The sequence below is a fragment of the Aliivibrio sp. 1S175 genome (assembly GCF_001690985.1).
In the GTDB taxonomy this organism is placed as follows: Bacteria; Pseudomonadota; Gammaproteobacteria; order Enterobacterales; family Vibrionaceae; genus Aliivibrio.
In genome coordinates this window covers 1-57,671 of the sequence record NZ_MAJS01000011.1, presented here as the reverse complement: position 1 = coordinate 57,671, position 57,671 = coordinate 1, and the positions used below count along the sequence as shown (strand labels likewise).

Here is a 57,671-nt window from a genome sequence, read left to right as displayed (position 1 = left end):
CCAAGGTTAAATTTATAAAAGACTTAACTGAGAGACAAGTGCGAATTAAATACGTAATGGACTTGCTCAAATTGTTTTACGAAAATAGAATCTAACTATTAGATTTAAATAATAAGAAAATACTAATTTTTGGTCTTGATTATGGACAACCAAGACTTTAAAGAACCATTTCACTGGAGTTTGAATGAAAAAAATAATTTATGCGTTAATTTTACTGGCAAGCTGGCCTTCTTTTGCTCGTCAATTTGACGTCGAAGTCATCATTTTTAAACGCAATGTAGAGCCATCTTCTTATCAAGAATCTTGGCCTGACATTCTTGCGCCTATCAATTTAGATCGTGCTTTCTCATATCGCGATAAAAAGATGATGAACAGTAATGGTGCATCACTACTTCCTTCTGGCTACTACAAGTTAAATGAAGCTTATACTAAACTGCAAAATCACGCTGGATTTAAGCCGTTAGTACATGTTGCTTGGCGCCAAGGTGATTCAGGCTCATCTCGTTCTCCTATTTTCCATATTCAAGCAGGACAAGATTTCTCTGATCGTTTTGTTGCTGATGGTCGAACGATTGAAGATGCAAACGCTGATTTATCACTGGTTCCTTTAGACGCACCAAAACCTGCGCTTATTGAAGGCTCAGAAACTCTTGAGGCAGATACAACAGTAGCAACACCATCTTCTGGCCCTCTTCTTGAGTTAGATGGAACAATGCAAGTTTACGTTCAACATTACCTATACGTAAATACGATTTTAGATCTTAAAGTTCCTGGTCAACACGAATTTATCGTCAGCACACCAAAAGAAGAAAAAGACGTTATTACAGAAACAACCTCTACTTCTTCTGACGAAGTAACAACCACGGAAACCGCAGAACTGTCTACTGAATCGACAGCAATTGAAGATCCAAATGCGGATGTTCAGTTAGGCCATTTAGAAGACGTAACTCCGGAAACTGAAATTAAAGAGTTTTTAAAATCTTACCGCATGGAAGAAAGACGTAAAATGCGCAGTGGTGAAACTCACTATATTGATCACCCACTAATGGGCATGATCATCCAAGTGCGTAAAGTATAACATCGTAATTTCTTTACATAGTTTTACTAAATAGGACAACAATTGTTGTCCTATTTTATTTCTACTTTTTTAAAATCATGCTATTTTCACTCGAAATAATAACCTATGAGAATTCACATGAAATCCATTATCAAACCATTGTTACTTGTTCTTTCTTCAGCTCTTTTTTTAACAGCATGTGGCGATACTAACGAACCAAAAGAAGGCGTTCAATATGAAGTGCTTTCTACCACATTACCTACAGATTCAATTGCACCAGTAACTGAAGTTTTTGCCCTATCTTGTGGCCACTGCCGTAACATGGAAAACTTTTTACCTGTGATCAGCCAAGAAGCAGGCACTGATATCAGTAAAATGCACATAACGTTTAACCAATCCGCTCATGTTGCTGCTATGTTCTACTACGCAGCAGAAATGCAGGTAGAAGGCACTCCTGACCACGCGTTTATGGAAGACTTATTTGCAGCAACACAAATGGGTGACGGAACCACACTGACTCAACAGCAAGAAGCATACTCCACAGCATTTACCTCTCGAGGCCTAACAAGTCCTTACGAATTTAATGAAGAGCAGCGTGATATTCTGATCAAAAAAGTAGATAATGCAAAAATGCTTTCTGAGCAATCAGGTATCAGTTCTGTTCCAACTTTTGTAGTTAACGGCAAATACAACGTGTTAATTGGTGGTCATGACGATCCTAAGAAAATCGCTGAAACTATCCGTTACCTACTAGAAAAGTAATTAACTAATATCAATAGAGATAAGTCATTATTACTTATCTCAGTTGGTGTCTATATAAGGAAATATTGTGTCTAAAATCATCATCACTATTGCATTTATCGTTCTTGGTTATATGTTGTTTCAACACTTTGTAAACAACCCAAAAGCTGCAAAAGAAAACATTGAACTTGGAAATGCATTTTTAGCTGAAAATGCAACTAAAGAAGGCGTTCAGACAACGGCATCAGGTCTTCAATACTTAGTACTTGAAGAAGGTACGGGCACTGAGCACCCTACAGCAAAAAGCAAAGTAAAAGTGCATTACCACGGTACAACAATTGACGGTAATGTATTTGATAGCTCAGTAGAGCGTGGTGAGCCAATTGAATTTGGCTTAGGACAAGTAATCAAAGGTTGGACGGAAGGTGTTCAATTGATGGTTGTTGGCCAAAAGATGCGTTTCTTTATTCCAAGTAACTTAGCTTATGGTAATCGCTCTGCAGGCTCTATCCAGCCGGGTTCAGTTTTGATTTTTGAAGTTGAATTATTAGATTTTAAATAATTATTTCTAAATTGAAAATTATAGAATGGCTAATCCTTTGATTAGCCATTTTTTCATCTTAACTGTCTAGAATTTTTTACGCATAACTATCGTAAAATCTTCATCTGAATAATCTTTAATTAACTGGCTGTTTGGGCAGAAGCTTAAACAGTAATTAAGCACTTGTTCTGGATCATGAGCTTCTAATAATCGGCCATTCTTAACGTATTTACTATCTAGCAAGTTAAAAATGGCAGCCTCTTCCGCTTTTTCATACATATCGCGGATAACTTTAGCATGATAGGTTTTGTTTCTCGCACGGTAATTTAACGATCCACTCGCCACTACGATATCGGCATTAGGTAATTTTCCAGAAGAAAAATCCCCTTTAATAAATTCACAATTACCTTGCTGCTCAAACTGTTTCTTGGCTTGTTTAATAAAACTTGATTGTTGATCAATCCCAACATAAGACTTCACACGACAACTCATGTCCAAGAAGGTTTTAAGATCACCATAGCCGCAACCTAAATCAAGTACGCGCTTATTCTCAAAACTCAATGCATTCGCTATCGTTTTAAAACGTAAAAACTGAGACTCAGTCGAATTCCAGCCTAAACTTCTCGCGTGATCACCTGAGAATTGTTTTTGTCTTTCATCATGAAAAAGGCGAATCGTCAGCCTATCTAATAAATGCACGTCGTTACCTGCTCTGTCTTTATTTTCAGAGAGTGTACTCCTACCCGCTCTGCTTTTCACCCGCTTAACGTTACCTACACCGTATAAATATTATTAAATTATTTTAGATAGATGCCCCCCCCTCTTTGACGCGTAGTATCTTCTCAAAACTGGACATTTAATGGTCAATAATTGCTCTTTTGATCACAACTCCATTACACTCTACCTTGTCTTAACCAATAAAAAAGATTATCTATTTGTATATACATATTAACTTATCCGTTAATTTACATAGGCAGATGCTCATGGATAGAATTTTTACGAATCTTAACCTAGTCACAATGAAGACAGATCTGTTTAACCAAAACGCTGGCTATCAAGTTATCCAAGATGCAATGGTAGGCGTAACAAATGGAAAAATTGAATACGTTGGCCACTCTTGCCCCGAGATATTTCACGGTCATCCTGATGTTATTGATTGTGGTAATGCTTTAGTCACACCTGGGTTCATTGATTGTCATACGATTGATATGTCCGTTTGGCACGGCAGAGTTGATTCCGAAGATGGTGAGTTCGGTTTACGTTGGCATCAAAAAATAACGCCTTTAACTCACTCATCTATCCATGGGATCACCCTTATTGGCTTTGCGTGTGACGAAGGCGTTTCTCGTAACAAAGGTCGTGTTGGTGGGCATCGTAGTCAAATGGACGCCGCATTAGGCTATCGTCATTTATTAGCACAACATAGTGAGATTGGTTTATCACATCAATGCTGTGAACGAGTACAAGATCCCTATTCACTGCGTTGTCAGCCTCAAGTGATGGGCGCGTGTTTACAACAGATCAGAAACTCTGCCGATACATTAGAGATAGAATCAAACTCTGTATCGGATAATCCTTTAGTCTTTGCAGAAGATGGCGACATTATCTCTGGCGGTAACTTTCATGCAGAGCCTGTCGCAATGGCTGCGGATAATCTAGCGTTAGCCATTGCAGAAATTGGCAGTTTGTCTGAACGTCGAATGGCACTCCTCATTGACAGTGGGTTAAGTAAATTACCGCCATTTTTAGTGGATAACGGCGGAGTAAACTCAGGTTTCATGATCGCGCAAGTCACCGCAGCGGCATTAGCCAGTGAAAACAAAAGCCTTGCTCACCCTGCTTCTGTTGATAGTTTACCAACGTCTGCAAACCAAGAAGATCACGTATCAATGGCAACCTTTGCAGCCCGTCGTTTAGGGGATATGGCCGAAAATACACGCGGGATATTAGCCGTCGAACTGCTCGCTTCGGCTCAAGGGTTAGATTTCAGAGCTCCAAACAAAAGCTCAGAAAAAATAGAACAAGCAAAAGCTATGCTGCGTGAACGTGTCGATTTTTATGACAAAGACCGTTATTTCGCACCAGACATTGCCAAAGCAAACGCCCTATTGCTAGAGGCTACATACAATCAACTAATGCCTGAATCATTATTGCCAAGTATTTGATTTTATAAATAACAGATAAACTTAGCCCTTATTTAAACCGAAGTCGATTCGCTAATAAGGGCTTTTTTCTACTATCTTCTTTCTGAATTTGTGTCTTGCTCTATAATCAGTACAATGACCAATCAATACTTACTGAGCACCTCATAATCATGCCAACCCCTTCTCTTTCAAAACAGCTTTTTCAAATGACATGGCCAATGATGTTTGGTGTACTTTCTTTAATGAGCTTTCAATTAGTCGACAGTGCCTTCATTGGACAACTAGGTATTTTACCCCTTGCAGCTCAAGGTTTTACCATGCCATTACAAATGGTAATTATTGGCCTGCAAGTTGGGTTAGGCATAGCAACGACAGCCGTTATTGCCCGAGTTCTTGGCGCCCAACAACCTCAAAAAGCAAAACAATTAGGCGGATTAGTCATAATTCTGGGTGCCGTAATGGTATTCACTATGTGCTTGGTTATTTGGTTTTCTCGTGGGCCTATTCTCTCGTTGCTGGGAGCACAAGCCGATGTTTTCCCCGTTATTGATAGCTACTGGCCGGTTTGGTTAGCAAGCTGTTGGACTGGTGCTATGATTTACTTTGCTTACAGTGTGTGTAGAGCAAACGGAGACACCAAGTTACCCGGTTTAATGATGGTAATCACCAGTATATTAAACATGATTTTAGACCCTATTTTTATTTTTCATTTTGATCTCGGGTTAAACGGCGCAGCGTGGGCAACGATCCTTTCTTTCAGTATTGGCTTTTGTATTATTCTTCCTTCTATTTTCAAACGTCATTGGATTTCTTTTTCTTGGCATGATCTGCCAATCGCTCAATCGATTAAAGAATTGAATGCTGTTATGTCACCCGCGATGATGAGCCAATTATTGCCACCACTCTCTTCAATGATGGCGACTAAAATCATTGCAGGATTTGGCGCAGCGGCGGTTGCTGGTTGGGCAATGGCTTCTCGTATCGAATTTTTTGCTATTGTTGTTGTACTTGCGTTAACCATGTCGATTCCACCAATGGTCGGAAAGATGCTAGGCGCTAAACAGTTCGATGATATTCAAAAGCTGATCCGTATTGCCGCTAAGTTTGTATTAACGTGGCAGATCGGCCTTGCTATCTTGTTATTCATTGTAGCCAAACCCTTAGCAAACCTATTAAGCACTGACAGTAATGTAATCAGCGTTATTCAGGCCTATCTTATGTGGGTTCCGATCAGCCTCAGTTCTTTGGGTATCTGTATGTTGATGGTGTCTGTTTGTAATGCGCTTGGGGTTTCAATGCGAGCGTTAACCATTTCTATACTGCGACTTTTTGCCTGTTTCTTACCGATGATATGGCTAGGTTCAACCTTGTTTGGGTTACATGGTGTATTCATGGGTGCATTAGTGGGTAATACGATGGCAGGGATAATGGCGTGGATAATGTACAATAAAGCCGTTCATAACCTTCAAAAAAAACATAACCGCTAAGGACATAGAATGACCACCATTACGATACCAAAAAATAAACGAGATGAATTAATTCACAAATTTCAAGGCTATTTTGAACAAGAACTCGATATGGAATTAGGTCAGTTTGATGGTGAGTTTTTGTTAGATTTTATTATCAAACAAACTGGCCCTGTGTTTTATAATCAAGGCTTAGCGGATGCTCAAACAATTATCGAGCGTAAAACACAAGATATCGCTGATGAAATCTATGAGATTGAAATGATTGAGAATTAATATCACTGATGCACATCCAAATTCAGAACAAATTTTTAACTGATAAATCAACTTTAAAAGACAAAAAACCACAATCCGTTACAATTCTTATCGACAAAACTGTGATAAAAGTCTAAAATTTGAGAAAATATAACATAAACTCCATATTGTTTACGTCAATCTCAAATTTAAGAGGCTTCAATGCAATTTTCTTTAAAAAATACGTCTATACGTATTCAAATCCTATTACCTGTCATTCTTACTGCTTTGGCCTTATTTATCTCTCTCGGTTTTACCGCTTCGACTTTAGAAAAAGAACAAAATACCATAGCAAGTAATACCCATTCTTTTGTTTTTTACAAAGACCAATTAGCTAAAGTAGATGATATTATTTATCCATTACGTATCAATGCTGTTTATGCTATTTATGATGTAAATCGTCGAGATAACTTTACCAACGAATTAAGAAACAAAACCAATATTATTGATGGCTTGCTTAATGACATCGCGGCAAGAAAAACATTTGCTAGTGAAGTAAAACAAGTTAGCTCAAACATTAATGAATATGTTCAATTTTCACATAAGATTGTTGATTTCTTAAACAAGAAAGAAAGCGGCGTTACTGTTACAGATAATTATGAAACGTTGATCTCTCAATATCGAAATATTGGTAACAGCATGGTTGAATCTATCAACCACCTTTCTCAACAAGTAAATAAGTTTTCTGACACTGCCATGAAAGAAAGCTATGAGAAAAACACTCAAATTAAATTGAATGCTGGTTTCGCTATTTTAGCCGTATTTGTCATTTCAATGATTGGTGCATGGTGGTTGTCTGGCCTTATCGTTACTCCTGTTAAACAAATCCAATTAATCATACGTCGTTTAGCTGCGGGAGATTTAACTGTCCGTGCTGATGTAAATGGTGATAATGAAATTGCTGAATTAGGTAAAGATATCAATACGACAGCGATTCAACTACAAACAACGGTTGAAGCTCTTTTTCGCATTAGTGAAGATGTCGCAGCTGCATCAACAGAATTAGCAGCAGTTATGACAGAAGCTGAAACAAATTCACAAAAAGAACTCAGTGAAATAGAACAAGTTGCCTCTGCGGTAAATGAACTATCAAGCACAGCAGATAATGTAAGTGATAATGCATTATCTGCTGATAAAACAGCTCGAGATACAAGTGAACTAGCTCAAACTGGTCTTGATATTTTTACTCAAAGTAATCAAGCAAGTGAAGACATGGCGAATGCATTAACCGATGCCGCTATCGTTGTTAATCGCTTAAAAGAACAATCAGAGCAAATTAATAACGTCGTTGAAGTGATCCGTGGTGTCTCGGATCAAACTAACTTATTAGCATTGAATGCCGCAATTGAAGCGGCTCGAGCTGGTGAATCTGGCCGAGGTTTTGCCGTCGTTGCTGACGAGGTTCGCTTACTTGCTGCTCGAACTCAAGATTCAACAAAAGAAATACAAACCATTATTGAATCATTGCAAGAACAGTCAGGTCTCGCTAATGATAGTATGCAAGCAAGCCTTGATAAACTTGAATTAAATAAAGAGTTAACAACAAAAGCAAGTGACGCGTTAGTTAGTATTACGGAATCAATTACTGCGATTAATGATATGAACACTCAAGTTGCCACAGCTGCTGAAGAGCAATCTCAAGTAACTCAAGACATTAACCGTAATGTAGTAAACATGTCTGAACTGGTAAACCAAAACGTGACAGGCATTAGTCAAAGTGCAAGTGCAAGTAACGAGCTATCTCGTTTAGCTGAACAACAAAAAGAGCAATTAGCGTTCTTTAAACTATAAAGTTACTTAATAACGCGGTAAGGTAATCTCCTTGCCGCATTATCCCCACCTTCTTTATCCTAAATTAAACCTAAACACTCGCCAGAAGCATAACTAAGATCAATATTTAGAATCGCAGATACAAAGCGCTCATTATAAAGTCACCTAAATGCATTGAATATCAATCACAAATACACATTTACTTACATTAAAGATCGACATAAGTGTGACAAGAGTCTATATTTCGAGAAAATATAATTTCATGGATGAACTTTCTTTACTTTTGTTTATTTGTCGAGGCGACAATGCAATTTTCATTAAAAAACACATCTATACGAATTCAAGTTCTACTTCCTGTATTCTTTACAGCACTAGCTCTATTAATTTCTCTTTGGTATACCTCTTATAGCTTAGATAAAGAACAAAATATCCTGCATGACAACACGACTTCATTTATTTTCTATAAAGACCAGCTAGCGAAGATAGATGATCATATGTATCCAATGAGAATCAATGCTGTGTACGCAATTTATGATCATTCTCATCGAGTTAGTTTTTTAAAAAGTCTGGATAAGAATGAAAAAATACTTAATCAACTTCTTTTAGAAATATCTGAGCACAAAACCTTCGGCTCTGATGCTAATGTAGTTAAAAAATCGGTTCATGATTATTTAGAGTTTTCAAAAAAAATACTTGCCTATCAAGAGCAGAAAGAACAAGGGTTAACCGTAGACAATAATTACAGTTCATTAATTGCACAATACAGTAAGCTGGGCAATATTATGGCGGGATCAATTAATAACTTATCACAAAAAATAAATGATATTTCTACGGCTGAGTTAACAAATAGTTCTGAACGAAATACTCAAGTACAACACAATGCAATCATTACCATTCTGCTTGTTTTTATTGTCTCTTTACTTACATCTTGGTGGTTATCAGGCTTAATCGTCCACCCTATTCAAAAACTACAATTAGTTATCCGTAAGCTTGCAGAAGGTAACTTAGCAGTACGAGCAGAGTCTGATGGTGATAATGAAATTGCGCAACTGAGTAAAGACATCAATACAACGGCTCGTCAGCTTCAAGTAACTATTGAAGAGTTAAGTAATATTAATGAAAGCGTAGCTTCAGCGTCTACTGAACTTGCCGCTGTAATGAGTGAAGCGGAATCAAACTCGCAAAAAGAATTAAGCGAAATAGAACAAGTTGCTTCAGCAGTCAATGAACTATCAAGCACTGCTGATAACGTAAGTGATAATGCGCTTGCCGCTGATAAAACAGCTCGTGAAACCAATGAATTAGCGCATGCAGGTTTAGATATCTTTGCTCAAAGTACTGAAGCAAGCGAAAAAATGGCTTCAGCATTGACCGATGCTGCTGTTGTTGTTAATCGCCTTAAAGAGCAATCAGAACAAATCAATAATGTCGTTGAAGTGATTCGTGGGGTTTCAGACCAAACTAACTTGCTTGCACTCAATGCGGCTATCGAAGCTGCTCGTGCGGGTGAATCTGGTCGTGGTTTTGCCGTCGTTGCTGATGAAGTACGCTTACTTGCTGCTCGTACTCAATCATCAACTCAAGAAATTCAAACGATCATTGAAGCGCTTCAAGAGCAATCAGGTTTAGCTAACGACAGCATGCAATCAAGCCTTGATATGTTAGAGCTAAATAAAGAGCTAACAGCAAAAGCAGGTGATGCTCTTGTTGGTATTACCGAATCTATCAATGCGATTAATGATATGAACACTCAAGTTGCAACTGCGGCTGAAGAGCAATCTCAAGTAACTCAAGATATTAACCGCAATGTCGTTAATATGTCTGAGCTTGTGAATCAAAACGTCACGGGCATTAGCCAAAGTGCAAGTGCAAGCTCTGAGTTATCAAGATTAGCAGAAGAACAAAAACAACAATTGTCATTCTTCAAATTATAATTTGATGGCACAATAAAAAAAGCGGTAAGGCCACCCACCTTACCGCTTTGTTATCTTAAAAACAGTCGTTTATAACGTTATTTTCTTTACCATCCCTGCTTCTGCATGCCCTGGAATATTACACGCAAACTCTACGTGATTATCACCATGAAAATGCCACGTAATTTGCTTCGCCTTACCCGGTTGAACTGTGACTGTACTACCACTGTCATGCGCATGACCTGATGTCATTTTCTTCATCATTTCACGGTGTTCTAATTGCTCGGTTTCATTACCAATTGAGAACTCATGATCGATTTTACCTGTATTCATAATCACAAATTGAACGATATCATTAGGTTCAATATCGACTTCTTTTTTAAAGGTAATTTTCATATCATCAGATAAAATGACATGAACGACTTTATTTGCTTTAATGCCAGTTGCTGGCATCCCTACCGCATTCATATCGTCCATAGACATGCCTTCCATCTTGCTCATATCCATGTCTTTCATATTCATTTTGGAATGATCCATCTTACTCATGTCCATTCCTTTCATATCCATTGAGCCGTGATCCATTTTACTGTGATCCATTTCTGCCATTGCAGAACTCGCTACCAATGATAATGCTATTGCTAATACTGTTTTTTTCATTTTCATTTCCTTTTTTGTTTAATTATTTATTATGTGACTTATTCCATTACAGGTATAAGTCACTAATATTCTTATTTATTTAACGTATTTATATGTAAATTTCATTCTGAAAAATCTTTACACAAACGCTGTTTCCATAATTTGAATACCGCAGGAATAACGACTAAGGTCAATAATAATGCCGACGCCATCCCACCAATCATTGGGGCTGCAATACGCTGCATTACTTCTGATCCCGTACCGGAGCCATACATAATTGGAATTAAACCGATGATCACTGTCAGTACCGTCATCATGACAGGACGAACACGTAATCCTGCGCCCTCACCAATGGCTAGCGTTAAATCTTGTTGTGTTACCGAGTGACTGTTTTCTTTTGCTGTCGCTTGTTTTTCATCCCATGCTTGGTTCAAATACACCAACATGATCACACCAATCTCAACCGCAACACCGGATAAAGCAATAAACCCTACACCAACGGCAATCGAAAAATTAAAGTTTAAGATGTGCATTAGCCACAGACCGCCAACCATAGCTAACGGCAATGTCCCCATGATAATTAACACTTCACCAACTCGTTTGAAACTTAAATACAAAAGAAGCATAATAATCGCGATGGTTACAGGAATAACCGTCGTTAATTTCTCTTTTGCTCGTTCCATGTATTCGTATTGGCCAGACCAACCAAGGGAATAGCCTGCGGGTAAATCCAATTGGTCATGCACTGCTCGTTGAGCGTCATGCACATATGAGCCTAGATCTCGACCGTCAATATCGACAAACACCCAACCATTAGGTCGTGCGTTTTCTGTTTTTATCATCGGAGGACCATCTTCATAACGAATATCCGCGACATCAGCTAAGGCAATTCGAGCACCGTTCGCCGTTATCAATGGCAAGTTCTGCAACTTAACAACAGAATCACGATACGATTGTGGATAACGAACATTAATTGGGTAACGCTCCAACCCTTCAATGGTTTCTCCTACATTCATTCCACCCACAGCGGTTGATATAACTTGTTGAATGTCTTTAATATTCAATCCATATCGAGCGGCTTGGCGACGTTTTATATCTATATTTATATAACGCCCACCAGCGACTCGTTCTGCATAAACAGACGTTGTACCTTGAATGTTATTTAAAATAGGTTCTAACTCTGCGCCGATCTTTTCTATTACGTTAAGATCTGGCCCTGCTATCTTTATCCCTATTGGTGTTTTAATTCCTGTTGCTAGCATATCGATACGCGTTTTGATTGGCATCACCCACGCATTCGTTATTCCAGGGAATTGAATCAATTGGTCTAGCTCTTTTTTAATTGATTCAGTAGTTACACCGTCACGCCATTCATCTTTAGGCTTGAACTGAATAACCGTCTCTATCATTGTTAATGGTGCCGGATCGGTCGCGGTTTCTGCTCTACCCACTTTTCCCCACACGGTATCGATTTCTGGAACGGTTTTAATTAATTTATTAGTTTGCTGTAATAGTTCACGCGCTTTACCAATAGAGATGCCTGGATACGTTGTTGGCATGTACATTAAATCGCCCTCATCCAATGGCGGGATAAACTCACTGCCCATTTTAGAGATTGGATAATATGATGATCCCATTAAGATAACGGCAACCAGAAGTATCGTTTTTGGAAAGCGTAAACTCAAATTCAGTAATGGTTGGTAAAGTGCCACTAGCGTTTTGTTTATTGGATTTTTGTTCTCAGGCAATATTTTACCTCGAACAAAATAGCCCATTAATACAGGTACTAAGGTAATTGCTAGGCCAGCAGAAGCCGCCATTGCAAAGGTTTTTGTGAAGGCTAATGGAGAGAACATCTTCCCTTCTTGGCCTTCTAATGCAAATACAGGAACAAAGCTTAAGGTAATGATAAGCAATGAGAAAAAGAGCGGAGGTCCAACTTCTTCTGCCGCTTTCCCTATTACCTGCCAACGATTTTCGTCCGTTAATGGTGTTTTTTCTATGTGTTTATGAACGTTTTCTATCATTACGATAGCACCATCAACCATTGCACCAATGGCAATTGCGATACCACCTAATGACATGATGTTGGCATTAATGCCTTGCCAATGCATAACAATGAAAGCACAAAGGATCCCAACAGGCAGACTTAATGCGATAACCAACGAAGAACGAATATGAAATAAGAATAAAGCACAAACAATGGCAACGACGATAAACTCTTCAGCCAATTTCTCCCATAAATTTGTTACTGCATGGTCAATAAGTTTAGAGCGATCATAAGTCGCTTTAATTTCTACCCCTTCCGGTAAGCCTTTTTGTAATTGAGCCAATTTCTCTTTTACATTTGAAATGACGTTACTGGCATTTTCACCAAAGCGCATGACAATCACACCACCAACGGCTTCGCCTTCTCCATTAAATTCAGAGATACCACGGCGCATTTGTGGTCCAAGATTAATATCAGCGATATCACCAAGCAATAAAGGCGTTCCCTTATCGGTTACTTTTAGCGGCAATGATTTTATGTCTTCAATACTGCTTAAGTAACCCGATGTACGAACCATGTGTTCAGCTTCCGCGACTTCGATAACCGAAGCGCCCGCCTCTTGATTCCCCTCTTTAATGGCTTTATTAATTTGTTGTAGCGTTAGGTTATAAGCTCGTAGTTTATCAGGATCAATTTCCACCTGATATTGCTTCACCATCCCGCCGACGGTCGCAACTTCTGATACGCCATCGACCGTTTGCAGTTCGTATTTTAAGAACCAATCTTGCAAGCTGCGTAATTCGGCTAAATCGTGTTTACCGGTTTTATCTTGTAATACATAACTGTATACCCAGCCCACCCCTGTCGCATCGGGCCCTAATGTGGGCTTTGCCTCTGCGGGTAATCTAGGCGCAACTTGGCTTAAATACTCTAACACCCTCGAACGCGCCCAGTACATGTCAGTATCATCATTAAAAATGATATAAACATAGGAATCACCAAAGAATGAAAAACCACGAACCGTTTCCGCTCCCGGAACCGCAAGCATGGCGGTAGTTAACGGGTAAGTCACCTGATCTTCCACCACTTGAGGGGCTTGACCTGGGTAGCTGGTTTTAATGATCACTTGAACATCTGAAAGATCCGGCAAAGCATCGACTGGTGTATTCTTTACACTGTAAATTCCTGCAACAACTAGAGCAAAAGTTGCAACGAGAACTAAAAATCGATTTTTAATCGACCAACGAATAATGGCGGGGATCATAATAACGCCCCTTCTTTTTCAATCTCAAGCAATTGATATTCATCATTTACTTTTTGAACTAAAAACTGAACCGCTTCGCCTTCACGAAAAGAAGCCAAATCAATCTTTTTATCAACCGAAAAATTCATTTCACCCGCTTTCCAAGCCCATTGTGATACGGCTTTATGATCAAAGGTAACCATTCCAAAATCAGCCATTAACGTAGTAATATTGCCCGAAATCCAAACACTGTTTTCAGGGCCATTAATTCGACTTAATTCTGCCGTCTTGCTTGATTCAGAGTCCAATAAGAATTGAGCTGACGTGACTACTTTATCGTTTTCTTTCAATCCCTTAACTATTTCTACTTTATTGCCTGCTTCACGACCGGCGATAACTCGGGCTGAGCGATACTTCCCATTTCCTTCATCCAATACCACCCGCGTCATGCCATTTGAACGGATGACCGCTTGACGAGGTATCGTTAATACTTCTTCTTTTGTTTTAGGGTGAATGGTTATATTTGCGAACATATTTGGTTTCAATGCACCGTCTTGGTTATCGAATTTTAAACGCATGCGCATGGTTCGTGTTTTTGGATCCAAAATCGGATAAACGTAATCCACTTCACCTTCCCATCGTTTCCCGGGGACCGCATCTAACGTCATCACCGCTTTATTACCAGAAGATAACCAATGAGCCTGACGTTCAAAAACTTCAGCATCTACCCATACATTTTCTAAAGGTCCTGCACTAATAACGATTTGAGAGGGTGATAAATAACCACCTTCTCGAATATTTAAACTCGCAATGACACCGCTTGAGATCGCTTTTATCTCTATGTTTTTATTTGCTTTACCGTTTCTAACAATAGAATTAACTTGAGCTTTATCCACACCCAATGACTGCAACCGTTCTCTTGCGCCTTTGACCAGTCCTTTTCGACCTGTTCGATACGCGTTTAGTAGTTCTTCTTGTGCTTTCACCAATTCAGGAGAGTAAAGAGTAAATAACACATCGCCCTTATTTACTTTTTCACCTATGGCATTGATATTTAGCTTTTCAACCCAGCCTGCTACACGTACGTTTACTTGCCACAACTTACTTTCATCAAACGCGATATAACCCACGGTATCTATATTTGGAGACAGGATCGTTTTCTCAACAAAAGCACTTTTTACACCTAAATTGTTCACCACGCTTGGATCTATTGTTACGGTACCCGCTGGTGACTTCTCACCTTGTGCATCGTCGGCATAAACAGGCACTAAATCCATACCCATTGGTGATTTACCCGGCTGATCTCTACGATAATTGGCATCCATAGGGGCAACCCAATACAAAGGCTCACTGCTTGATGATGCACTATTTTCTTGAGCCGTCATCGCCATTGCGCTCATTGTATGCCCCGAGTATAAATTCATGCTCGCTGCACCAACGACACCGCCAATAACAAGTGAAAGTAATGCTATTTTAACTGGTTTCATATTCTCTTCCTTAATGCTCAGACGGGGTTATTTGTGGTGCAGATACGGCATAATCAAAGCCATTTAAATAAAAAGCTAAATTACTGTATGTTTTACTTAAATCACTGAATAAACGCTGTTTCTCTAACTCAATACTCAGCTCATCATTGGCTGCGGAAATCACGTCATTAAATTGTGCCGTATTATTTTCATAACCTCGTTCTACCGCTTTGGTTCTTTCTTTTGCTTGAGGCAATAACGTATTGTTGTAACGAGAAAGACGTTGTTCAAAATTCACTTTATCCACCAACAATGAATTCACTTTGGCGTTCAATTGTCGTAATAGCACATCACGTTGTGACTTCGCAGAACCCACTTGATATTGTGCAGCCGCATAATTTTGATCTTGACGTTTATCGGTAAACAGAGGGATGTCCATAGTTAAATAAGCGCTGACTAAATCAGAGGCGGGTTGTCCCCCCATTCCATTCGCTTGACGGTAACCGTACATGACCTCGACACCAAATTGTGGTGAGTAAGATTCGTTGGCAATATCTACTTTTGTTTTTGTTGCCGTGATCGTGAGTTCACTCATTTTTACGGTTGGGTTTGAATTTAATAAGTCATAAAATTCAGTTTGTTGAGGTGATTTACTCGCTAATAGTCGCTCTAAGGTAGACCACTCTAGTGGTGTTATTTCTTTTGATTTTTGATCCGCTAAGTTAGGTAACCACTCGCTAAGCTGCGCATAAATTCGTCCTTGTAATTGACGATTTGTTTGCAACTTCTCATCGAGTCGAGTTAGCTGAAGCTGTGCTTGAAGAAGATCCTGACTTTCGCTTTTACCAATGGCGTAATTGGTATTAATGTATCTTTCCATTTCAGACAATAGCTGACGGTTTTCATGCAAAATCGCCTCTGCTTTTTGTAAGAAGCCTAGCTCTATCCACAGTTGGGTGATTGTATTTGCGACATCGAGTTCACGAACTTGAATTTTCATCGCCAGCACATCCGCTTGCTGCCCAGTTTGCTTTTGTTGCAAATCTAAACTGGAGCCTCGCCCAAACTTCTGCATGAGTCCGACAGAAATATTGGTCATTGGATCGTCATCAAACTTAAAACTGTCTACTGGTAGCCCACCAAATCCGACTTTAAGAGTAGGATCAGCAAGCGTTGAACTTGCAATACCAGTGGATCGTAGTGCTTGTGATTGCGCGTATATTTGCTCTCGACTTGCATCTGAAGACAACGCTTGCTCGATAAGCTGCGTCAATTGACTTTCTGCCAAGGCTTGACCTGAGAGTACTAGCGAGATCATTGAAGCTAACCACACCTTTTTAGAGCGTGTACGTAATGTATTTTTCATGGAATCATTCCAATAATGACGTGATAATAAAGATGGATCACTGCCATGATTAAACCGATAAATAAGCGTTAAATATCTTATTTAGAGAGTTGATTTAATTGGAATTATGCTATTGGAGGACGGTAAAGCGAAGAAGAGGTAAATGAACGTATTTGCTCGTTATATTGAGCATATACAATTACGGATGCCGTTGCATTAGTATAAGCGGTAAGTCCGATAGGTAACGCGTAAACAGAGACAACACAAATGGTTTTACAACAGCTATCGCCTTGTTCAGAGCAAGGGTAGCCGCTATCCATCGACATTGATGACGTATCACATTGTATATAATTGTTTGGGTCATTGTCTGATGTATTGCTTTGCGTTGAATGGTGCTCAGGCATGCAGTCATACATAGCATCAGAATATTGAGCTGTATTCATCTGCATATTCATCGTCATTCCTTCCATTTTCATTGGATAGCTGTAAGCAACACTAGATAGCACTAATGCCATCAGTGTAACGCTTGTTACTAACCATTTAGAAAAAGAAGTAAACACAAATAACATCCAACAATAATGAATTAGTCAGATAATAAGGCTTCCACTAGGGGGAAGGTCAATGATTTTATGTGAAAAACGTCTCAAATTTGAAATCAACCGCTTACGAAACGCCAATGAATTAACGTAACGCATATTTTCAAAAGGGAACTTTTGCTAGATTAGCGAAAAATTCAAGGATGTCCTTTTAATGAAAAACCTTCATAAAATCGCGAGTTTAGAGCTAGGGCGACTGATCGCTCTGTTTGCGATTATTGCTTTGCATTCTCAAATCTTCATGACGTATTTATTAGTCGATGATGTTCCCGTTTTGGGTTATGCTTTTAATCAATTAACCCGTTTTGCTGTTCCCTTCTTTTTTATTCTTTCTGGTTACTTAATTCAACCTAAGTTATCAACATCACCGTTCAATACGCTTAAGCATTACTCATCACCATTAATCAAAATCTGGCTAGTTTGGAGCCTATTATGCCTAGCAATGCCATTTAATTGGCAACGAGTAGCAACGGATGGGTATTTGGCTGAGCGTACAGGCTATTGGAATTGGTTAACTCAAAACCCTCTAAATGCCTTAATGGAAGGTGGGATGGTGCATTTATGGTTTATCCCTGCACTGGTTATCGCAGTTACAATTACCGCAATAATCATTCATTTTAATAAATCGTCTTTGCTTATTCCTGTTGCAGTTATCTTGTATGCTTATGGTGTTATGGGCGGCAGCTATCAAACATTAACTGAAGTATGGACGCCCTTCTTTACTCGTAATGGTCCTTTCTTTAGTACATTGATGGTTGTGATTGGTTTTGAATTGAGACGCCGTAATATCTCCCTATCCTCAACTAAATCATTATTATTACTGATTGTTGGTTTAATCATTCACTTTAGCGAAGCATATTGGTTAACAAAATTTGACATCCCTTTTAACTTGCATGATTTCTTAATCGGAACCCCATTAATAGGTATAGGGTTATTTTTATTTTTATTATCAAAACCAAATTTAGGAAATCATCCGATAACCTTTAAATTAAGCAAACACGTTCTTGGTATTTATGTATGCCATCTACTCTTTGTCGTTGTTTTCTTAAATATTACTGGAATGATGGGGCTTACTTTGGCAATGAGAGACTTTGTGATTGTATTTGGGACAGCAACGCTATCTACCTTATTTGTTTTAGGGGTAAATAAAACGCCATTAAAGCGAGTGTTATTTAGATAAACGACCCCATAAACTTAATGAGCCGTTTATACTGACCTTAAGCGGCTGTAATGATCTAATCGTTCAGGACACCTCTATAAGTTTTAGTAATTATGTCACTAGCGGTGAATATGGATAAGGAAAATACACGTAGAACGTTTACTCTTGAATATAAACAAGATGCCGTTAAATTAGTTACAGAGCAAGGTGTTATGGATTTATATATATCAGCATGAGTGGAAAAAGGGAATGTTGGGATAACGCTCCTACAGAGCGTTTTTTCACAGTATCAAACACGAACACTTGAATGATGAAATGTTTAAAACTAAAAAAGAAGCGAAGCTAAGTATTTTAGATTACTTGCCGTATTATAATGGCTGCGGCCCCATACCGCTAATGGGTATTTGTCACCGCTCCAATACGAGAAAGAAACACGATATCTAGTGTCCGCTTTTTGTTGACCATTACACTTACTCATTGGTTAATGGCTTAATATCCTTGTCTGGTAAATTCCCCTCTGTAAAAACAACAAATGCTCGTCGGTTAGCTGCATTTGCTTTTAACGATCTTTCTTCAACAATAGGGGATTTTTCACCAAATGATTTCACTTCCCAAACAAACTGATCGGGATCAACCTTGGTTTTTAAATATTCTTGCACTGCTATTGAACGCATTTTAGCTAATTTTTCGTTGTAGCTAAGTGAACCTTGATAATCAGTATGACCTGCAATTAGAATTCGGCCTGTTAGCCCCTCTAATTTTAATGCCAATTTATCTAACTCTATCTTATCTTTATCCTTCAATATTGATTTATCAAAATCAAAATGTGATGCCATTGTCGCATATACTTTTCGTTTCGGTTCAGGTGGTAAACAAGCTGGATTAGTTTCTATACCTACGGTTTGCTCAAAAACTAAATAAGCACGTCGATTCGCCGCATTTGCTTCTAGACTCCGACCTTTAGCTATTGGCTGTTTTTCTCCATAAAACTTAACTTCCCATTCATAATTGTTTACTGGTAACGTTTTTAATAAATACGCTTTAATGGATTCAGCACGTCGACGAGATAAATCTTCATTATATTTGATCGAACCTTGATAATCAGTATGACCAACAATAGCAATGCGCCCTTTAAGTTTATCTATATTAGCTATAAATTGATTCAAAGAGGCATAATCCGTCTCTTTTAATTCAGATTTATCAAATTCAAAATGCTCAGCCACAGCCACTTGTATTTCCCGTTGTGGTACCAAACACTCAGCAATCAAAAATTTTTGAACTCGTTCGTCATATTTATCTACATTCTCTTGGCTTACATAAGTTTCTGTACTACAACCAAAAATAGAAAGTAGGCTTAACCCTAACATCCAATGTTTCATATCTACACTTCTCATATCCTAAATCTTACCTATGAGGTTAATGAAGACCCCACTCGCGTTATAGCCATCATCATTCGTTAAATTATCATCAAAATTGGAAAAGTTATAACCTACCCCGATTTTAAAGTTCTCGGTAACGTATTTATTAAAAGAGAGTAAAGCCCCTTCTTCTAACTCATCATTTTGAGTATCGACTTTCCAATGATATTCGCCCGTTACATCCCAGTTTTTCATTATTCGGTAAGAGGCGCTAAGACCAGTAAGGTAAATTTGGCTATTTACATCAACACCGACACCTGATGCTCTATCAAACCGTTCAAATTTATCTTTATATGCGAACTTAGTACCAAGATCTAAATTTGCATCCCATGAGTAAATCGCTTCTGTTTCCACAATATGGCTTTCAGTATCAGAATATTCGACATCGCGGTTTAAATTATCAAAATCAACCAAGTAGGTATAACGAGCTAATAGGTTTAATTTATCATTATAAATAGGTCGATAAGCAAGACCAATGCTTGATTCAATAAAGCGTTCAAGTAATTCGTTATTCGTATCATTCATCGCTTTAGAGTAATTAAATTTACCAAATAAGGTATATTCTTCCGTTAGATGGTGTGTATAACTATTGGTAGTTACCCATTGTTCAATTTTTTCATTTGTCTCTTCAGTTTTATCTACTCGATACTCAATTTTATGCTTTAGAACGATGTAATCGAGATCCAAACCAATATTAAAACTAACAGCTCTTCGATTCACGATACCCGTAATGGTGTTTTCAGGATCATCGCTATAATCAATCTCCCCCTGTTGATAAGCAATTCCAATATCAATATCATCGGTAACTTCATTATCAAAACCAAAAGAATCAACTCGACCTTTTCCGTTATTTTCATTAACAAACTGGTTTTCTTGGTAGAAATCAACAGAATCCGTCAATGTTGCTCGTTGACCTAAAATAACGTTGTTTTGGTCTTCATAATTATCATCAACATAAGTAACATAAGTTGAATAATCGTTAGTTACATCATAAGTAACGGTTGCTTCTGCGGCATCTCCTCGGCTCCCGACGGTATAGGCACCACCAAGACTCAAGTCATCTAATACGCGAGTTTCTGCACCAACAGTGACACTGTCGTTATCATCATAAGTTTCAGTGGCATCAACAGTTTTTTGACCTTTAATATAAACGCTGTTTTCGTTATCCCAAAGATATTCAACTTTTGCACCGGCAAGGTTACCCGTGCCTGATTCATTGTTTTGATTCAATTCTTTTATGTGTTTACCAGCAAAAGAAACTTTAATATTTTCAGTCACTAAAATTTGTGTTTCAACATCAATTTGCTCTGTATCTGTTTCTAACGTGCCATCAATTTCAGTTTCTTCCATTGATGTAAATCGAGTAGATACTTGAACCCTATCACTAACTTGTAAGCGAACTTCGGTTCCATAAGACTCTTGTTCAAGATCGTCAGTTTGGCTCGCGTATGAATAACCCGCATCTTTTGATTTGTACCAAGCTTTCACATCATTACCAACTGCACCGAAAAGATCTGGGGCTAAATCATAAAGACTAACGACACCAAGAACTTGAATATTATCCCCTTCACGATCATCATCACTTACGCCAGACGAAATTGGTGTAAATGTTAAACCACCATCAAAAGATACAAAGTTACTGTCAACTTGTGTTCCTTGCGTTCGACCAAATTCCGTCTTTAAATATGTTCCTTCTGTTGCTCGTAACGTTAGATCTGTTGAAAATAACTCATAGTTTTGTGTGTCTTTTTCTTCTGATGCGTAGGTAGCACCAACGCCAATATAATCATTTAACCATCCTTTAACTCTTCCACCATAGACCATTGCGTCAAGTGCATCACTTCCACTCGGTACATATTCATAATCAACCGCTAAATAATTTTCATAGCCACCACGAGGAGAGTCATCAATCACTGAACTGAAACTATCAGAAACAATATCAGACAGTGGTTTTGTGAGTATTATTCGTCCTTGATATTCATCAATTTCATAATCACGACCAGATTGTAGTGATATTTCATTTTCAACAATACCACTGTCTTTGTTCATTATTTTTATAGATACTTTATCGCTTCCAGGAATTACTTCACCATGCTGTAAGAAGTATAATGAGCCTCCAGTACCAAGAAATTCATCATGTGCATATAATGAATCTGATTGCGAAGCAAAGCCGACGACATTTAAGCGATCCTCTCCAAATTTTGTTGTTGACCGAGTACGATAATCACCTTTAAAACCATATAAGCTCCGATTGTAATCAGCATTATCTGTCCCAGTTACACCAGTATTGAAATTTCCCCATAAATACTGGGACTTGTCATATTGAACATCTAAATATACCTTACCTTTTGTATTTACAATTTTTTGAATGTTAGCCCCATCGCCATAATTTCCATACATCATTTCATCATCGCCATCGACGATATCAAAAACAGTCGAACTATCATTTGCAGCAAAGGGGCTTTTAAACATATCTTTTATCGCGTTTTCTTGAGTATCTACATGAGCGACAACACGTAATTTGTCGCCAAATTTACCTTGACCAAAATAAGCGATTCTACCTTGGTTATAAATATCCTTTACGTATTGATCATTGACCTCAAGAGCACCAGCACTACCTCCAACATGATTTTTTCCTACATAAAAGTCAGCTAAACCAGCTTGCGCATAATAAGTATCTGGAATACGGGCATAAAGAGAGAAATGGCGTTCTTCTCCTGAATCAAAAATAACCGTTGTAGGAAAACGATACGCGTCCGTTGGAAGAAATATCTCTGCATACAACTCCCCTTCGAGAACATCAAATTCATCTTCACCAATAATAACCTTATCAACCCCATTTAAACCAGTTCCGATAAACTTAGCCAAACCAGAGGACGTCGGTATATTCTGACGCATTAATGTAGAACGACCAAAACTATGACCACTTGTTGATTCGTTACTATTTTTGTCAATAGATAATTCTTTATTCGGACGTACAGTATCGACAACACCTAGCGTTGTGACATCCATATTTCCATCTTTGTCCCACACTTTTAATCGAAACAGCAATTGCTGCCCAAGCTTAAATCTGTAATTAACGTCTGTTGAGCCGTCCCATTCAATATCGGTACTGTTTGCAAGCTTTTCACCTTTCATCACAGCTAGAGGCTGAGACAGGTGGCGATCAGCACCACGATATACTTCAAGCTGCCAAGAGCTAATGTAATAACTGTAATTAGTGTCAACGGAAAAGTTTAATGGGTTAATAAGTTTCCCGTCGTCGACTTCAACTTCATCCGTCGCGCTTAAATCTAAAACAGGATTAAACTTAGTAATATCACGACTCGCCCAGATGGCCCCCTCATCTAAATAAATACGAGAACTGTCTGTTTGCTCACGAACATCCACTGAAATATCCATCGCGTTGGAATCCAGCTGTTGTAAGTCATCTGTTTCTTTTGCTAGCGTCATTAATGGGAATACATACAATGCATATAACGTTGCATGATTCTTATTGAATAACTTCATACATCTCCTAATAACTTCTTTATTTTTATAGTTTTGAGTTATTTATTTTTGAATACTAAAATTAAATTTCGTTAATTGATTCGGGGAAATTCTTAATACTTTCGGGTTTTCACTAATTACTTTCATTCCTGTCGGTAATGAATCCGTGTCAACTTTAACTAAGAATTGTTTTCCCTTATTATTAAGAACCCATTGATCGGGTACGTGGTAACGCCCATATTCATCAGTTTCAATAACGATACCTTCAACCGTAATCAATCTTACGCCTGGAATACCATCCTCATAGATCCCCATATTTTCAATGACAATTTCCCATAAATACTGGTTATTATCCTTGTATAGATTACGAGTTATTTTTAAATTTTCTGCGGAAAGCCCATCTTTTTTGTTTCCAGTATGATCTATGCTTATCACACCACTTTTACTGAATGAGATATGAGAACCGTCAGTCGTTGTTACGGTAAAATCGAATTTGTCTTTATTTTTTGTCGCAAATTGGACAACCGCTATATTTCCTTCAGGTAGCGTTCTGTTTCTCGATAAGCCAAATAGATGATCAATGACAATACTTTGATTAATAGGAACAATGCCTTTTTCTTTTAGGCTTTCTTTTTCACCTTCAATTTCTATCGTCGTAGAACCCGTGACGTAATGACTATGATCGATATTAGCGGTTAATTTAATATCAAAAGCGGTTGCATCAGCTTGATATCCATCCCCATTATTATCTTCAAAAACTTTGCCAATAATCGATGCCGTATCGAATAACTTATCGGGTGTAATTTCAACAGTCGCACTACTCATGTTCGATTTGATCTCTAACGGTCCTGTTGTCATTCCTTCCGCAGGGGTCATTGCATAAGCGGTATTGACGTATTGACCAAATGTAGTACCTACTGTGGCTCGTAATAGATAACGGACCCTGACATTTTCTTGCACGGTTGAACCACTCGATCCATACGCAAGCATATCGCCGATAGAAAATGATAAAACTTGAGTTACTGCTGGCTCTTGATTACTAAACACGTCATCTGCCGTATCAAAAACACCATCAGGACCACTGTTTGTAACTTCTGTCGAATTCTCAACATATTGGAAACCTGATGGATATCGGTCTTCTAACTTGACACTTTTAAATTCAGCTTCATTATTATTTTCGATAACCACTTCATACTCAACGACATCTCCTACCTGAATGGAGTCTTTAAGTGCTTGTTTTGTTACCTCTAATTGACCTTCATTATCTGCAAATTTTTTCACATGAACTGTCACGCTATCTTGAGCGGTTTCTCCACCAGGTGCTGTTGCGATAAACGTATTCGTAATATTATCATCAAGCCCTTTACCTATTTTTCCTACAACGGTAATAATAAATCCGTTACCTTCATACGCTTTTAAGGTTTGAGTCGAATTAAGATCAATCGAATTTTCGGTCGTCACTACTGATAAACCAGGAACTTCTTTAATCGTGGTTGTCCATTCAGTAAATAAAGGGTTTCCATTCGCTCCTTGAAGCGTCGAAATTTCATCAACTAATTGAACACCCGATACATCCGATGAGCCTCTATTAGTCACCGCCAGCGTGTAAGTGATTTCATCATCATCGTTTGTGTATTCGCTTTTATCTGCAATTTTCTTTACAACAAGAACAACACTTTCTGGTTGCAATACGGCCGTAGAATCAATGCTTGATATACCATCATTCATTGTAGCTGTATTGCTGATTTCCCCTAATGCTTTGGGATTTACCACCCCTTTAACAACAAATTCAATCGTTGCACTAGGTGCTAAGTCGACAACAACATCGATATCATCCCCGATAGGAAGTGAGTTAATCGTTGTCGTATCGTATTTATCATCGTAAATATGATAATCAATACTCCATGAACTAAAGGCTTGTTCTGTGGTACCAAAAACGGTGTCGACTTGTAGATCGGTTATTAAATCAGTAATTTGAATATTTTGTGCGAAGCTTGCAGCATCATTTACTAATGTAATATAAAATTCTGATTCTTCCCCTGCTATGTATGACCCCTCTTTTGAGCCATCCTTAAGTGTTTTATTGAAGGTTACTTTTTGATCTTCAGGTTTAAGCTCTGCTTCTTTATCAATAGATACACCATCAAACTCCATCGTTGCCGTATTTTTAATGACACCAATTGCATTTTTATTAACGTTTCCACTAATAGTAAATGTCACAGTATCTAGTGGAGCGAGATCTATATTTACATCAATATCTTCGTTAAAAGTTGAACGTGACCTTGTAATTACCGTATCAGAATCTAATACTTCAACATCAAGAATCCAAAAATTAAAAGCGGATTCTGTTGCTCCGTCGATAGTTTCAACAGTAAGACCTGAAATAATATCTTGCAGTTTTATATCGTCTGCAAAGCCATTAGTTTCATTTGTTACCGTAAGAACATAATCAGAAACTTCACCAGGGGTATAAAACTCAACAGGCGCTTCTTTTGTTAAAGTAACCGTAGGTATTATAGGAACACTTATCGCTTCTGCTGTATGTATAACACTATCTAACTCAACGGTAACAATGTTTTTAACTTCACCATGAAGATTATCCAAGAGTTGACCGCTCGCAATAATAGTCACGGTATCATTAGGCGCAATTTCAATTGTGCCATTAATATCATTATTACTAATGACCGGTATAACTGAATTTCCCGTTGAAGACGTCCCTATAATATCAATTGAATTAGGAACAAATGCAGTGACGACTGAACCATCAATAGTTGTACTTTCTATGGTCGATAAGAAGTCGGTTACTTTTACGTCTTTTGCCCAAGCTGCCGTCGTGTTTGTTATTTCAATCGTATAAGTCAGTGTATCGCCAGCCTCATATATTGGTTTATCTACGACTTTTGTTACGACTAATGCGGCCTCCTCTGGTGTATACGTGGCTTGTGCTGTTTTTATATTTCCATCACTGTCTGTGACAACAACTTCATTAGTAATGTCACCCATTGCTTTGTCATTAACCTTACCTTCTAAATGTAAGTTAACCGTTTGCATTGGGGCAATATTGTAATCAATGGCATAACCATTTGAACCTGTAATTTCAGTACCAGCAACTGGCTGAGTCAATGACGGATCAGTACCGGTTACAACGACATCAGTTATATCCCACTGTTCAAAAGCTTGGCCTGATAGTGCTTGTGCTGCAAAGTCAGTTTTAATATTATTAACTAAATCAGTGATATTGACGTCAGTTAAGTAACCTGAACCAATATTCTCAACCGCCACATCAAACCCTATAGACTCTCCTGGTATATAGGTTGCCGGTATGTTAGTTGTCGTTTTAGTCACTGCTAGCTCTCCTTTTTCAGGAACAACGTAACCCACGTTAACACGATAGTTATTACCATCAATTTCAACAACATTCGTGAATTCACCAATAGCATCTTCGCGAATAACCCCTGTAACGATAATCTCAACTAAAGTTCTTGTTGAATCGGCATTTTCACCCGCCATTTTGATCGTTGAGTTAATATCTCCAGAAGTGGATAATGTACTAATATCTGTGTAACTAGGCGCAGAATCATGATCTCCATCAGAAACTATACGAGAATCAATAGACCAAGAATCTAATGCCGGCTGCATTGAACCGTCTGCGGTCTCGACTAGGAAACTCGAAATATCATCGATAATGGCAACTTCAGAGTTTGTATCTGAATTATTAAGAATTCCTATTGTATAATTAATGACTTGCCCTGGTGTATACGTACTGATATCTGATTGTTTTGTCGCTAGAATTTTTGCTGTACCTGCATTTAATATAATGGCATTAGTCGTATCACTATTGATCGTGGCTGTATTTGTTATTGAACCAGTGGCTGGCCCAGCAACTAACGCACTAATCTCAAACACTACGGTATCCGTTGGCATAAGATCAAAGGTCGCATTTAAATCACCAGTACCATTATAATTACCGCTAATCGAAAAACGAGCAGGCCTTGGGTTTTCAATTAAGTTAACACTATTTGAAGAAAATGCAGTTACACCATCCGAGGTATTAATCGTACTAATAAGATCTTGGATCAATACATCGTTAGCAATACCTTCCCCTTCATTGGTTACCGTGATCTGATAAGTCACCTGACCATTAGGGTTATACTCGCATCCTGTTCCTGTATTAGAAGGGAATGAGCAAGAGTTACCGTCTGCGGTTGTATTAGTCACGACTTTTTCAAAGACCAATATAGGGTCTGTCGGTGGAATAGTACTGGTGGTGACACTGTCGGTTCCACCAATGGCTGTATTCCCGTCAATAATGCCAACCGCATCTGTACGAATCTCACCCGTTATTGTAAATGTAATTGTTTCCATCGGACCTATATCAAGACCATCTGCTTCTTGAATATCTAAATCACTGCTAGGATCATAATTTAGAGTCTTAGTATCTACGTTTAAATCTAGGCCCCTTGTGATAACGTGACTAATATTTGTATTAATGAATGCAGGCTCTATATCTCCACCTATTACTTCAACGGTGATATTAGAAATTAGATCTTGTATTACCGTATTGTCATTCCATACTGGTTGATTGTTATTCACTGTAAATTGATATTCTACGACATCCCCAGGTTTATAAGTGTCACCATCGCTATAAGGGTTACCATCAATAGAGATAATCTCTTTAGATACTTCTAAATTTGATGGGTCAACATTAAAACGAACCGCTGCTAAATCGCTAGAACCATAAGTCGGAACCACTCTAAAATCATCTAGAGTCTCCTCACGGATTTGAGACTCCATAACAAAATCGATCCACCCTCCAGGTGCAATAGAAACAAATGGCAAATCAATATCAACATTGTCTCCTCCAACAAAATCACCAATGGATGTCATTGGTTCATCTGAAGTTGTCGCGGTAACTTTCCAACCGGCAGGTTCATATACTGCACCATATTGACTATCAGGCTGGCTTGTTAACGTTTGAGCTAATTTAACTTGTAAATCAGAAAATTTTTCAACTAATGCATTACCGTACTCAAGACCATTACCAGTATTTTCCAAACGTAAGTGATAGACTGCTTGTTCACCATCTACTGTATGGTTATACGTCGTTTTTCTCGTCGATAAAGAAGTGTCGGTATAACCTAAGTGGGTTGTTGTTAGATTAACCGGTAACATAACTGAGCGATCTGATGTTACTTTGTATTCATTATCGATATCAGCTTTATTAAAAAAACTGCCCACCGCCTCTTTTCTAATGTGTGCTTTAATGGTGTAACGCACAAATGGCTGAAGTAATGTTGAACTTGTTGATGCTAAGTCAAACTCTGTATCTATGTCTTTATTATTTTCAACAGTACCAGGGTTAGAGAGCGAACTTGCATCTGATTCAGCACTAATAGACCAAGCATCAAAAGCGGTACAACTAACCGTTGTTCCACTGGTTAAATCATAACACTCAGTTTCAATCTCGCTGATTTCATCAACAATAGAGATGTCATTTAAATGCACATTATTATTATTACGAATTTCAATTTGATACTCGATAAACCCATTAGGCTTATAACCATCTAATCCACTTGGTAATACCGTTGTTCCATCAGTATCATAATAAGCAAGGATCGTTTTTTCATACTCAAACTTCTGAGTATTAGGTTTTGAGAGTGCACTGACTTGATCACCATTGACGCTAAGTATATTGTTGATTTCCCCGACGGCGTAAGGGCTGACAGTTGCAGTAACAATATATTCGATGGTTGCATCCATTGGTATCGATGCGTTAGTATCAATATCTTCACCATCTTCAACCGTACCTATTTGAGCATTGCTTCCTGCGGCACCACCAATGACTTCGGTTGTTATTGTCCAACCAGGTTCAAACGCAGGGCCTGTTGTTCCGTCAATTAATTCGACTTCTACTTTTGATATTTCGTCCAAAACAGGAATATCATACGCGTTCCCATTTCCATCATTAGTGATCACCAAATGATAAGTTAAAGTCTCGCCTGGTTCATAATTAACCTCATCTGTTTCTTTAGAAAAAGTTAAATGATATTCATTCGGTCTTAATGTAGCATCTCCAATCTCAATATTACCAATGGCATCGTCTCTAACAATCCCTTCAACCGTATATAAAACATAGTCACCCCCAGCAACATCAATGGTTGTATCTATATTTTCATTATCTTGTACGATACCATCCATCGTACCATCCGTTGTTCCTAAAGCACCGTCACTATCTTCTTTTTCAACCTTTACACTAAAAAGTTCAGAAAATGGATTGCCATATGTCCCATCCATTAATTGAACACTTAACCCTTTAATATCTTCAAATATTTCATGGTCGTTTAAGTAGCCAGTAGTAGAAGAAACTTTAATCGTATACGTTAAGGTATCACCAGGGGTGTAGTATTGTTCTACATTCCCATTAACATAAAGCTCACGCTCTGTCGCTGAGCCTTGCCCAACACGCTCATTGTCATGGTGTGATACATGTGATTCTTCCGTAACTTCACCATAATCACGATAAACATAAGCATCATTCGACAACAAATTAGTAAGTACACCAGAAGTATTATTTGATCCAACAAAGTTATCTTTTACTCTGGCTTTTATTTGAAATACTTTTGCTTCTAAAGGGTTTAAATTAAGCGTCGTTGACGACCCAACTTCAGGATAAACAAAGTTATCGTTGTTTTGATCACCAAACTCGGTTTCACCATCTAATTTAATTGACCAATATTCAAATGGAGATTGATCATTATCATCCTCAAAATAACCATCTTTATCATTCGCTAATACCCCTTCTATATCTGCCATTAAATCAATAACAGTTAAATTATTCGCCGTCGTTGTTGAGCTGTTGTTATATAACGTAATACTGTAAGTGATATCCTCTCCTGGTATCACTTTTACTTTATCTGATGTTTTTACTATAGAAACATTAAATCGGCTGAGTAAAGCATCTTCTCCCAATTCAGCCGTCGAAGAACTTTCAGTATTTGTTGCAGGATCGAAAGTTTCAACAGTGTTAGATATTTCTGAAAGAGAGTAATCATCTTTAACGATACCAGTGACTTTATATGCCACATAACCCATACCATCGTAACCGCCAGCAGACTCTTTTGGGTCAATATCAACTTTTGATTGAATGTTCCCACCATCTGGCCAGGTTGATTTATCATCTGCGTAACTTCCTGAACTTGAGTGGCTATCCGTAGACGATTCGATTACCCAACCAGCTTCAAATACCCCCAGTCCATTGATATCATCAAAAACATCAACATCATTTGCAAAACCTTCGCCTTTATTAAATACATAAATATCAAAAACGACCTCTTCACCAATGACAAAATTATCGTTACTCGTTGTTTTAGTAACAAACACATCTGGATCTTTATATCTAACCCATGCATTATCAGAGTCAGATTCACCGTTATCTGGTGTTGTTACTGTCGCTATATTATTAAAGCTACCCCAGACAATTTTATTTTCATCTGAGCGATCAATATTCGCGACGATAGTATAGATAACTTCAACATTAGGAGGAATTTGAGCTACGGTATCTAAGTCTTTATTATCCTCCGTAACACCAACATCAGTGGCAGCGAGTAAATCTTCCTGCTCTTGAGCAGACAGATCTGACGCATCAATTACATTAACTTCATGAGTTATCGTCCAATTCATAAATACAGGCATAGGCGTGTTATCGGGTTCTAACATATCTGCTTCAATAGCTGATATTTCATCAGTCACATTGACATTAGTTGCATAACCATTAGATTTATCATTACCAACAACAAGTTGATAAGTTACTGTCTCTTCTGGTTTTGAATAATAGGTTTGCTCACTACTAAACGAAATTGCATTATCAACCTTCACTCGTTTTTCGATTGAAACTGCAAAATCTTTAGGCACAGAAGCTCTGTCTGCAATTATACTTTCATCAACAGTAACGAGATTATTAATTTCACTATTCGCCGTTGGTATTGTTCTTGCTATTATTTTATAGGTTACGATTGTTTCGGGTTCAATGGTTGCTTTCACATCTAAAATGGTTGGGGAGGTTATAGCGCCTGTAATCCCTGTATCTGTAGAACTGGCAACAGTCCCATCAATTTTTTCTGCGCTCGCCGTAATCAGCCAAGAAGAATAAGCAGGAACACTATTTCCATAAATATCCATAACCATAACTGACGCAAGATCATCAACTACCGGTATTTGATCAGCAAAACCGTCTCCATTATTCGTTACTTTAATGGTATAAGTTAATAGCTGCCCTGAAGAATAATAGTGAGTATCCACATCTTTTGTTACACTAAGACTATCATCAGGCATCTGAACACCAGTCCCTGATTCTGAAACATCATCACTACATAAAAGACCGTTATCAAGAATCAATCCTATACTAGAATCACTGACAGTCGTTGTTAGTTTATAATTCACTTGCTCACCGGGAGCTATATCCGGTGATATGGTTAAATCTCCAGTTTGAGTTGCACCGTAATTAAAGCTTCCTGCATCCGTACCTTCTATATCTGACCCATTAACAACATCTAATTTCCACGAACTAAAAGCACTCCCTTGTCCTTCTCCTCCAGCCTGCTCGCTTTGAATACAAGATAACTTATCAACAATAGTTAGATTATTCGCAAAATATTTATCCGATGTATTATTAACAGTAATATCATAGACAACTTCTCCTCCCGGAACATATTCACTCTGGGTTGTTGTTTTTGATACTGTTATTTCAGGATCACTTAAATTTAAAACATACTCAGGATCTACCACTCCTGAAATAGTATTAATTGGATCTGCCAATGAACCATCAGCTTTAAATACGCTTGCCGTTACATTTTCAATTTCACCAATAGTAGCGGGAGTTACTTTAGCCGTAATTACATAGCTAATTTCTTCTTCTGGGTATACTGACACAATGTCATCAAAAATTTGATCAATCACTTCTCCACTTGTATTCAAAGCAGATATTGATTTACTTCCTATCGACGTGACTTTACTGGTCCAAGTAATATAAGGATTAGAGATCACATCTGAGCTATCGTATTGATTTTGATCTAAATTATTCCCTAAATCAGAAATAAGATCATTAATATTATGTTGAACTTCATAATCACTAGCGATACCTGTACCTGTATTTTTAACAGTGAGATTAATCTGCATCTCATCATTTACGAGATAGCTATTAGTGCTTTCAAATTCATGTAATGTGATATCTAACTCCCCGATAGCTGGAGGCGTAATTAATTCATTACTATCTACATTCCCATCTTTAGTCATTGCATTAGCTGAGGTGACAATGTCACTTATAAGGCTATCTGAAACTACCGTTTTTATTGTGTAAATAATGCTTCCACCCACATCGATGATGGCATCAGTTACCGATAAATCACCTGACGTTGTAAAAACACCAGCATTAGATTCGACACCATTAGTTGTTGCGCTAATTACGACACTGGAAAAATTAGAGCTCGATGAACCATCGATCGATACACCATCAGGAAGAGAATCAAACAATTGATCAATAGAGAGATTTTGAACTTTATAATCGCCAGTATTACTTACTTTTAATGTGTAATCTAAAGATTGGTTAATGATATAATTTGCTTTATTTACAGATAAATCCAAATCGTAATCATATGGTACAGGAACAACAACAACTGGAGTAGAATCAATAGTTTCTGTTGGCGATATTAATGATGGCTTAAATTCAACGGTAGCCATAAGTGATATATTTTCAGTTATAGTCTGAGCAGTTAACGCATCAATGGTATAAGTTAACGTCCCGCCACTTCTTAGGCTTGCTCCAGTAGCATTTAAGTCGCCTGAAGAAGCGTAGTTACCTTGATTAGATAAGAATGTTGCTGTTCCTGATATTGATGTCGATTGAAATGCATTTTCTGTTCCGGAAGTAACGGACATAAAATCAGCTATAATTGATATGTCATCAATCGTACTAGAACTTGTATTTGTTACGATGACGTCATAAGTAACCGATGTATTATTTTCATAAACTGCCGAATCCGTAGTTACCGTAACAGATAGATCTGCTGCAAGTGTATTTAAAGTAATAAAAGAACTAAATATCATTATTAAAAATGTATTAAATCTATAACTATTTAAATATGAAAATCGCGTCATTATCAGTAAACCTAAACTATTTAAAACACAGAACGGGGTATTAATGCATAAATTAAAATTAAAATATAATTTATGTACTTATAAACCCTATTTACGCCAGACATTCAGAAATAACCTACAATAACCATAGGTCATTTCCTACACAATGGTAGTTGTAGTGTATAAATATAACGTCTCAATATTGGTAAATACTTATGTTTTTAGTTTCTTTCTATTAGGTATATTTAAAATATTCTATCTACCGACACATAACTCATCAAAAGCTTTCATTGCTTCTTTGCTTGCCATCACTCGTCCGTGACCTTGATTTTCTGTTGGGTATAACGTCACATGCTTGATATTTTCAGATGCGGACTTAGAAAGATCAAAACTACTGAATCTGTCTTTTTTATCATGAACAATTATCGTTTGAGTTGTTCTTTGTTGTAGTCGTTGATATGGATTAAAACTATCGATATTTCGTTGATACTTTTCTTCTATATCTCCCACAATCGCTTGAAATAATTTAATTGAGTACCCTGAACGCTCAATACTGCGAAATAAATTTTCGGTATAGTTCAATACGGGTGCGATTAGAAGTAATGGCGCTTGCTCTAATTTAATATGGCAACACTCTAAAACCGCAGCCGTTCCCATGCTATGGGATATGACCCCCGCCACTTCATCTTGCTCATCTAATACCGCATTTAATCCTTCAATAAAAGCGGGCAAATGCGCATGCTTTCCTTCACTTTGGCCATGAGCTGAGTGATCAAAAGCAACAGCCGTAAAGCCGTTAGAAGCAATGTGTTCCATCAGTGGATAATACTGACTTGAATTGCCTGACCAACCATGCGCCAGTACCCATACCGGTCCTTTACCTAATTGATAAAGAGTAAGCTCTCCTTCTGAGGATTTCAGCTTACTCTTTATTAGCCCTGTTGGTTCATCATTTTTTGGTTTTGTTCTTACTGGAGTCAGCAGTAATTTACGGCCCATTTTTTTTGCATGATTTGGAATTAAAATATAGTGCAATCGTGTGAAAGTATTCAATGCACTGCGTTTAAAGCTGAATTTTTTCTCTGTTCCAAAATAAATTTTCTGACTCATTTTTGATTTTCCATTTATTTTTTATTAATTTATCTTATCGCAACCCTTTAAATTGTCGAGTAATCATTCTATTTTTTAACAATTAGATCACAAATGACGTGTTAAATATGGATTTATAAACGTTCTAAAACCACCAGAAATTAAACATGCATAAAAAATACATGTTATTAATTATTCTTTACGTTATACTTCTTCTGTACCCCTATTTTTGGAATCATTCATCATGAACATTACTGATAAAGCTGTTGAAGAAAAAATCCCTCCAGTACTACGATTGGGTTTTCGCCCTTTCTTTTTATTAGGCAGCATCTATGCAATTATTGCTATTACTGTGTGGGTATGGGCATTTCAAACAGGCCAGCCTAGTCAACTAACCGTTCCTGCATTATGGTGGCATGTGCACGAAATGCTCTTTGGCTTTTCAATGGCAATCGTTGCAGGGTTCGTGTTGAGCGCAGTTCAAAACTGGACTGGTGTAAAAGGAACCTCCGATAAACGACTCGGTTTTATTGTGTTGTTATGGGTATTACCAAGAGTTCTTTTTTGGACAGCAACACCACTTTGGATCATTTCAAGTATTGAAGCTTTATTCATGCTCGCTATCGCGTATGAAGTTGGATTCCGAGTCATTAAGACGAAAGGCGTTCATAACTTCTTCTTCATTCCTCTATTTTTAGTCGCAATTGCCGCGAATTTCGCCAGTTACGCTACGATTAAAGGCATGCCGCCATTTACCTCTGCCGCTGTTTGGGAATCCATGCTTTGGTGGTTTACGCTATTAATCTCAGTAATGGGGGCTCGAGTTATCCCATTTTTTACTGCTCGTCGTTTTCAGTTTGAAAAAGCACAACCTGTCATATGGTTGGAAGCACTGTGTAATATCCCACTTGCTATGCTGTTTATTCTTAGCTTTTTCCCTCTTACTTCAGTTGAAATTAGCCCATATTTAATGGTGATTGCCGGCACTGCACAATTAATTCGTATGGCTAGCTGGAAAGGCCATAAAACACTCAGTGAGCCGTTAGTTTGGTCACTTCATGCGGGGTATTTATGCATTCCTCTTAGCTTATTAATTCGTGGACTTACCAATGATTTTTTCATTTCACACACCGCGATTCATTTGTTTGCTATTGGTGCATTAGGCGGCGTTATTTTAGCGATGATTGCTCGTGTCACTATGGGTCATACTGGTAGAGAGATCTATAAAGGACCGGTTATGTGGCCAGCTTTCTCGGCTATTATCCTTGCTGCAGTAGTTCGCTCTGGCGGCGTGATCTTGTTCCCTGAATATATGATAGATATGATTAATCTTGCCGCTGTACTTTGGGCATTCGCATTTGGTCTATTTGTCTGGCATTTTGGCCCTATGCTATGCAAAAAACGTGTTGATGGTCATCCAGGTTAATTTACGGCACGAATAAACAAGATCCAACTCACACATTCTTAATATTACTGTCAACATTAACAATAGTTAATGTTGACACAACCTTTCCTTAATCTTTCCCTCTGTATTCTTCTCTTAGTTTAAAAATAATTACTATTTTTACTTTGAGGAATACAATATGAATGTATTAGGTTACATGCAAAAAGTAGGTAAAGCGCTGATGGTTCCTGTCGCTACGCTTCCTGCTGCCGCGATATTAATGGGTGTTGGTTACTGGATGGATCCAACTGGTTGGGGTGCCAACAGTGTATTCGCTGCGTTTTTAATTAAATCAGGCGGAGCTATCATTGATGTGATGCCGATGCTATTTGCCATTGGTGTGGCGTTTGGTTTAAGTAAAGACAAAAACGGTTCGGCGGCACTAGCAGGTTTCATCTCATTTACCGTTGTTACTACCCTTCTTTCTCCTGCGGTTGTGGCTCAGCTTGAAAACATTCCTTTGGATCAAGTTCCTGCCGCTTTCGCTAAAATCAATAACCAGTTTATTGGTATTGTTGTTGGTATTATTTCGGCTGAGATTTACAACAAATACTCGACGGTTGAACTACCAAAAGCACTTGCTTTCTTTAGTGGCAAGCGTCTTGTTCCTATCCTGACATCAATCGCTGGTATGGCATTATCATTCATTCTTTTATACGTATGGCCTGCTATTTTTGATGCCCTAATCTCTTTCGGTACTCAACTTCAATCGATGGGTGCAGTAGGTGCTGGTCTGTTCGGTTTCTTTAACCGTTTAATGCTAAGTGTTGGTATGCACCATGCACTTTATCCTGTCTTCTGGTTTGATGTTGTTGGTATTAACGATATTCCAAACTTCTTAGGTGGCGCACAGTCTATTGCTAACGGTACTGGTATTCCTGGTCAAACAGGTATGTACCAAGCTGGCTTCTTCCCTATCATGATGTTTGGTCTTCCTGGTGCTGCACTTGCTATGTACCACTGTGCTGAAAAACGTAATAAAGCCGCGGTATTCTCTATCATGCTTGCTGCTGCAATGGCGTCATTCTTTACTGGTATCACAGAACCACTGGAATTCAGCTTCATGTTCCTTGCTCCGTGGTTATACCTGATCCATGCAATCTTAACGGGTCTATCTCTATTCATCGCTGCAAGCATGGAATGGATGGCTGGTTTTGGTTTCTCTGCAGGTTTAGTCGATTTTGTACTTTCAAGCCAAAACCCATTAGCGGTTAAATGGTACATGCTGATCCCACAAGGCCTTGTATTCTTTGTTCTTTACTACACAATCTTTAGATTCGCGATTAAGAAGTTTAACTTCCTAACTCCAGGTCGTGGTGAAGACATGAATAAAGATGACTCTGTAGAAGAGAACATTACAGATGTAACCAATGCCTACATTGAAGCCATTGGTGGGGCAGACAATATTCTAGAAGTAGATAACTGTATTACTCGCCTACGTTTAACAGTAAAAGACTCTGGTCTTGCTGATAAAGATAAACTGAAATCAATTGGTGCAGCAGGTGTTGTTCCAATGGGTAAAGGTGGCTTACAAGTTATCATCGGTTTAGGAAAAGTAGATAAAGTTGCTGCTGAAATGAAAGTGATTTTAAAAGTCGAATAGCAATATAATTAAATACGAACCACATTTAGTTAAATTGGTATAAGCACCATAATATTCGTACCAGATGTTATGGAGTACAACTCAAGAGTCTTAATTCTTCCCCCTTTAAGACTCTTTATGATGTATTCCTATTTTCACTATTTCCAAAACTAGTTATCTAATCCCACCCCTTTTCTTGTTACACTACACCAATCAAAATTTGAGATGCATTTATGAAAATATTGGTTATAGAAGACGATCAAACCACCCGTGATTTTATTGCGAAAGCATTAGAGCAAGAAGGCTTTATTGTCGATAGTTCCGGTGATGGTAAAGAAGGCTTAATGATGGCAATTAGCTGTGAATATCAGTTAATTGTATTAGATCGCATGCTGCCTAACCTTGATGGTTTAAAGATTTTATCTGCCATTAGAGCGACAGATAACCAAACACCGGTATTAATCTTAAGTGCCCTTGATAGTGTAGAACAACGTGTTCAAGGACTAACTGCGGGTAGCGATGATTATTTAACGAAACCTTTTGCTTTAGCGGAATTATTAGCTCGTATTAATATTATCTTGCGCCGTAACCGTCCTATCGAAAACACATTAAACGAGATAAATATAAATAATCTAACCATCAATTTACGCTCTCAGAAAGTAACGATAAATAACGCCCCTATCGTATTACAGAACAAAGAATTCATTTTACTGCGTTTTCTTGTAGAACATGTTGATGAGGTCGTTTCTCGTATGCGCTTATTTGAAGCCGCATGGGATTATCATTTTGATCCAAAAACCAATGTCATTGATGTTCATATCGCAAAGTTACGCAAAAAATTAGAACAAGGCGGGGCTATCGATTTCATCGAAACAGTACGTGGGGCGGGTTATGTTATTAGACAAACGCGATGAACTTTATCGTTCCTCTATTCTAAAATTACTGATCTGGTTCGCTATCGGCTTGTTTTCAATGATGGCATTATTACTGTACCAACTGTATTCAACCTCTGTTAATTTATATAATAAAAATCTAGATGAATGGCTACAAGCAGAAACATCGCAACTTCAAACCATCGCTAAAACAGACGGAATAGAAGCACTTCAACAAAATATCAATAACACGGATAATAGCAGATACATTTACCAACTGGTTAATCATGCTTATCCCACCCCAACAGGCACTTCGGCCACCACATATCCTGTCATTGCCCAAATAAAGCAATATCAAGCTCAAAATAACCTTCCTGAAATGAGAGCGACAAAAATTGAGCTTCCTGACGGTTCCGAATTAACCATAGGTATTGACCAAGAACGATACTTACATTTTAAAAACCAGTTAGATTCATCCGTGATCTGGGGGACGTTTTTCCCTTTTATTGCATTATGTTTGATCGCAATTCTAATCGCTGTATATATTCTTAAACGTTTAAACCTCGTGAATCAAACCATGAACCGAGTCATGCTTGGTGAGCGAAATGTACGTTTAAAAGTGGGGCCTGATATGAATGAGTTTGATTTATTGGCACTTCACTTAAACAATATGCTTGAGCAAATGGAACAAAGTGAAGCAAAACTTAAATCATTAACCGTAGATATTGCTCACGACTTAAGAACCCCGATGGGACGCATTAAGTTACGCATTGAAGACCTTTTATATGATAATACAGTCACCGATCATCATCAGGATAAATTAGAAAACATACAATCTGATTTCTCTCTTTTGCTTGATACCTTTAATGGCATGATGGAGTTATACCATTTAGAAGATGGCGGAACCCCTGTTAATAAGCAACATTGTGAGCTGAGTAAAATAGTCCAAGATGCTATCGAATTTGCAGAGCCTACTGCTTTAGATAAACAACAGAAATTATATTTAACCATAGAGATGCCCTGCCCACTGTACGCCAATCCAAGCCTGCTTTTTCGTGCGGTATTTAATATTATCGATAATGCGATTAAATACACTCATGAAGGAGGAGTAATCGAAGTCATTGTCGATTGCTTTGGTGTTGTAGTTGCGGATAATGGCATTGGGATCAAGCCTGAAGATAGAGAGCGGGCATTAGATCAATTGGTACGTTTAGATCCTAGCCGAACAGAACATGGCTTTGGATTAGGCCTTGCTCTGGTAAAAACCGTCATGAAAATACACAACGGTAAAATCAGTTTAAGTGATAACTATCCCGGTTTACGGGCACGGTTATTATTTGAGGAAACGGTAAACAACAAGTATTTAACGCAGTAAATTCCATGCTTCACACATTGTTCTAAACTTATCAGCATTACCCGACTCTCTATCTGGGTGATGCTGCATAGCCAATTTACGCCATTGTTTACGGATCTCTTTTGCAGTCGCGCTTTCTGACAAACCAAACAACTTTAATGCCTGAATGCGATCCATTGAAGAGATAGCACTAGAGCCTCCTAAATAACGACGGTAGTTACTCCAAAAATCGTTCAATAAACGCTTAACTTCATCTTCTTCTACTTGGTAATTTGTCCACTCTACATAATATTCTCGCAGTGGATGTGTGGTATCAATAACCTGTGTTGAACCAGCTGTTTTCGCCACAGAAAATAACTGTATGTTCATGGCTTCGACTTGCAACCATTGCTCTGGATACAACTCTGTTTGCAACTGATAAAGTGCATTCATGATTAAAAAATTACGCTTAAACAGATCTTTATCTGGGCTTTCATCAAGCTGTGTTAATAAGCCTTTTTCGATCAAATGAGAAGATAGTGTATGAACTTTCCATTCTTGGTCTGTTTCTTGTAATACTTCAAACAGAGGCCACACTAACGGGTTTTCAAACTGTCCATCCGTTTTTTCTAAACGATTATCCGTCACTTTTTTTGCTCTAATCGTTTAATTAACGAATTAAGATTCCAAGCGCAAAATAAATTAAATAGGATCACTGAACTCATGATAATCGACATTCTTATCCACGGTTGTTCTGTTGCTAAACGGTATTCAGTTATGTGGTAAATAGTAGGAAGCCACACCGAAAAGACCCCAATAATAAGGCCTGCTTGTAGCATTCTAAATACAAATTCTTTATTAAAAAACAGAGTAAAAGGCAATGCAACAAGCACAGAAACGACCATCACATTCCCTTCTCGTAAAAAATGAGCAGCCATTATCCAATACGCTAAAAATACAATAATTGTTCGCCACATTGATAATAATCCTCTATTTTATTTAAATAACTAACCGTTATAACTATACATTCTAGTACTCATAGTGACTTAAGTATAATCATAAAAAATGGCAGCCATTTCTGACTGCCATTTTATTTACAAACTTAATTCACTATTCAGCAATCTCTGCTTCTTCTAGTGTTTGTTGAGTTCGGCTTGCTGCTGTTTCTTGCCCGAAGCCTTTCAAACCCACCACATGAACGTGCTCACGATCTTTGAAGATCTTACGAACCAGTTTATACGTAGTTCCTTTTTCTGGGCTAATGTTTTCTGGTGCCGCGATTAATAATTGCATATCCAGACGGTCACACAATTCAAATAACGTCGCGATAGATTTGCCATCTAGACGTGCTGCTTCATCCAAGAACAATAAACGACAAGGCACTATATCTTTACTGCGAAGACGACGAGATTCATCTTCCCAACTTTGGATAACCATCAGTAAGATCGCTTGACCTGTACCAATCGCTTCACCTGTTGATAATGCACCCGACTCTGCTTGTAACCAACCATCAGTACCGCGATTTACTTCAATGTTTAGTTCTAAGTAGTTACGGTAATCCAGTAACTCTTCACCCAATGTTTGCGGTGAACGTTGACCAACATCGATGTGTGGGTTGATACGTTGGAACAGTTTCGCAATTGCTTCTGAGAACGTAAAGCGAGGGTTACCAAACAAGTCTTGATGCTGGGCTTGATGCTCAGACAGACCAGCAAGTAACATCGCGTGTGTTTCACGGATACCTACGTTTAGACGAACCCCCTTAACTTGACCAAAACCAATTTGAGATAAGCCTTGGTTTAGCATGCGAATGCGGTTTTGCTCACGCTGAATCGTTTTACGAATAATACTCGCAACACTTTCAGAGCTTAATGCTAAGCGATTTTCACGAGAGGTTAGTTCTTCAGTCAGACGACCAAGCTCTGTTTCCATCTCTTCAATTGCTTCAACTGGATCATCCGTATGAATGATATCTTGGCGAATACGCTCACGAAGATGCTGATAAACCGCAATGTAGAATAGTACCTTACGCTCTGGCTTACTTGTGTCTTCCGATGCTCGTAATGAATCACGTAGATCTTCATTATCTGCAACCGCTAAACGAAGTGCTCCCAATGATTTATCCGACATTGAACGCAATTCTTCTGCACTTAAGTAGGCTAATTCACGTTTATGTAGACGACGTTCAACATCATTTTCACGAGCTAAACGTAGCACTGAACACCAACCTGCTTTTGCGTTAACCACAAAAGTACGTAGCTCTTTGTACAGTTTTTCAACTTTACGAGATTGCTTAACTAAACCTTTAATCTCAAGCTCGTTTGATGTGATGCCTTTTTCTAGCTCACTCTTACGGCCGCGAGAACTGTGTAGACGCTCGTTTAATTCGCCTTTACGAACTTCAGCACGCTCTAGTGCACTGTGATCCGCATGAACACCAAACTCTTGTAATTCACGTTTAAACTCTTGAACCGTTTCTTGCTTCGCTTGATGTGAACTCTTAAGCGACGCCATTACTTGGTTGTATTGGTTTGCTTGTGCTTGAGATTGTTTTTGCTTCTCTTTTGCTTTAGTACGCGCTTGTTCTGCTTGTACTAATTTCGCTTTAAGTTGTTCGTTTAGTTCACTGCTCTTATTAAGCAATGCCACTGCATCCTCATAACCGAAGTGATGACGACGCTCTACTAAATCAGAAATAGCAAACAGTTGAGCCTTAATGCTTTGTAGCTGGGCATCAATTTGCTCATGCTCTGCTTTTAATGCATCAAACTGCTCAGGATCCACTTCTAGAGCACGTTGCAAGCTTTCTAACTCAGCAATCGATTTGCCATTTTGACGTAGGAAACTTTCGGCTTCTGATACTTGTTCAACTTGAAGATTGATCTCTTCAAAGCGCTCAGAGATGGTTTCATCTTCAAGCACATTGATGTGTGGTGCGATCTTAGAAAGCTGAGACAATGCTTCTTTTGAAGCAATCATTTGAGATTTATGTTGTTGCTCTGCCGCAACGAGTTCGTTTAATTGACGGCTTGCTTGTGATAATTGCTCACGTGCTTTTTTCAATTCAACTTCTGGATCCGCATCAAACGCGACTACTAGGTGCGTTGATACAAAACCATTAAAGCTTTGGTATAGACGTTGAAGTTTTTGTGAATCAAACGCTGCTTTTGCGTGTTCTTCAACGGCGATTTCACGCTCTTCACGTAATGTGTCTAAACGTTGTTCACGAGCCGCGCGACCAAACAATGGCAGTTCAGGGAAACGAGAGTAACGCATCTGGCGATCATTTAGATGAACACAAACGGCATTCTCCATTTCATCAGCATCAAATACACTGTCATCAAACGCATCAATATCACCTTCAATGATGTAAAGGTCATCTGGACAATCATCAAGATCAACCAGTTTTTCTTTAATGCCCGATAAATCAGAGACAACGATAGCATGACGAGCAGGACCGTAAAGCGAGCTGAAATACGGCGCATCACTTAGTGTGATATCGTCATAAATTTCAGAAAGCAGTACGCCACCTAATGTATCAGCAAGACCTTTAAGACGAGCATCACCACTACCACCAGGGGCAGCTAAGCGTTCAATTTCACCATCTAACTCTTCTTTACGAGCAGAAAGACGATCTTTATTGGTTGAAAGCACGCGCTCATTTTCTAGCGTTTCTTGCATTTGGCTGATAACCATGTGGCTATCTTCTAACTCAACACCACATTGGTCATTAAGTTTGTTTAATGCATCGTTCGCCGCAATCCACTTGGGTGCAATCGATTCTAAACGCTGTGTTTCAGAACGAAGTTGCTGTTCTTGGCGTTTCAGCTCTGAGCGTTTATCTATAATGTTTTCTTGTTGTTCTTGAACCGTCTCAAGCATCTCTTCATGACGAGCTTGTTCTTCTTCAAGAACGATTTCAGAATCAACCGTGATGTTAAAGCGTTTTGCGTATTCAGCCGCTAATTCTTGAGCTTGACGTTGCAAACGAACGGCACGCTCTAAATCTTTGTACTGTGCTTTAAGCTGCTCTGCACGCTCTGCAATATTGCTGAACTGGCGAGCTTGTTCAATTAACGCTTTGGCTTTATCTGACGCTTCGCTGCGCTCAACATGACCTGCAATTGAGGTAACTAATGCTAAGCCACGTTCAAATTGTTGAACGGCTGCAGAAGAAAGGTCCAACTTATGTTTAATCGCAAGAAGTGCGGTTGTTTGACACTCTTCTTTTGCTTTTAACTCTGATTGAAGATCTACTGCATTGTTTTGCGTTAAATCATTATTCGCTGTTAGTTGTTGTGCTTTTTCAAGTGCTTTAACCGCTTGTTGGTATTGAAGCGCACGCGTTTGCTGCATATCCAACGCTTGTTGGTAATCAGCAAGCTGTGTTTTAAGGCTATCAACTTCTTCTTCAGTTAATTGTGCTTGCTCTTCTGACATCGCAAGTTGTTCAGCGGCTTCTTCCACTACCATAACTTGTTCTTCTAGACGCTCTGTTAGCTCTTCTAGATCTTCAGAGTAGCGTTCAATCTTCTCTTGTTGGCGAACGGCTGTTTGCACTAATTGAAGATGATCAGATGCAGCTTGATAATCTTGCTCAAGACCAGATTCTGAATCAGTCAGTAGCTCTAATTCACCTTGCATGTTATTTAATACAGAAGATAGACCCACTAAGCTGCTTTGTGCATTCATTAACTCAACACGATGCGTTAATGTCTGCTCTACTTTCTTACGGCGATCATTTGCATGACGCATATAATCTGAAGCAACATAGTTGGTTGATTCGGTGATTAAATGCTTAAATAAGTCACGATCAGTCTGTGTTGTTTTGATCGCTTCTAGCGTCATGCGATTTTCACGCAATGCCGCTTCCATATCTTGGAACGCTTTTTTCACACCGCCATTCTGAGGCAGTAGATAATCACGTAGAGAACGCGTGATTGCACTTGAGATACCGCCGTATAAAGACGCTTCAAGTAAACGATAGAACTTAGAACGATCACTGGTATTACGAAGCTTCTTAGGCAGAACGCCGTAATCAAACATTTGTGCGTGATAATCAGTCACCGAATTAAACGCTTTGAACTGAACACCTTCGTATTCTGCAACAAGGTCTTTTACTTCATGAATTTGACGTACGCGCGCTTGATTATCAGAGACAGCCTCGATCATTAACTCGGTTGGTTTCACATGACTTGGAAGACCAACAATAATGAACGGTTTAATGTCTACTTTCTTATCACGGCCAGCAACCTGCTGTAATTTAACCGCAAAAAGAACGCGTTGATTACGTGAATTTACAACGTCTAATGCCGCATAACAGGCACCCGGCTTTAATTTACCGTGTAACCCTTTATCACGAGACGCTTGCGAGCTGCCCGCTTCGGTTGTATTACGGAAATGCAGTAGCGATTGGTCTGGAATTAGTGTTGTGATAAACGCGGCCATTGTGGTCGATTTACCGGCACCGTTACCACCAGAAAGTGTCGTTACTAGATTATCAATATCAAAGGTACGCGCAAAAAAGCCGTTCCAGTTAACCATGGTGAGTGATTGATATTTACCACGTTCAATCATACTCATGCATCACCTTCCAATTCTAATTCATGCTGCTCTTCAGCTGGCATATCGTCTAACTTTACGTCATCATCAAGGTCAAAACTTGATTGGCTCGATTCTTCATTATGAATAACAACCGCTTCACCATCGCGGATCAAGCGTAGTTGCGCTTCTTTCATATCATCATTAGAGCGAACATCAGCACCAAAACGGAATACCGCTTCACTGATACGGAATTTACCTTGTTCGCCAACTTGAATGATCATACCTAAGCGCTTTAAACGGCGCAGTGAAGTACGAACTTTATCAAACAGTTTTTCTTTATCTAAATCTGAGCCAGATGCTCGATTAGTCACTAATTTCATTAGCTTTTGTTCATCAGCTAATACAAGTAACTCATCAAATAACTCTTGATTAGTAAAGATACCTTCATGCGCCAAACGCTCAGGGCTTAGGTATAAGAAACACAATACTTTACCAACCAACATGTCTATCTCGGCCAATACACTGCGTGCAATGAAAGAGGTAGAGCGCGGACGTAAGTAGAAGAACCCTTCTGGCGCTTTAACTAATTCAGCATGATAGCGTTGGTAGAACATACCTAACTCATGTTCAAATTCACGTAACAATGCATGATTATCTAAATCTTCGCTGGCAATATGGCGGCCAGAACGCAATAAACTGTCTAATGCTGGGAATAATGGATTAGCAATTGCTTTTGCTAATTTCTCAGGCATAAATTCTTCAATATTTGTCAATGACATTTGCTTGTACCTTCGCACCGAATTCGTTAATAGACTGCCAATCAGGTTGAACGGCTTGGAAATCGGCTTCTGAATAACCGAGACGCACGGCTTGATCTACCACGATACGGGCAAGATCAAAGTGCTGGGAATGAGGATAAGTCGTTAGGTAATTTTTAAGCATTGTACCTAATTCAATCGCTTCACCCGTCGCTTTATGACGTTGAAGCATTTTACTCACTTGTTCTGCTAAGATATCTGTGATTACACTTAATTCTTCATATTCCATTTCATCTGGAACAATACCGGTGACTTCGTCATCACGTAGCATAAGAGCTTCATCACGCATATCTCGTAATCGTTCTGTATCGGCATACGTTAGTAGCCAAGGCGCATCAAAATAGCCTTTAACTGAATCACGTAAACGCTGACTGAACGCACGGTTTTTATCCATATCAATCGCGGTACGAATAAATTTATGTACGTGTCTGTCGTAGCCAATCCATAAATCAATCGCTTGTTGTCCCCAACTTACAATGCGGTCAAGTTTCATTTGCAATGCGTATAACAAGGCATCAATGAACTCTAACTCTTCATTACCATAAACAATTTCTTGAATATTAAGTAATTCAGTTTGAAGTTGATCGCCCGCCGCTTGCAATGAATCTTGTAATTCACGCAGGTTGCCAGAGGTTTCATCAAGCAGCTTTTCACAGCTAGAAATTGCTTCACGCCAGTTTTGGTTTAGCAGCTCTGCAATTTCTTCTTTGACTGATTGTTGTTGTTCATCCATAACTCGTTGGTTTAGATCGATACGATCAAAGATCTCTCCAACAGAATATTTCAGAACGCCAAATACGTTTTTACGCCAGTGTTTCGCTTCACCACCTTTTTCAGCCGCTTGCGATGCCTTTTGGATTTCTTCTGCTACCATCGCCAACTGAATAGAAAGCTTCAATTTAGAGAATTGACGGTGGCGCACGTAGTAATCCGTAATGCCAATAGCTAATGGTGTAAGACGATAGATGTTCATTCCATCGGTGCTTTCACCACTAAAACGGCTAATTAAACGTTGTTTTACTAATTCATTGATTGCATTGTTCGCACGAAAAGCAATGGTGTCATTGGATTGACCAAATAAACCACTGATGATACCAAACGCATCGTGAAGTTCACCTTCACCTAGCTCATCATCAAATCTTTCATTACTGAGAACAGCAATGGCCAACAAAAATGCCAAACGCTCGGTCGGCAAGTTCAATGAGAAATCGTGCTGCTTTACCCAGCCAACCAGTTCATCAACCGTTTGGTCTGTAACAGCATTAGAAAACTCACTCATTGTGTATCCTTTGTGTACATCATTATTATTTTCTCTTCGCCCATACATGAATATAACGACCAAGAGACAGATAAGGTTCTTGACGGCATAACTGCTCTTCTAGCTTCAGCACGTCTTCGATTTGGTAGTCTCCCATGTATTCCATGTTACCAATGTAATCATGAAATGAGCGAACCCCCGATTTCCCTTCAATATCATAACCAGCGTCTTCTATCCACTGGTAAACCTCATTTGGCATTAAGCCTTTTTGTGGTTGTAACTTAAACCGTTTTCTATGTGGCATGCCATCTAAAACATGAGGAATGTTGCCACAAATCACATTTTTCAATACTAAACCGTGATGATTATAAAACATAATCGAGGCATACCCACCCGGTTTTACTTGTTCTAATAAAATATCCAATGCAGCTTTTGGATCTTCCAACCATTCCATGACAGCATGAAAGAGTAGAATATCAACCTTACCCACGCCGTGTTGTTCAATTTGTTGTACAGCAGAGTGAATAAATTGGTATTGGGCCAGTAAACCATTGTCTTTCACTGACTCTTCCGCTAATTTCAACATTTCTGAAGAAATATCACACAAAGTAACAAAATGCCCTAATTTGGCCATTTGTTGAGATACTTGGCCAATCCCTCCACCAGCATCTAATACTGTAAGTGGCGCAGAACTTGCTTTACTATTAGCTAAGATGGTTTCCATATCTTGCCATACAATAGTTTGACGGATTTCGCCTTTGTCAGAACCATAAATGTTCTTAGCAAATTTGTGGGCGATGTCATCGAAATTACGGTCTTTATTCACAGTGGTTAAGTTATGATATTATCTATTGGAAACAAGCATTGTCGCATAAGAGCTCAAGGAAGTAACAGCATGACGCTGTTTTTTGCTCTCAAGTGGTGGTTTTTCATTCTATATCAGCGGTAATAGTCAAAAAATATGTTTGAGTTAAAGAAGTTTGTATCATCAATGCTGATGCCCTTACCAGGATTACTCCTAATTGGGTTTATCGGTCTATTCATTTTATGGTTTTCAAAAAGGAAAGGATTTGCCTCTTTTTTACTAACATTGTCTCTTGTGGGGATTTTCATGCTGTCTTTTCAGCCAATCACTGCCCCATTATTAACAACAACTGAGCGCATGTACCCCTCATTCATCGCACCTGATGTGCCTGTTGAATATGTTTTAGTTTTAGGGAATGGTCATGTTGTTGATGATGAAATTTCTCCCATTTCCGAATTATCTCGTGCAGCTGTTATGAGGCTAACAGAAGGGATCCGTATCTACCGTATGTATCCTGGGGCGAAATTAATCTTATCAGGTTACAGCGGCGGAACAACGGTGAGCCATGCGCGTATGATGGCCCGTGTAGCCCTTTCTCTTGGTGTAAATAAGTCAGACATTCTTTTACTTGAAAATGCTCGTGATACTCACGAAGAGGCGATTCAAACCCTTAATTCAGTCGGTAACAGTAATTTAGTTCTTGTCACTTCAGCTAGTCACATGCCAAGAGCAATGAAAGAGTTCCACAATTTAGGCTTAGCACCAACGCCAGCACCAACAAATTACTTAGCGCACTCACAAATTAAACAACCGTGGGAAAAATATGCACCAAAAGCGAAGTATTTAGAACAGTCTGAACGATTTTGGTATGAGCAAATGGGTCGCTGGTTTATGGATCTCAAAGATCTTTTAATGGCAAGAGAAGAACAAGCACAAGAAACAAACAAAATTGAGTTTGAAGACGTTATGGATAAAGTAGATGATATAACAGAATCTCTACCATTACCGAAAGACAAATAGCAGCTTAAAACTATTCATATAAAAAAGCACGAACCAAAATTAGATTCGTGCTTTTTTGTACGTATCGATAAGTATCTGATCATTTTTACTTATTTAGGATAATTACAATCACTTATCCGAATGAGCATTACTTAAAATGATAGATCTCACTTTTTCTAAGTCTTCTGGTGTATCAACGCCTGCTGCAGGGGCTTCTTTTGCCACTGCTACATGAATTTTTTCACCATACCAAAGTACTCGTAATTGCTCTAAACATTCAATTTTTTCAAGTACACTTGGCTGCCAATTAATGTACGTATTAATAAATCCAGCACGGTACGCATAAATGCCGATATGACGCAGTAATGGATTCGCCGTTAATGCCTCTCCTTTTGCAAAAGCATCACGGTCCCAGGGGATTGCAGCACGACTAAAGTACAACGCATACCCTTCTGCATCGGTAACGACTTTCACTGCATTAGGGTTAAATACGTCATCTTTTTCATCAATGGTAACAGCCAATGTTGCCATTGGTGCAATCGAATCTGATAGGTTTTGTGCGACTTGTTGAATAATACTCGGTGGAATAAGTGGTTCGTCCCCTTGTACATTTACAACGATTTCATCTGCTGTAATGCCACACTTTTCAATCACTTCTGCAAGGCGTTCTGTGCCAGACTCGTGATCGGGTGAGGTCATACATACGTCGCCACCAAAGCTTTTAACTACCGCTTCAATACGAGGGTCGTCGGTTGCAATAATAACGCGGTCTGCCCCTGCCTTTGATGCTTGCTCATAAACCCATTGGATCATAGGTTTACCACAAATATCAGCTAATGGCTTACCTGGTAAACGTGTTGATTGGTAACGAGCGGGAATTATGACTGTGAACGACATAGCTCTACCTCTTCCATTGTCATACGGCGGGCTTCAGGCTCAATCATTACTGGAATACCTTCTTTGATAGGATATGCCAGACGATCAATTTTACAGATCAGCTCTTGCTTATCTTTATCGTAGTTCAATTTTCCATTACACACAGGACAAGCAACGATTTCAAGAAGACGATAATCCATATTGTTCTTTTACCTCTATAATTTTATCTAATATTTGTTGTGCTTTTTCTTCTGGGAATTTGGCATCAACAGGTAAATACCACCATGACGATTGAGCAAAGGACTGACACTTAACTGCGTCTTTCTCTGTCATAATTAATTGCTCGCCATACTGCATTAAATTTTTAATTTCTGTTGGTTCAAACGCTTTATGATCACCAAATCCTTGAGTGTGAACCACATCTGCATTTAATGATTTTAACGTGTCAAAAAAGCGTGGGGGATGACCAATACCAGCAAACGCGACCAAGTTAGATAATGAAGAAATTACGCGCTTTTCACCTGTCACGAGGTTAATCGCATCACTAGGCTCAAGCTTCATTGAAATTTCGTTCTCTTTTGGCTGATCTCCATTACAAATTAAGAAATCTACCGTTAATAAACGATCAATCCCCTCCCTTAATGGCCCTAATGGGATGTATTCCCCATTACCAAAACGACGCTTACCGTCAATAATAATGAATTCAATATCACGTTGTAATGCATAATGTTGTAGACCATCATCCGTAATAATAATGTCAACACCTTGCGCTTCAAGCATTTTCACTGCATCGCTACGAACAGGGGCGACAACTACATCCGCTTTGGTACGCTGCTTTATCAATACAGGTTCATCGCCAGAAATATCAGGTGTCGTTGTTTCGGTAAGTAAAAAAGGATAATACGGAGCTTTACCACCATAGCCACGAGAAGCAACCCCAACTCTGTAACCTTGTAGTTGAAGTTGTTCAACTAGCCACACAACAACAGGGGTTTTTCCATTCCCTCCCGCTGTTATATTTCCCACAACGACAACAGGAACAGAGGCTCGATAACTCGATTTCTTACCAGATTGATAATCCGCTTTTCGTTTTGAAGCCAACCATTTAAATAAGCAACTTAGGGGCCATAACACTGGCCACAAAAGCTTTCCTAAAATATGGTTATCAAACCAAATTTTCTCAACCATTAATCACCAAACTGAATGCGGTGTAACTGTGCATAAGCACCATCATGTGCAATTAGTTCAGCATGTGTTCCACGCTCAACCACTTCGCCTTCATCAATGACAAGGATCTGATCTGCACTTTCGATGGTTGATAAACGGTGTGCAATAACTAAGACAGTTTTGTCTTTTTGCAACTCATCCAATGCTGATTGAATCGCTTTTTCTGATTCCGTATCTAATGCAGACGTTGCTTCATCAAGAATTAATACCGATGCGTTCTGCAATAAAGCACGAGCAATAGCGATACGTTGACGTTGACCACCCGATAGACTTGCGCCGTTTTCACCAATCATGGTGTCAAAGCCTTGCTCCATTTTATTAATAAAGTCAGAGGCATAAGCAAGTTCAGCCGCTTTTTCTATCTCTTCACGAGTAAACTTACCCTCTGAAGCATAAGAAATATTATTTGCTACCGTGTCATTAAATAAATGCACGTTTTGAGATACTAACGCAAAATGTTTACGAAGATTAGGAAGTTTATAATCTTCAACTTTATCGCCATCTAATGATATTGTGCCCGAGTCAACATCATAGAAACGAGTAAATAGATTAGCAATAGTACTTTTACCTGAACCAGAACGACCAACTAATGCAACCGTTTTTCCGCTTGGAATATCAAAACTGATATTTCGTAATGCAGGACCTTCTGCCGTTGGGTAAGTAAATGTCACGTTTTCAACGTTAATCTCACCACTAACTTTTTCTTTAGTAATTACACCATCGTCTTTTTCTTTATCCATATCCATTAATTCGAATAAAGTTTGACACGCAGCCATACCGCGTTGGAAATCAGACGTTACGCCTGTTAACGATTTCAATGGACGAAGTAAACCAAACATCGCAGAAAATACAACGGTAAATGTACCAGGAGTTAATGTTTCTTTAATTGAGTCTACGCTTGCTAAAAATAATACCGTAACTAGTGCCAAAGACGCGATCATTTGAATGATAGGGTTAGCTAAACCTTGAGCTACCACCATTTTCATTCCTTGCTGACGCATGTGGTTACTGATGTTATCAAAACGCTCAGATTCAACCTTTTGACCACCGTAACTAAGTACCACTTTATGGCCTTTCAGCATTTGTTCAGAGGTTGCTGTTAATGAACCCATTGCTGTTTGCATGCTCTTACTTATCTTTCTAAAACGCTTAGAAACAAAGCTAATAGCAAAAGCGACTACAGGAGCAACAACAATAAGCACTAAAGATAACTGCCAGCTGTTCCAAAACATAAGACCAAGTAAACCAATAATACTTGCCGATTCACGCACAATATTAACTAACGCTTTACTGGTTGCAGAGGCAACTTGTTCTGAATCATAGGTAATACGAGAGAGTAAGCGACCTGTAGATTCTTGATCGAAATAGCTAACTGGCATATGCATAAAATGATTGAATATTTGACGGCGAATTCGCATTACTACGTTGCTCGCGACCCAACTCATACAATAACCAGAGATAAACCCACTAAGACCACGAATAAACATCATTGCTAAAATGATAAATGGCATTTTCTTTAAGAAATCTGAATCTGCACTACCAAAACCTTCATCTAATAATGGTTTTAATAACGAAATCATGTAGGTGTCACTTAAGGCATTAACAACCAGAGCAACGATAGCTATCCATAGCCCGGCCTTATAGAGAGAGATTAATGGCCATAAGCGTTTAAATGTTACCCATGTAGATTCGTCTTTTTCAATAGTCATAAGTACTTATTCTTCATATACAATTACCTTTATTCTACTCTGAATTTAGATTATCGCCAAATAGCTTTCTATACCAGACATTGTGATTGAGCAGTGAATAACCTTTAATAACTAAATTATCTTGATCACTTGTAATATTGATCTGCCCTAACTGAGCAGTATCTAACCATTTTATTCTTTTTTCTTCATATCGATCTTTGATTGCTTTACTTGGTAAATTCCAAGGGGTAAATCTACCGGTGGACACTACAGCAACCTTGCCTTTCATTTCTTCAGCCCAACGCATTGTTGAGGAACTATTTGAACCATGATGAGGGACTAGAAAAACATCCACATCATCAAAATCATTTTGATTTAATATCAACATTTCTGAAATAGCATCAATATCGCCAGTTAATAAAAAAGTCCATTGTTCAATCTTAATTTTAACTACACATGAATGAGGATTATAAGCTCGCTTAGCTCTTTTGGGAGGCCAGATCGCGGTGAATAACATATCGCCTTCTCGCCACTGTTCACCTTTAATACAATATTTATTGTTTACCCTTATCTCGCTCGTTCTAATCCATTCCGGAGTAAATGCATCAGTTAAATATGCTTTTCCACCAGAATGATCATTATCTGAATGACTGATAATCAAACCATTAATCGACTTCACCCCACGAGAATATAAAATGGGTTCAATGACGCTTTCAGCAATACTGCCATTACTCCATTTCATACCTGTATCATAAACGACGGTATGCCCTTGGTTTGATAATAGTACTGATAAGCCATGACCAACATCCAAAAAATCAACTTGCCATTTTTTTTCAGGTTTAATCAAAACTGAACACAGTAATAAAAATATAAAAGGTTGAAAGAAATATTTCACAGGAAAGATGATTCTGGCACTAATCAAACCAATGATGATAAGAAAAATGTGATTCGTTTGATGAGACAATACAAACCATGATTGCTCAGCTTTTTCTGCCAACCACCATATTGGAGTTAATGACCAATTAGCTAAACCCCAAGATAGTTCAGAAATAGAATAATTTATCTGTCCAGAGAGAACCGCAAGTAAGCTTAAAGGAACCGTGAGCAAGCTAACCCAAGGAACAGAGAGTAAATTAATTATTGGTGATAAAAAACTGACACCAGAAAAAAAGTAAGCTTGTATCGGTGCTAATAACACAAAGAGCCCACATTGAATGAAAACCACCTGACGCAGTTTCTCCATAAATGGACGAGATTTATTGGTAAAGAATCGTTGATAAAAATACAATGATAAAAGAACCACAGATACAGCACTAAACGAAAGCCAAAAGCTCATAGATAAGGCTGAAAAGGGATTAATAACAAGACATAACAATAAGCACCATAAAAATAATAAATGCTTAGGCCACTTCCAACGAAGAATCAAAACTAATGAGACTAAAAGACAGCCAATCAATGCTCTAATTGTGGGTAAGGAAAAATCCGCAAGCCATGCATAAAAAGTAGCGAGTAAACAACCAATAAGGACAGGCAACCAAACGGTACTTCTGCAAGGCAAAAAACTTCTAGCTATCTTACCTAACCACCAACCTATAGCAAAAACAAAACCAATATGAAGACCCGATATCGCCATTAAATGAGCTAAACCTGAATTTCTTAACACTCGCCATTCATAAGTGTCTATTTCACCTTTATAACCAAAGGTTAGCGCTAAAAGTAATGATTGAAATTCTTTATTCATCGTGTGTTTATAGGTATCCATAAACCACAGACTTCGAATTGAGGCTGTACTATCAATTAATACTGCACTAGTAATTTTACCGTATGAGTGGATCCCTTTGGCTAGAGCGTAATCTTCAAGTTTATAGCCGACTTCATTATGTCGACCTATCGGAGGTCTCAGTTTGACAGTAAATTCCCATAATTCACCTTGTTTGAAAAGAGCTTCGGGGATTTCTTTTTCTAAAGATTTTTTAAAATCTCGAATTGAAAGCCTTAATAAAGGCGATTGATAAAACTTAACTGGATAAGTGTTAATATGACGAACATGGACTAAAATTGAAGATGTTCTTTCTTTAAATGCAATTAGACTTTGAATTTCACCTTTGATGGTAATATCATGCCCCTGACCATAAAGCAGTTTGTTTACCTCTTTATAGTAAGTTATGTGTGAGGATGTGATGATTAGTCCCAGCAGGATGCCTTGTATTAATTTAGCTTGGGAAAACTTTAGTGACACTAAGTAACTAAAAGCACACAGTAAAAATGCAAACAAGGGCAAGTTTGTCGGCCAATAAGCTGACGACAAAAGAATAAGAATTACGACTACGATTTTAATTCGTATGTCATTAAAAAGAAGCATTAACTCATGCCAAGAAAATTCATTAAACGTTTTTTACCAAACCACGAAACCATTAAGCGCCAAAAAGCATTAAAAGTATTCGGCAATGTATTATATAACCCAAACTTATGGTGTTTGAACCGCCGTTCTGCAGCTGGCGCGTTTGCTGTCGGTTTATTTATGGCTTTCGTCCCTCTTCCTAGTCAAATGATTATGGCTGCTGGGTTAGCCATTTTGTGTAGTGTCAACCTTCCATTATCTATTGCATTAGTATGGGTTAGTAACCCTGTCACTATGCCTGTTTTATTTTATGGCGCCTACAAGATTGGTGCTTGGGTATTATCAACACCCGCCCAGCATTTCCACTTTGAATTATCATGGGAATTCATTGGCTCACAAATGTCGACGATTGGTCCCCCATTTCTTCTTGGTTGCGCTATTTGCGCCGTTCTTTCTGCTCTTATTGGTTATTTTAGCATTCGCGGACTTTGGCGATATTCAGTTGTTCGAAGCTGGAAAAAACGTACATTAAGATCAAAGCTATCTAGAAAAAGTTAACTTACCCTCTTCACCCATCACATTTCTATTACTGACAGCAGATCTTTGCTGTCAGTTCACAAAACTTCATATCCACACAAGCAATATAATGACTTTAATGTGATATATTCATGTTTATCTCATTAATTGAACGGTTCTTCTTTCACTTTTCAATTATTTTAGATGCATATAATACTAATAATAAATGAATCATTAAATTTATAGCTTGTTAAGGAAATCGACATGAATGAACTAACTGAATGTCCTGACTGTCTTTCAGATGAATTACTCATATCAGACAATGAACATACTGTAATCTGCTCAAATTGTGGAATAATAAAAAAAGATGGAGTGTGGCTTGTAGTCAAAGAACCTCAGAGTGAAGCTGCTATCTAAGACATATAAAAAAGCCCATACATTAGTACGGGCTTTTTTTAATAACGATACTTTTAATTAAGCAAATATTGCTTGCAGCTGAGGAACAACTTGTTTCTTACGGCTAAGAACGCCATCAAGCCAAACTCGACCATTTTCAGTTGCTTTACCATAAGCTTTAGCAGTAAGTTCATCATTATCACTTACAACTAATAACTCTGAACCTTCTTTCATGATATCGGTTAAAAGTAAGATCATTGTGTGGCGATTGCCTTCAACTTTCATTACTGCAATATCTGCTTCTAAGTCTGCTTTTATCTCATCAAATACAGAAAGATCGATCACTTCAAGTTGACCAATGCCAACAAGCTCACCGTTCATATTAAAGTCTTTAAAATCACGCATAACAAGATCACGTACAGGTGTACCTTCAACCGCTGATTTCACTTTAAACATTTCCATGCCTAATGCTTTAAAATCTTCAATACCAGCAATCTCTGCTAATGCTTCAACACATTTAATATCAGCAGTTGTACATGTTGGTGATTTGAAAATTACCGTATCACTTAAAATCGCACAAAGCATAATGCCAGCAATGTTTTTTGGAATCTCAACATTGTAAAAATCGTACATCATCTTAATGATTGTATTACTACAACCAACTGGACGGATCCAACACTCTAGAGGTGTAGATGTAGTTAAGTCACCTAATTTATGATGGTCAACAATACCTACAATTGTAGCTTCTGCAATATCATCTGGTGCCTGAGTTAACTCTGAATGGTCAACAATATAAACTTCTTCACCAGCATAGCTAGTTTTAAACTCTGGAGACTCTAAACCAAACTTATCAAGGATAAATGCTGTTTCAGGAGAAAGTTCACCTAGACGAGCTGGGATAGCAGCTTCGCCGATTTGATTTTTTAAGTAAGCAAGTGCGATTGCACCACAAATTGAATCTGAATCTGGGATTTTATGGCCCACTACATACATTGACATTGTATTACTCTCCTTTAAATATGGCGCTATTCTAACAAATTAAGACGATTTGAAAACAGAAAGTATTAATAGAACTTAAACTATCTACCATATAAATAGGTAATTATAGTAGTGGTTAAGAGATCCGAACTCCCAACACGCGTGTTCTTATGGTGGAGGAATCCGCGGCTTTTTCCCAAACTACAGTTGGCAAAAAGCCCATACCTTTCGGTATGGGCTTTTTCGTTGGCTTTCGCCTAAATATGGCAGGGGTGGAGAGATTCGAACTCCCAACACGCGGATTTGGAATCCGCTGCTCTGCCAGTTGGAGCTACACCCCTGTAGTTATTTTAATGACTTAACTTTGTCTTATTTTATCTTTAAAAAAGATAAAAACTAATTTAAAGCCTGGCGATGTCCTACTCTCACATGGGGAGACCCCACACTACCATCGGCGCTATTACGTTTCACTTCTGAGTTCGGCATGGGATCAGGTGGGTCCATAA

General features: G+C 38.4%; 38 protein-coding genes, 1 tRNA gene, 1 rRNA gene and 2 pseudogenes (1 of these 42 running past the window's edge). 18 read left to right on the top strand and 24 right to left on the bottom strand.

Features of this window, described 5'->3' with window-relative positions:
- The 4 genes from mfd to A6E06_RS05500 form a co-directional block, all read left to right on the top strand.
- Window positions 1-95, top strand: partial view of a transcription-repair coupling factor gene (mfd, locus tag A6E06_RS05515; protein WP_065593179.1) — the end only. 3,361 nt of this gene lie to the left of the window's left edge; 95 of the gene's 3,456 nt are visible here — the last part of the coding sequence; its start codon lies beyond the left edge, outside the window; its stop codon occupies window positions 93-95.
- An 89-nt stretch (window positions 96-184) separates the two neighbouring features.
- Window positions 185-1,078, top strand: coding sequence for a peptidoglycan binding protein CsiV (locus A6E06_RS05510; RefSeq protein ID WP_065593180.1), 894 nt, complete (start codon window positions 185-187; stop codon window positions 1,076-1,078).
- A 117-nt stretch (window positions 1,079-1,195) separates the two neighbouring features.
- Window positions 1,196-1,819, top strand: coding sequence for a thiol:disulfide interchange protein DsbA/DsbL (locus A6E06_RS05505; RefSeq protein WP_065593181.1), 624 nt, complete (start codon window positions 1,196-1,198; stop codon window positions 1,817-1,819).
- A gap of 67 nt (window positions 1,820-1,886) precedes the next feature.
- Window positions 1,887-2,360 carry an FKBP-type peptidyl-prolyl cis-trans isomerase gene (locus A6E06_RS05500; protein ID WP_065593182.1) on the top strand — a complete coding sequence of 158 codons (474 nt, stop codon included), beginning with the start codon at window positions 1,887-1,889 and terminating at the stop codon, window positions 2,358-2,360.
- 66 nt (window positions 2,361-2,426) lie between these two features.
- On the opposite strand, the gene A6E06_RS05495 is transcribed toward A6E06_RS05500, so the two are convergent.
- The gene (locus A6E06_RS05495; protein ID WP_083190282.1) at window positions 2,427-3,098 is read right to left on the bottom strand and encodes a class I SAM-dependent methyltransferase; all 672 of its coding nucleotides are present in this window, start codon (window positions 3,096-3,098) and stop codon (window positions 2,427-2,429) included.
- Between the two features lie 599 nt (window positions 3,099-3,697).
- On the opposite strand from A6E06_RS05495, the pseudogene A6E06_RS05490 reads away from it, so the two are divergent.
- From A6E06_RS05490 to A6E06_RS05470, 5 genes and pseudogenes are all read left to right on the top strand, one after another.
- Window positions 3,698-4,504 (top strand): annotated as a pseudogene (locus A6E06_RS05490) (aromatic amino acid lyase); the annotation flags it as partial.
- Between the two features lie 149 nt (window positions 4,505-4,653).
- Window positions 4,654-5,970: an MATE family efflux transporter gene (locus A6E06_RS05485; RefSeq protein WP_065593184.1), complete on the top strand. Its 1,317-nt coding sequence runs from the start codon at window positions 4,654-4,656 to the stop codon at window positions 5,968-5,970.
- Window positions 5,971-5,979: 9 nt separating this feature from the next.
- A complete protein-coding gene (locus A6E06_RS05480; RefSeq protein WP_065593185.1) occupies window positions 5,980-6,225 on the top strand; it encodes a DUF2164 domain-containing protein in 246 nt (81 codons plus the stop codon).
- Window positions 6,226-6,405: 180 nt separating this feature from the next.
- Entirely contained in the window at window positions 6,406-8,034 is a 1,629-nt protein-coding gene (locus A6E06_RS05475) for a methyl-accepting chemotaxis protein (protein ID WP_065593186.1), read from the top strand.
- 284 nt (window positions 8,035-8,318) lie between these two features.
- Complete coding sequence (locus tag A6E06_RS05470) at window positions 8,319-9,947, top strand: methyl-accepting chemotaxis protein (protein ID WP_065593187.1); 1,629 nt, start codon at window positions 8,319-8,321, stop codon at window positions 9,945-9,947.
- A gap of 69 nt (window positions 9,948-10,016) precedes the next feature.
- On the opposite strand, the gene A6E06_RS05465 is transcribed toward A6E06_RS05470, so the two are convergent.
- From A6E06_RS05465 to A6E06_RS05445, 5 genes are all read right to left on the bottom strand, one after another.
- The gene (locus A6E06_RS05465; RefSeq protein WP_065593188.1) at window positions 10,017-10,583 is read right to left on the bottom strand and encodes a cupredoxin family protein; all 567 of its coding nucleotides are present in this window, start codon (window positions 10,581-10,583) and stop codon (window positions 10,017-10,019) included.
- A 101-nt stretch (window positions 10,584-10,684) separates the two neighbouring features.
- Window positions 10,685-13,816 carry an efflux RND transporter permease subunit gene (locus A6E06_RS05460; RefSeq protein WP_065593189.1) on the bottom strand — a complete coding sequence of 1,044 codons (3,132 nt, stop codon included), beginning with the start codon at window positions 13,814-13,816 and terminating at the stop codon, window positions 10,685-10,687.
- The gene (locus A6E06_RS05455) at window positions 13,813-15,282 is read right to left on the bottom strand and encodes an efflux RND transporter periplasmic adaptor subunit (RefSeq protein WP_065593190.1); all 1,470 of its coding nucleotides are present in this window, start codon (window positions 15,280-15,282) and stop codon (window positions 13,813-13,815) included. The genes A6E06_RS05460 and A6E06_RS05455 overlap by 4 nt, the downstream gene beginning before the upstream one ends.
- Window positions 15,283-15,292: 10 nt before the next feature.
- Complete coding sequence (locus A6E06_RS05450; protein ID WP_065593191.1) at window positions 15,293-16,627, bottom strand: TolC family protein; 1,335 nt, start codon at window positions 16,625-16,627, stop codon at window positions 15,293-15,295.
- A gap of 104 nt (window positions 16,628-16,731) precedes the next feature.
- Window positions 16,732-17,175 (bottom strand): hypothetical protein, encoded by a 444-nt coding sequence (locus A6E06_RS05445; protein WP_255312056.1) that lies wholly within the window; start codon window positions 17,173-17,175, stop codon window positions 16,732-16,734.
- Between the two features lie 181 nt (window positions 17,176-17,356).
- Between A6E06_RS05445 and A6E06_RS05440 the strand changes: the two genes are divergently transcribed.
- Both A6E06_RS05440 and A6E06_RS20200 read left to right on the top strand, forming a co-directional pair.
- Window positions 17,357-18,382, top strand: coding sequence for an acyltransferase family protein (locus tag A6E06_RS05440; RefSeq protein ID WP_065593192.1), 1,026 nt, complete (start codon window positions 17,357-17,359; stop codon window positions 18,380-18,382).
- Window positions 18,383-18,646: 264 nt separating this feature from the next.
- A pseudogene (locus tag A6E06_RS20200) lies at window positions 18,647-18,805 on the top strand (hypothetical protein); the annotation flags it as partial.
- A gap of 26 nt (window positions 18,806-18,831) precedes the next feature.
- Here A6E06_RS20200 and A6E06_RS05435 read toward each other — a convergent pair.
- The 4 genes from A6E06_RS05435 to A6E06_RS05420 all read right to left on the bottom strand — a co-directional run bounded on the left by A6E06_RS05435 (window position 18,832) and on the right by A6E06_RS05420 (window position 34,509).
- Window positions 18,832-19,755, bottom strand: coding sequence for an OmpA family protein (locus tag A6E06_RS05435; RefSeq protein WP_065593193.1), 924 nt, complete (start codon window positions 19,753-19,755; stop codon window positions 18,832-18,834).
- Window positions 19,756-19,758: 3 nt separating this feature from the next.
- Window positions 19,759-23,289, bottom strand: coding sequence for a hypothetical protein (locus tag A6E06_RS05430; RefSeq protein WP_065593194.1), 3,531 nt, complete (start codon window positions 23,287-23,289; stop codon window positions 19,759-19,761).
- Between the two features lie 42 nt (window positions 23,290-23,331).
- A complete protein-coding gene (locus tag A6E06_RS05425) occupies window positions 23,332-33,420 on the bottom strand; it encodes a DUF11 domain-containing protein (protein ID WP_065593195.1) in 10,089 nt (3,362 codons plus the stop codon).
- Window positions 33,421-33,654: 234 nt separating this feature from the next.
- Window positions 33,655-34,509: an alpha/beta fold hydrolase gene (locus A6E06_RS05420; RefSeq protein WP_065593196.1), complete on the bottom strand. Its 855-nt coding sequence runs from the start codon at window positions 34,507-34,509 to the stop codon at window positions 33,655-33,657.
- Window positions 34,510-34,732: 223 nt separating this feature from the next.
- On the opposite strand from A6E06_RS05420, the gene A6E06_RS05415 reads away from it, so the two are divergent.
- The 4 genes from A6E06_RS05415 (at window position 34,733) to A6E06_RS05400 (ending at window position 39,761) form a co-directional block, all read left to right on the top strand.
- Window positions 34,733-35,914, top strand: a complete 1,182-nt coding sequence (locus A6E06_RS05415) for an NnrS family protein (protein WP_083190280.1) — start codon at window positions 34,733-34,735, stop codon at window positions 35,912-35,914.
- 157 nt (window positions 35,915-36,071) lie between these two features.
- A complete protein-coding gene (gene nagE, locus A6E06_RS05410; protein WP_065593197.1) occupies window positions 36,072-37,535 on the top strand; it encodes an N-acetylglucosamine-specific PTS transporter subunit IIBC in 1,464 nt (487 codons plus the stop codon).
- Between the two features lie 212 nt (window positions 37,536-37,747).
- Window positions 37,748-38,428 carry a response regulator transcription factor gene (locus A6E06_RS05405; protein WP_065593198.1) on the top strand — a complete coding sequence of 227 codons (681 nt, stop codon included), beginning with the start codon at window positions 37,748-37,750 and terminating at the stop codon, window positions 38,426-38,428.
- Window positions 38,406-39,761, top strand: a complete 1,356-nt coding sequence (locus tag A6E06_RS05400) for a HAMP domain-containing sensor histidine kinase (RefSeq protein ID WP_065593199.1) — start codon at window positions 38,406-38,408, stop codon at window positions 39,759-39,761. Before A6E06_RS05405 ends, A6E06_RS05400 begins: the two co-directional genes overlap by 23 nt.
- Here A6E06_RS05400 and A6E06_RS05395 read toward each other — a convergent pair.
- The 6 genes from A6E06_RS05395 to cmoM all read right to left on the bottom strand — a co-directional run bounded on the left by A6E06_RS05395 (window position 39,750) and on the right by cmoM (window position 48,165).
- Window positions 39,750-40,367 carry a DNA-J related domain-containing protein gene (locus A6E06_RS05395; RefSeq protein ID WP_065593200.1) on the bottom strand — a complete coding sequence of 206 codons (618 nt, stop codon included), beginning with the start codon at window positions 40,365-40,367 and terminating at the stop codon, window positions 39,750-39,752. The genes A6E06_RS05400 and A6E06_RS05395 overlap by 12 nt on opposite strands.
- The gene (locus tag A6E06_RS05390) at window positions 40,364-40,696 is read right to left on the bottom strand and encodes a hypothetical protein (protein ID WP_065593201.1); all 333 of its coding nucleotides are present in this window, start codon (window positions 40,694-40,696) and stop codon (window positions 40,364-40,366) included. Before A6E06_RS05390 ends, A6E06_RS05395 begins: the two co-directional genes overlap by 4 nt.
- A gap of 133 nt (window positions 40,697-40,829) precedes the next feature.
- Window positions 40,830-45,302, bottom strand: coding sequence for a chromosome partition protein MukB (gene mukB, locus A6E06_RS05385; protein WP_065593202.1), 4,473 nt, complete (start codon window positions 45,300-45,302; stop codon window positions 40,830-40,832).
- Window positions 45,299-46,042, bottom strand: a complete 744-nt coding sequence (gene mukE / locus A6E06_RS05380) for a chromosome partition protein MukE (protein WP_065593203.1) — start codon at window positions 46,040-46,042, stop codon at window positions 45,299-45,301. The genes mukB and mukE overlap by 4 nt, the downstream gene beginning before the upstream one ends.
- Entirely contained in the window at window positions 46,023-47,360 is a 1,338-nt protein-coding gene (gene mukF / locus A6E06_RS05375; protein ID WP_065593204.1) for a chromosome partition protein MukF, read from the bottom strand. The genes mukE and mukF overlap by 20 nt, the downstream gene beginning before the upstream one ends.
- 25 nt (window positions 47,361-47,385) lie before the next feature.
- Entirely contained in the window at window positions 47,386-48,165 is a 780-nt protein-coding gene (cmoM, locus tag A6E06_RS05370; RefSeq protein ID WP_065593205.1) for a tRNA uridine 5-oxyacetic acid(34) methyltransferase CmoM, read from the bottom strand.
- A 135-nt stretch (window positions 48,166-48,300) separates the two neighbouring features.
- Between cmoM and elyC the strand changes: the two genes are divergently transcribed.
- Window positions 48,301-49,164 carry an envelope biogenesis factor ElyC gene (gene elyC / locus A6E06_RS05365; protein ID WP_065593206.1) on the top strand — a complete coding sequence of 288 codons (864 nt, stop codon included), beginning with the start codon at window positions 48,301-48,303 and terminating at the stop codon, window positions 49,162-49,164.
- Between the two features lie 108 nt (window positions 49,165-49,272).
- Here the strand turns inward: elyC and kdsB are convergent, their stop codons facing one another.
- From kdsB to A6E06_RS05340, 5 genes are read right to left on the bottom strand one after another with little or no spacing between them, the layout of a single operon-like run.
- Complete coding sequence (gene kdsB, locus A6E06_RS05360) at window positions 49,273-50,040, bottom strand: 3-deoxy-manno-octulosonate cytidylyltransferase (RefSeq protein WP_065593207.1); 768 nt, start codon at window positions 50,038-50,040, stop codon at window positions 49,273-49,275.
- Entirely contained in the window at window positions 50,022-50,219 is a 198-nt protein-coding gene (locus tag A6E06_RS05355; protein ID WP_065593208.1) for a Trm112 family protein, read from the bottom strand. Before A6E06_RS05355 ends, kdsB begins: the two co-directional genes overlap by 19 nt.
- Window positions 50,200-51,207, bottom strand: a complete 1,008-nt coding sequence (gene lpxK, locus A6E06_RS05350) for a tetraacyldisaccharide 4'-kinase (protein ID WP_065593209.1) — start codon at window positions 51,205-51,207, stop codon at window positions 50,200-50,202. Before lpxK ends, A6E06_RS05355 begins: the two co-directional genes overlap by 20 nt.
- On the bottom strand, window positions 51,207-52,955 hold the full coding sequence (gene msbA / locus A6E06_RS05345; RefSeq protein ID WP_065593210.1) for a lipid A ABC transporter ATP-binding protein/permease MsbA: 1,749 nt from the start codon (window positions 52,953-52,955) through the stop codon (window positions 51,207-51,209). Before msbA ends, lpxK begins: the two co-directional genes overlap by 1 nt.
- Window positions 52,956-52,989: 34 nt before the next feature.
- On the bottom strand, window positions 52,990-55,296 hold the full coding sequence (locus A6E06_RS05340) for a DNA internalization-related competence protein ComEC/Rec2 (RefSeq protein WP_083190279.1): 2,307 nt from the start codon (window positions 55,294-55,296) through the stop codon (window positions 52,990-52,992).
- A gap of 6 nt (window positions 55,297-55,302) precedes the next feature.
- Here A6E06_RS05340 and A6E06_RS05335 point away from each other — a divergent pair, with 6 nt between their 5' ends.
- Window positions 55,303-55,833 carry a DUF2062 domain-containing protein gene (locus A6E06_RS05335; RefSeq protein WP_065593211.1) on the top strand — a complete coding sequence of 177 codons (531 nt, stop codon included), beginning with the start codon at window positions 55,303-55,305 and terminating at the stop codon, window positions 55,831-55,833.
- Between the two features lie 222 nt (window positions 55,834-56,055).
- Window positions 56,056-56,208: a nonsense-mediated mRNA decay protein NMD3 family protein gene (locus A6E06_RS05330; RefSeq protein WP_065593212.1), complete on the top strand. Its 153-nt coding sequence runs from the start codon at window positions 56,056-56,058 to the stop codon at window positions 56,206-56,208.
- Between the two features lie 57 nt (window positions 56,209-56,265).
- Here A6E06_RS05330 and A6E06_RS05325 read toward each other — a convergent pair whose 3' ends face one another.
- From A6E06_RS05325 to rrf, 3 genes are all read right to left on the bottom strand, one after another.
- Entirely contained in the window at window positions 56,266-57,186 is a 921-nt protein-coding gene (locus A6E06_RS05325; protein WP_065593213.1) for a manganese-dependent inorganic pyrophosphatase, read from the bottom strand.
- A gap of 243 nt (window positions 57,187-57,429) precedes the next feature.
- Window positions 57,430-57,506 (bottom strand) — tRNA-Trp (locus A6E06_RS05320).
- 65 nt (window positions 57,507-57,571) lie between these two features.
- A 5S ribosomal RNA gene (rrf, locus tag A6E06_RS05315) occupies window positions 57,572-57,671 on the bottom strand; the annotation flags it as partial.

What these genes read in the sequence shown, in the direction of transcription:
- A6E06_RS05335 (WP_065593211.1), top strand. Translation starts at nt 55,303, where the DNA reads ATGCCAAGAAAATTCATTAAACGTTTTTTACCAAACCACGAAACCATT.
- A6E06_RS05505 (WP_065593181.1), top strand. Translation starts at nt 1,196, where the DNA reads ATGAAATCCATTATCAAACCATTGTTACTTGTTCTTTCTTCAGCTCTT.
- A6E06_RS05430 (WP_065593194.1), bottom strand. Translation starts at nt 23,289, where the DNA reads ATGAAGTTATTCAATAAGAATCATGCAACGTTATATGCATTGTATGTA.
- A6E06_RS05460 (WP_065593189.1), bottom strand. Translation starts at nt 13,816, where the DNA reads ATGATCCCCGCCATTATTCGTTGGTCGATTAAAAATCGATTTTTAGTT.
- A6E06_RS05455 (WP_065593190.1), bottom strand. Translation starts at nt 15,282, where the DNA reads ATGAAACCAGTTAAAATAGCATTACTTTCACTTGTTATTGGCGGTGTC.
- A6E06_RS05480 (WP_065593185.1), top strand. Translation starts at nt 5,980, where the DNA reads ATGACCACCATTACGATACCAAAAAATAAACGAGATGAATTAATTCAC.
- A6E06_RS05390 (WP_065593201.1), bottom strand. Translation starts at nt 40,696, where the DNA reads ATGTGGCGAACAATTATTGTATTTTTAGCGTATTGGATAATGGCTGCT.
- A6E06_RS05325 (WP_065593213.1), bottom strand. Translation starts at nt 57,186, where the DNA reads ATGTCAATGTATGTAGTGGGCCATAAAATCCCAGATTCAGATTCAATT.
- A6E06_RS05400 (WP_065593199.1), top strand. Translation starts at nt 38,406, where the DNA reads ATGTTATTAGACAAACGCGATGAACTTTATCGTTCCTCTATTCTAAAA.
- A6E06_RS05445 (WP_255312056.1), bottom strand. Translation starts at nt 17,175, where the DNA reads ATGTTATTTGTGTTTACTTCTTTTTCTAAATGGTTAGTAACAAGCGTT.
- A6E06_RS05435 (WP_065593193.1), bottom strand. Translation starts at nt 19,755, where the DNA reads ATGAGAAGTGTAGATATGAAACATTGGATGTTAGGGTTAAGCCTACTT.
- A6E06_RS05485 (WP_065593184.1), top strand. Translation starts at nt 4,654, where the DNA reads ATGCCAACCCCTTCTCTTTCAAAACAGCTTTTTCAAATGACATGGCCA.
- msbA (WP_065593210.1), bottom strand. Translation starts at nt 52,955, where the DNA reads ATGACTATTGAAAAAGACGAATCTACATGGGTAACATTTAAACGCTTA.
- elyC (WP_065593206.1), top strand. Translation starts at nt 48,301, where the DNA reads ATGTTTGAGTTAAAGAAGTTTGTATCATCAATGCTGATGCCCTTACCA.
- kdsB (WP_065593207.1), bottom strand. Translation starts at nt 50,040, where the DNA reads ATGTCGTTCACAGTCATAATTCCCGCTCGTTACCAATCAACACGTTTA.
- A6E06_RS05510 (WP_065593180.1), top strand. Translation starts at nt 185, where the DNA reads ATGAAAAAAATAATTTATGCGTTAATTTTACTGGCAAGCTGGCCTTCT.
- A6E06_RS05470 (WP_065593187.1), top strand. Translation starts at nt 8,319, where the DNA reads ATGCAATTTTCATTAAAAAACACATCTATACGAATTCAAGTTCTACTT.
- A6E06_RS05340 (WP_083190279.1), bottom strand. Translation starts at nt 55,296, where the DNA reads ATGCTTCTTTTTAATGACATACGAATTAAAATCGTAGTCGTAATTCTT.
- A6E06_RS05355 (WP_065593208.1), bottom strand. Translation starts at nt 50,219, where the DNA reads ATGGATTATCGTCTTCTTGAAATCGTTGCTTGTCCTGTGTGTAATGGA.
- A6E06_RS05425 (WP_065593195.1), bottom strand. Translation starts at nt 33,420, where the DNA reads ATGACGCGATTTTCATATTTAAATAGTTATAGATTTAATACATTTTTA.
- mukB (WP_065593202.1), bottom strand. Translation starts at nt 45,302, where the DNA reads ATGAGTATGATTGAACGTGGTAAATATCAATCACTCACCATGGTTAAC.
- lpxK (WP_065593209.1), bottom strand. Translation starts at nt 51,207, where the DNA reads ATGGTTGAGAAAATTTGGTTTGATAACCATATTTTAGGAAAGCTTTTG.
- A6E06_RS05330 (WP_065593212.1), top strand. Translation starts at nt 56,056, where the DNA reads ATGAATGAACTAACTGAATGTCCTGACTGTCTTTCAGATGAATTACTC.
- A6E06_RS05450 (WP_065593191.1), bottom strand. Translation starts at nt 16,627, where the DNA reads ATGAAAAATACATTACGTACACGCTCTAAAAAGGTGTGGTTAGCTTCA.
- A6E06_RS05475 (WP_065593186.1), top strand. Translation starts at nt 6,406, where the DNA reads ATGCAATTTTCTTTAAAAAATACGTCTATACGTATTCAAATCCTATTA.
- mukE (WP_065593203.1), bottom strand. Translation starts at nt 46,042, where the DNA reads ATGTCATTGACAAATATTGAAGAATTTATGCCTGAGAAATTAGCAAAA.
- mukF (WP_065593204.1), bottom strand. Translation starts at nt 47,360, where the DNA reads ATGAGTGAGTTTTCTAATGCTGTTACAGACCAAACGGTTGATGAACTG.
- A6E06_RS05405 (WP_065593198.1), top strand. Translation starts at nt 37,748, where the DNA reads ATGAAAATATTGGTTATAGAAGACGATCAAACCACCCGTGATTTTATT.
- A6E06_RS05415 (WP_083190280.1), top strand. Translation starts at nt 34,733, where the DNA reads ATGAACATTACTGATAAAGCTGTTGAAGAAAAAATCCCTCCAGTACTA.
- nagE (WP_065593197.1), top strand. Translation starts at nt 36,072, where the DNA reads ATGAATGTATTAGGTTACATGCAAAAAGTAGGTAAAGCGCTGATGGTT.
- A6E06_RS05420 (WP_065593196.1), bottom strand. Translation starts at nt 34,509, where the DNA reads ATGAGTCAGAAAATTTATTTTGGAACAGAGAAAAAATTCAGCTTTAAA.
- A6E06_RS05465 (WP_065593188.1), bottom strand. Translation starts at nt 10,583, where the DNA reads ATGAAAAAAACAGTATTAGCAATAGCATTATCATTGGTAGCGAGTTCT.
- A6E06_RS05440 (WP_065593192.1), top strand. Translation starts at nt 17,357, where the DNA reads ATGAAAAACCTTCATAAAATCGCGAGTTTAGAGCTAGGGCGACTGATC.